We start from the raw sequence: 57,671 nt of genomic DNA, 5'->3' as shown, positions 1-57,671 counted from the left end.
GCACCGCCGCGGCCTCCGGGTGGGCGGCGCCACTGCGGGAGGCCAGCGCCAGGTGGCGCGCCCCGCACCGGGCGAGCCAGCGGGCGGTGGCCGCGCCGAACCCGCCCAGCCCACCGGTGACGAGGTACGTGGCCTCCGGGTCCAGGGCCAGGGGAGGCCGCGGCACACGTACGGGGACCGGTTCGGCGGGGTCGAACGTGATGACGATCTTGCCGATGTGCCGGGAGTCCCGCAGGAGCGCCATGGCGTCGGCGATCTGGTGTGCCGGGTAGGTGAGATGCGGCAGCGGCCGGTACACCCCGGACTCCACGCGCTCGGCCAGTTCGGCGATCATCTGCCCGGCCACCGGGCCGTCGTCCTGGAGCAGACTGGTGAGGTCGACCCCGAAGAAGGAGAGGTCACGGGAGAACGGCCGCAGGGCGAGCGCGTTGTCGGCGAGTATGTCGCGCTTCCCCAGCTCAACGAACCGGCCGTGCGGGCGCAGCAGCTCCATTCCACGGCCCAGCGCCTCGCCCGCCACCGAGTTGAGGACCACGTCCACTCCGCGGCCCTCGGTGATGTCGAGGACTTCGTCGGCGAAGCCGAGTCCGCGTGAGTCCAGTACGTGTGCGTAGCCGAGCAGCCGCAGCAGCTGGCGTTTGGCGGGGGTTCCGGCGGTGGCGATGACGGTGGCGCCGACGTGTTCGGCGTACCGCAGCGCGGCGAGCCCCACGCCACCGGCGGCGCCGTGGACGAGGATCGTCTCGCCCCGGCGGAGCCGGGCCAGGTAGTCGAGGCCGTAGTGCACGGTGGCGAAGACCGTCGGGATGGTCGCCGCCTCGGTGAACGGCATGTCCCCGGGGAGGGGAACGGTGAGCCCGGCCCGGCAGCGTACGTGTGTGGTGAGGCTCCCGGCCTGGGCGACCATCACCCGGTCGCCCACGGCCCGGTCGGTCACCCCGGCACCGACGCGGGTCACCACTCCGGCGCATTCGAGGCCCAGCAGCGGGGTTCCGGTGTCCGGTGCCTGGGCCATGGGCGGCACCAGTCCCCGGGAGACCATGATGTCGGCGTAGTTGAGTGCCGCCGCCCGCACCTCGATGACTACCTCCCCCGGTCCGGGTTCGGGCGCGGCCACCGCCGTCCAGGCCGGTCCGTCGTCCGCCACGGCCAGGGCGAAGGGGCGGACGGTGCGGGTGGCGGGCGGGGGCTGGATGATCCGCGGTACGAAGCGTCCGCCCGCGGTGAGCACGACCTCGTCCTCCTCGGTCCCGGTGAGCAGTTCCGTGCAGACGCGGGCCGCGGTCGTGCCGGGGGCCACCCCGATCCTGCGGACCCTCAGCAGTGGGTTCTCGCTGGTCAGGGTGCGCGCCTGGGCCCAGGTGGCGGCCGGGGCGGGGCGTTCGGGGACGGCGGTGTGCTCGCCGGGCGTCAGCACCCAGGCGCACACCTCACGGCCCTCCGGCAGCGCCTGGCAGGCGGTGACCATCGCCCGCAGGACCGCCGCCTGCCGGACCACCAGGCCGACGGCATCGGGGACATCGGGGGCATCCTCACCGAGCATGACCAGAATTCCGGTGCTCTCCTCGGTGCCGTTGAGCGCGGCGCCCCAGCGCGCGGCGTCGGCCGAGGCGTCGACGTGGCTCACCGAACGGCCCAGACCGCGCAGCCGCGCCGCCACGGCTTCGGGCAGCTCGCCGAGGCCGTCCGTCGCCACCAGACCGTCCGTCGCCACCAGGAAGTGGCCGGGCGCGGTGGACGCGGGTGTGGGCGCGTGGTGTTCACGCGTCCCCCGGTCGGCGAAGAGCACCGAGCAGGTGGGCTCCTCGCCGAGCTGGACCACGTCGGTGAACCCGGCGGAGCGCAGCACGTCGGGCCACTGCTCACGGGCGAGCAGCGTGTCCTCGCGCAGATCCGTGTCGGTGAACCCGGTGGCCGAGGCGAGCAGCCCGTAGCAGGGGGCGAAGAGGTCGTTGTCGTGGAACTCCGCGGCGAGCAACCGGCCACCGCTGTCGAGGAGTTCGGTGAGGTGGCCGAGAGCCCGGCGTACATCGGTGGTGGCGTGCAGGACGTTGGCGGCGATCACCAGGTCGAAGGAAGCGGCGGCGAAGCCCTGTTCGGCGGGGTCCCGGTCCAGATCCAGTGTCCGGTAGTCGAGGAACCGGTGGTCGGCGAACCGGTGGCGGGCCCGGGGGAAGAACGCGCCGGAGATGTCCGTGTAGACGTACTCGGTGCGGTCGGCGGGCAGCCGGGGCAGCAGCCAGGCGGTGGTGGACCCGGTACCGGCGCCGACCTCCAGGATGCGCAGCGGCCGGTCCGCGGGCCAGGCCTCGACCAGCCCGGTGAGCAGTCCCCTGGCCATCCGGTTCAGGTACTGGTGGGCCAGGGAGGTCATGTAGTGCAGTTCGGCGAGGCGCTCGGTGTCCGAGAACAGCAACCGCATCGGATCGACGTCCCCGGTGAGCACCCCGGCCAGTTGCGGGCCGCACCGCGCGTACAGGAGCAGCTCCGGCGCCATGGCGGGGAAGTCCCGCAGCAGGTCGGTGAGGAGCCGGTCGGGTTCCGGGGCCTGGTCGAGCACACCTTCCCGTGCGGCGAGCGCCCGCAGCTTCTCGTACAGCGGCCGGTTGGCCACAGCCGCGCCCCTCGCCTCCAGTTCGGCGAGCGCGGCCACCACGAAGTGGCCGGTCAGGTGTGTGACGCGGCGTACGAAGGCGGGGATGTCGTAGGGCCGGAACGCCGCGGTCAGCGCCGCCACCTCACCGGCCCGCGCGGCGGCGAGCGCGGTGGCCGTCGGCAGCCCGTCGCCCTGGAAAGGAGCCGGGCCGGTGGCGCCGGGCAGCGGGGCGGCCTGGAGCGTGCTGACGACGCGGCCGATGCCGCTCACCGCGCCCTTGTTCCGGCGTACGCGGACACCGCGCAGCTCCATGGCCACGGTGCCGTCCGGATCGGCGACGGTGATGTCCACCACCGCCTCGCGCAGTGAAAGCTCGCGCGCCCGGATCAGTGCCACGCCCCGGTCGGCGGGGGTCCGCCAGAACAGGACCCGCTCCAGCGCGGCGGGCAGGAACTGGTGGACCTGCCCGTTCTCGGCGTCCGGGAGCAGCGCCCCGATGGATTGCAGCGCGAAGTCGATGAGGGCCGGGTGGGCGGAGAACTCCTGCGCACCGGAGGGGTTGGCGTAGTCGGCGAGGACCGTGTCCCCGGCCACGGAAAGCCTTTGGACACCGCGGAACGCCTCCCCATAGGCCAGCTCGACCTGCCGCATCCGTGCGTAGTGGCGTTCGCCGGAGATCTCGGTGCGGGCGGTCTCGCGGATGGCCGCCACGTCCAGCGGCGGCGGGGGCACGGCGTGCAGCCGGCGCACCCGTCCCCGAGCGTGTTCCTGCCAGTCCTCCTCACCCCGGCGGGAGGCCACCCGGGCCACCTCACCGGAGAGGGAGGTCTGCACGGTGACGTCCATGTCCGGGTCGTCCCACGGCAGTACCAGCGCCTTGCCGATGTCCAGGCCGGTGACCTCCACCGCCCCCTCATGGCCGGTTCGACGACCGGCCGCGAGCGCCATCTCCAGATACGCGGCGCCCGGCATCACGACCGCACCGCTGACCCGGTGGTCGCCGATCCAGCCGTGCCGCGACGGCTCCACGGGGGTCTGCCAGGTGGGTTCCACGCTCGGCAGCCGGTCGCCGAGCAGCGAGTGTCCCGACTCCTCCCCGGCGCCCGGTCCGGCCGACCACCAGTCCGGGGCGCCGTTGATGTGGCGCTCCCGCTGCCATGGGTAGGCGGGCAGCGGTACGACCCGGCCGCGTACCGGGAACCAGGTGTCCCAGTCGACGTCGGCCCCGGCCGCGAGCACGGTGGCGCAGGTGGTCCGCACGGCGTCAGCACCGGCCGCCTCGCGGGACAGCGAGCCGACCGTGGTCACCGGGCGGTCCGCGGTGGCGCACTGCCTGCGCAGATAGCCGAGCAGCACCGGATGGGGGCCGACCTCCACGATCGTGCCGCAGCCATGCTCGCCGACCAGCGTGGTGGCGGCGGGGCCGAACAGCACCGGCTCGCGGATGTTGCGCCACCAGTATCCGGCGCCCAGCTCGGTGCCCGGCAGCGTCCCGCCGGTGACCGTGGAGACGAACGCCGCGCTGCCGGATCGCGGCGACAGCCCGGCCAGCGCGGTGTGCAACCGGTCCCGGATCGGGTCCATCGACCGGCTGTGGAAGGCGTAGTCCAGGTCCAGTTCCCGGAAGAACACACCGCGGCGGAGCAACTCGTCGCCGAGCGCGGACAGTTCACCGGCCGACCCGGACAGGGTCACGTCGGACGGACTGTTCACCGCAGCCAGTTCCAGGTCCAGGTCCGGTCCCGGGTCCCGGTCGGCGATCAGCGCGGTGGCCTCGTCGGCGGAGAGCCCGACCGCCGCCATCCGCCCGCCACCGGCCGTGTCCGCCTGCGCGAGCCCGCGTTCGGCGATCACCCGGCAGGCCGCCGCCAGGTCGAGTGCCCCGCAGGCGTGCGCCGCGGCCACTTCGCCCACCGAATGCCCCGCCACCGCGGCGGGCCGGATGCCACGCTCCCGCAGCAGTGCCGTCAGCCCGATCTGCACCGCGAACAGCAGCGGCTGGGCGATCTCCGTGCGGTGCAGCTCCGGGGCTGCGGACCGCAGCTCCGCCAGCACCGACCAGCCCAGAAGCCCGGCCAGTTCGGCGTCCACCTCGGTAACCGCCTCGCGGAACACCGGTTCGGCGGTCAGCAGTTCCGCGCCCATGCCCGCCCACTGGGCGCCGTTGCCGGAGTACACGAACGCCACCGGCCCCGGGGTCGCGGCCACCGCCGCGCCACCGCCCACGGGGGTGCCGTCGGCGATCGTGTCCAGCAGTGCGGCGGCCCGGTCGGCGCTGTCCGCCAGCACGACGGCCCGTTCACGGTGGTGTCCACGCCGAACGCAACTGGTGAAGGCGGTGTCGTAGAACGAGTCGGTGGTGTCCCGGAGCCGGGCGGCGGTACGGGAGACCGCCTCGGTGAGCGCCCGCGGGGTGGCCGCCGAGACCAGCACCGGCAGGGACGTCACCTCCGGCGGCGGGGTGACGGAGGGTACGGGCGGCGGGCCGAGGACGGCGTGTGCGTTGGCCCCGCCGAAGCCGAACGAGTTGACCGCGAGCGCCCCCGGGGCCAACGGCCGGGGCGCGGTCACCGGCGCCAGGCCCAGCGTGGTGAAGTCGATGGCGGGGTTGAGCGGTTCGGCGTGCAGCGACGCCGGAATTACACCGTGGCGCAGCATCAGCACACACTTGAGCAGACCGGCGATGCCCGCCCCGGACTCCAGGTGGCCGAGGTTCGACTTCACCGAGCCGATGGGCAGCGGAGTGCCCCGGCCCGCGCCGAACGCCTGGCCCAGCGCCCGGCACTCGATCGGGTCGCCCGCCTGCGTACCGGTGCCGTGGGCCTCCACGTAGGACACGTCCTCGGGGCGCACTCCGGCGCGGTGGTGCACCTGGCGCATCAGGTGTTCCTGGGCCTGTGCGCTGGGCAGCGAGAGCCCGGGGGTGCGGCCGTCCGCACCCATGCCGGTGCCGAGGATCACGGCGTGCACGGTGTCCCCGTCCGCCCTCGCGTCGGCGAGGCGCTTGAGCACCACCACCCCGCCGCCCTCGGCGCGCACGTATCCGTCGGCGTCCGCGGAGAAGGAACGGCAACGGCCGCTGCGGGACAGCATGGACGCCTTGGAGAACCCGATGAAGTCCCCCGGGCTCAGCAGCAGGTTGATCCCGCAGGCCAGCGCCACGCCGCCGTCTCCGGCGCCCCCGGCGCGCAGTTGTGCGCAGGCCTGGTGCAGGGCGACCAGGGAGGAGGAACAGGCGGTGTCCACCGCCACCGACGGCCCCCGCAGGTCGAACAGGTGCGAGATCCGGTTGGCGGTGTTGCCGAGCGCCGCCCCCGCCATCGTGTACGCCGTGATCGCCTCCGGGCGGGCGTACTGGAGCTGGCCGTAGTTGGCGTTGCTCACCCCCACATGGACCCCGGAGTCCGATCCGGCCAGGGTCCCCGGATCGATCCCCGCGTCGTCGAGGGCTTCCCTGGCCATCTCCAGCAGCAGCCGCTGCTGCGGGTCCATCCGGCTCGCCTCGCGGGGCGACAGCCCGAAGTACGCGGCGTCGAACCCGGTGATGTCCTCCAGGAATCCGCCCGCGGCCGAGTACGCCTTGCCGGGCCGCCGTGGATCGGTGTCCACGAACCGTCGCGCGTCGAACCGGTCCGCCGGGACCTCACCGACCAGATCGCGCCCGGCCGCGAGCGCGGCCCACAGCTCCTCGGGCGCCGTGATACCCCCCGGCAACCGGCAACTGAGCCCGACGATGGCGATGTCGCCGGGCTGCTCTTCACGGGAGAACGGGGTGGGCGGTGCGGAGACCATCGTGGGTGACATCAGAGCCGACCCTACCCGTGAATCCCCTGGTCAATCGGTTGTCGAATCCGGCGCGTTGGCGCCGGTCGCCTCGGCGGCGGCATTGCCCGCCGCCGAGCAGGGCGTCTCCGATGGCCTCGGGCAGCCCATCAGCGCGTTCGCGGAGCCTCAACGGGCCCGCCTCATCGTCAACGGGGTTGTCGACCGCACCGCCACGACGCAGGGGCACAGCGCCCCCTCCCGACCGTTTCCTCCGCGCGCGGTCAGCGCTGAAGGGCCGCCAGGAAGCCCCCGAGTGCCGTCGCGACGGCGCCGGGGGCTTCCAGCGGCAGCAGGTGGCCCGCCTCGGGGAGGGCCGTCAGGGTCGCGTGCGGGATGGCGGGCAGCAGATGGTCGCGCAGGACGTGTGGCGGCTCCACGACGTCGCCTTCCGCGGCCAGCACCGCCACCGGGACCTCGATGTCCCGTGCGGCGCGGGTGATGTCCCGCGCGATGCCGCGAAGCGGCCACTCCTGCCGGGCCTCGGCACCGGCGGCGAGGCTGTCGCGCATGGCGGTGGCCCGCACCTCTGCGGGCAGCGGGGTGGCGGTCAGGACGTGGTCGAGGGCGTGGCGCACCGACTCTGGCGAGTCGTAGGCGTGTGACAGGCCCTGCCGGTACTCCTCGGTCACCGTGGCGGGCGGCCTCGGCGGCGCGGGGGCGGCGAGCACCAGGCCGACCAGCCCGGACGGCCGCCGGGCCGCGACGAGCTGGCTCACCTTCCCGCCCATCGAGTGGCCGACGAGGACGAACGGCCCCGGCACACACGTCTCGACCACCCGGGCGAGATCGTCGGCGAGCCGGTCCAGGTCATAGGGCCCGGGCAACAACTGCGCGGCGCCCCAGCCACGCTGGTCGAAACGGACCGTCGCCTGTTCGGACGGCAGCTGGCCGACCACACCGCTCCAGGTGTCCGCGGAGCCGCCCCAGTAATGGACGAACACCAGCGTCGGCCCCGTGTGGCCCCCTGTCCGCACATCGAGGGACCCGCCCGCCACGGGAACCGCCCTTGTCGTTTCCGCCATCATCACGCCTTTCCGTCGGCGGCGGAACACCACTCCCGCCATCCGTAAGATGCAGCCCCGACGGTAGGCGAGGGGGCGTGCGCCTCTTGGCGGAAAGGAACACGGTCCTTGTGGAAAACGGACACGGCGCTGTGCGGCAACTGCGCTATCTGCCCGCCATCGGATCGGCGTACGGAGTGGAGGTCCTCACGTTCGCCGCGCTGCGTTCGATGGACACCCAGCGCCGTCGCGTACAGCCACAACGCCCCGACTTCCACGTATTCGCCCTGGTCGGCTCCGGAAGCGGCACCCATGAAGCGGACTTCCGCGACCACCAGTTGACGGAAGGCGGCGCCGTGTGGATTCGGCCGGGCATGGTGCACCGCTGGAGCGACATCGACGCCTGCGACGGCCCGCTGATCCTCTTCCGGCCCGGCTTCCTTCCCGGCTTCACCGCCTCGGAGGCCACCACACCCGCGTGCTGGCAACTGGACCGGCAGCGCCTGTCCCTCGCCCTGCTCGCGGCCGAACACCTCGGCCGCGAGCACAGCGCGGCGGCGCACACCCCACGTCTGGCTTCCCCCGCGCTGCTCTCCCACCTGCTGGCGGCGCTGATCCTGCGCGCACTCCCCGACACATCCCACTCGACCGGCGCGGCGCAACCCGGCAGTCGGCATACCGAGGTGTTCCGCACCTACCGGGCCACGGTCGAAGAGCACTTCACCGACTGGCACCGGGTGGCCGACTACGCGCAGGCACTCGGCTATGACGTGCGCACCCTCACCCGGGCGACGCGTGCCGCCGCCGGAACGGGCGCCAAGGCATTCCTCGACCAGCGCGTCCTGCTGGAAGCCAAGCGGCTGCTCGCCCACACCGACCTGCCGGTGGGCGGCTGCGCCCGCCGCCTCGGCTTCCGGGACGTCGGCAACTTCACCACGTTCTTCCGACGCCAGGTCACCATGGGCCCGGCCGCGTGGCGCGCCGCGTACAGCACCGCGGGCACCCGCGGCGTCTGAGCCTCTCAGTGCCCGGCGTGGCCCTCCGGCGCCCCGACCTCCCCGTCCGCCTCCTCGTCAGCCTTCTCATCCGCCTTTCCGTCCGTGCCTCGCGTCGCGTGCACCGTGAAGGCCGCCGTGCGGACCGTGCCCTGGTGCTTGAAGTCCAGGAACAACCGGTACGCACCGGCGCTCGGCGCCATCGCCGTGAAGGAGATGCCGGGGCCGGGCCTGGTCTTGCCGTCTCCGGGCTCGCCGTTGGGGTGGACGTGCAGGTAGGCGAGGTCGCCGGAGCGCAGGGCGACCAGGTGGCCATAGGCGCCGAGGTAGGGCTGAAGGTCCCGGACCGGCTTGCCGTTCTTGCTGACGGTCAGCGTCAGTTCACCGTCCTTGCCGAGGGCCAGATCACCCGCCAACGCGACCTCGTAACCGTCGACCTCGGCCGTGGTGTTGTGCGCGGGCAGCCGCGTCGGCTCATACGCTCCGGACACGGCGAGGTCGGCGCCGAGCGTCAGCGCCTCTCCCCCGGTGGGCTTGAAGTCGGCGAAGACGCGGTAGCCACCGGCCTTGGGCAGGTCCACGGGGGTGGACCAGGTGCCGTCGGCCGCCAGGGTCGGGTGGAGATGGTGGTACTCCGTCAGGTCGCGCGAGGCGACGATCAGGTGCAGTTCCTTGTCGTGTTCCCGGGAGAAGCCGGTGATCTGACGGCCCGACGCGTCGCGCACGACGGCGAAGCGCAGCTCGGCGCTCTTGCCTGCCTGGAGCCGTGGTGTCTTCAGATCGAGGGTGTAGCCCCCGTCGGAGATCTGCAGGCCCCCGGGCGGGGCGGCCTCCTGCCCTCCGCCATGACCCTGCTCATGACCACCGCCCTCCTCGGCGCCGCCGTGCTCGCCGTGGGCCGCGTTCACGGGCTCGGGCGAGATCTCGCCGACCCCGCTGCCCACGCCGTACGCGGCGCCGAAGGTCGCGGCGAGCACGGCGGCGAACGCGGTGATCCGCAGTCCGGTGTTCATGGCGCACTCCTCGTCTCCTGGCCGTCCGTGGCGCGGCCTTCCGCACTTCACGATACCCCTAGGGGGTACGACGTCAAGCCATGCCCGGACCTTGCGAAGGATACGGTAGGGGGGTATACAGGACGACGTCCCGACCATACCCCGTCGGGGTATTTCTCCTCGACTACGGAGGCACCCATGTCCGGCTGCTGCACCCCTGAAGGAAGCTGCCACACCTCGGAGAGCAGGACCGTCTACCAGGTCAACGGCGTCGGCAGCGCCCACTGCCAGGGCGTCGTCACCAAGGCCGTGGACGCTCTCGACGACGTCAAGGCGGTCGAGGTCGAGATCGGCACCGGGCTGGTGACCGTCACGACCGCCGCCGAGCCCGACGCGGCGCTCGACGAGCTGATCGCCAAGACCGTCGACGAGGCAGGCTACGAATTCGCCGGTCGCGTGGGCGGCTGACCCGCCGCACCCGGGCGGGGCCGCTCCGGCCACGGCCCCGCCCCCTTTCTTCCCGTGTCACGTCCGTGAGCTGCGAGGAGCAGACATGACCACCACCACACCCGGCGCCGAAGAGGTCGAACTCGCCATCGGCGGCATGACCTGCGCCTCGTGCGCCGCCCGGATCGAGAAGAAGCTCAACCGCATGGACGGGGTCGAGGCGACCGTCAACTACGCCACCGAGAAGGCCAAGGTCACCTTCCGGGACGACATCGCCGTCGCGGAGCTGATAGCCACGGTCGAGGCCACCGGATACACCGCGCGCGAGCCCGAGCCGGACCCCGTGCACACCGGTTCGGCACCCGGCTCCGCAACGGACGGCGACGGACATGACGAACTGCGGCCGCTGCGGCAGCGGTTGACCACCGCCGTCGTACTCGCCGTCCCCGTGATCGCGATGGCGATGGCCCCCGCGCTGCAGTTCGAGTACTGGCAGTGGCTGTCGCTGACCCTGGCGGCCCCCGTGGTGACGTACGCCGCCTGGCCCTTCCACAAGGCGGCCTGGACCAACGCCCGGCACGGCGCGGCCACGATGGACACGCTGATCTCGGTCGGCACGACCGCGGCGTTCCTGTGGTCGCTGTGGGCCCTGTTCTTCGGCACCGCCGGAACGCCCGGTATGACGCACGCCTTCGAGCTCACCATCGCCCGCACCGACGGCGCCGGGAACATCTACCTGGAGGCGGCGGCCGGTGTCACCGCCTTCATCCTCGCCGGGCGGTACTTCGAGGCACGGGCGAAGCGCAAGGCGGGCGCGGCACTGAAGGCGCTGATGGAGCTGGGCGCCAAGGAGGTCACGGTCCTGCGTGCGGGGCGTGAACAGCTCATCCCGGTCGGCGAGTTGGCGGTCGGCGACCGGTTCGTGGTCCGGCCCGGCGAGAAGATCGCCACCGATGGCGCGATCGTCGAAGGTACGTCCGCGATCGACGCCTCCATGCTCACCGGTGAGTCGGTTCCGGTCGAGGCCGGTGTCGGCGACAACGTCACCGGGGCCACGCTCAACGCCGGTGGCCGCCTGGTCGTGAAGGCCACCCGGGTCGGCGCCGACACCCAGCTCGCCCGCATGGCCAAGCTGGTGGAGGACGCGCAGAACGGCAAGGCGGCGGCCCAGCGGCTCGCCGACAGGATCTCCGCGGTGTTCGTCCCGGTGGTGATCGCCCTGGCGCTCGGCACGCTGGGCTTCTGGCTCGGCAACGGCGCGGGGCTGACCGCCGCCTTCACCGCCGCGGTCGCGGTCCTCATCATCGCCTGCCCGTGCGCCCTGGGCCTGGCCACCCCGACCGCGCTCATGGTCGGCACCGGCCGCGGCGCCCAGCTCGGCATCCTCATCAAGGGCCCCGAAGTCCTGGAGACCACACGCACGGTGGACACCATCGTCCTGGACAAGACCGGCACCGTCACCACCGGCCGGATGACACTGCTCGCGGTGCACACCGCCGACGGCACGGACGAGTCGGACGTCCTGCGGCTCGCGGGCGCCCTTGAACACTCCTCCGAACACCCCATCGCCCGGGCCGTCGCCGCGGGGGCGGCGGCCCGGGTGGGCACCCTGCCGACCCCGGAGGACTTCGCGGGCGTCGCCGGACTCGGTGTCCAGGGGGTCGTCGAGGGGCACGCGGTCCTGGTCGGCCGGACCAGGCTGCTGGACGAGTGGGCCATCGCCCTGCCCACGGAGCTGGAGCGCGCCACGGCGGAAGCCGAAGCCGCCGGGCGTACCGCCATCGCGGTCGCGTGGGACGGCGAGGCCCGCGCGGTCCTGGAGGTGGCCGACGCCATCAAGGACACCAGCCCGGAAGCGGTCGAGCGGCTGCGCGCCCTCGGCCTCACCCCCGTCCTCCTGACCGGCGACAACCAGACCGTCGCGGAGGCGGTGGCCGCCGAGGTGGGCATCGACGCGACGCGGGTGATCGCCGGGGTCATGCCGCAGGACAAGGTGGACGTGGTCAAGCGGCTGCAGGCCGAGGGCCGTTCGGTGGCGATGGTCGGCGACGGTGTCAACGACGCCGCCGCGCTCGCCCAGGCCGACCTCGGCCTCGCGATGGGCACCGGCACCGACGCCGCCATCGAAGCCGGGGACCTGACCCTGGTGCGCGGCGACCTCAGGGTCGCGGCCGACGCCATCCGGCTGTCCCGCAAGACCCTGGGCACCATCAAGTCCAACCTGTTCTGGGCCTTCGCCTACAACATCGCCGCCCTCCCCCTCGCCGCCTCCGGCCTCCTCAATCCGATGATCGCCGGAGCCGCGATGGCCTTCTCCTCCGTGTTCGTGGTCGGCAACAGCCTCCGCCTGCGCGGCTTCCAGCCCGCGAACCGGTGAGCGGGAATGGGCCGGGCGCTGGCCGCGCGTTCAGGAATCAGCCCGCCGCGCCCTGGGGACGTCCGGTCGGCGGCCGGGTGTAGCGGGTGGCGGGGGTAGGGCGGTTGCCGCCGGACAGGAGGGCGGTTTCGGCGGCCACGAGGGCGTCGAGCGCGGCGGTCCGGTCCTCCAGGCCGGGGACGCAGACCGTCTCGCCCAGGCGCAGTCCGGCCAGGCTCGCCCGCGCCACGCCTTCCGCGGCCATGGCGGTGGGGACGTCGTGTGCGGCCCCTCCGTTGAACTCCGTCGCCACCAGACCGGGGCAGACCACCTGGGTGCGGATGCCGGTGTCGGCGAGCTCGTGGGCGAGGGTCCGGGTGAAGGCCACCGTGGCGGCCTTCGCGGCCGCGTACAGAGTGCGGGACGGCATGCGCGGATTGGCCTGTCCGGCGCTGAAGGCGAGGAGTGAGGCGACGGTGACGATGGTGCCGTCGCCCGCGGCCAGCATGCCGGGGAGGGCGGCCCGTACGAGCTGGATGGGCGCGGTGGCGTTGAGGGCCAGCAGACGGGTGATCTCGTCCGGGCCGACGTCCGCGAGCGGAGCGTAGCCACCGGCGCCCGCGTTGCTGATGAGCAGCCGGACGTCGCCGACCGCCAGGCGGTCGGTCACCGCGCCGAGGCCCTCGGACGTCCCGAGATCCGCGGGCAGCACCTCCGCGGTGGCACCGGCCGCGCGGAGTTCGTCCGCGAGAGCGGAGAGACGGTCGGCCCGCCGGGCCACCAGCACGACGTCGTGGTCGTCCGCGAGCAGGCGGGCGTAGGCGGCACCGATGCCGGACGAGGCACCGGTGATGAGGGCGAGGGTGCGAGACATGAGCACATGGTTATTCAGATGCTTGTCCGGAGTCAAGCAGGTTGATACTGATCCAGGTGTCGTATTCTCGCGGGCGTGAGCGTGGAACAGGATGACGAGGGGCCCGTCGCGGACGATGCCCGGGCGCGGGTGACCTGGGCGCTGCGCCGGGCCGAGTGGGCCGTGCAGGCCCGCAAGGAGCAGCGGCTGCGGCCGCTGGGGGTGGCGGCCGCGCAGTACACCCTGCTGATCTCCGTCCATTCCGACCCCGGGCTGACCGGCGCGGAGCTGGCCCGCCGTCTGCACGTCACCCCGCAGGCGGTGGCCTCCCAGGTGGCCCGCCTGGAGGAGCGGGGTCAGCTGGAACGGCGCCCCCATCCGCGCCACCGCCATGTGCAGGAGCTGCATCTCACCGACGCCGGACGCGACGCCCTGGGCCTGGCCGATGACGTGATCGTGGAGATCGAACAGCGGATCGCCGAGAGGCTGGGGCCCGAGAAGGCCGCGCAGCTGACGTCGCTGCTCGACCAGGTGGCCGACGTGGTCCGTGATGCGTGACCGGCCCCACCCCGCGACCGCGGGCGGCTCCGGGCGCGGATGGACCGTCCCGGCCCTCGATCCCCTCGACCTGAAGGTGTTGCAGGCGCTCCAGCTCGACGGGCGCGCGCCGTTCAGCCGGATCGCCGCCGCCCTCGGGGTCTCCGACCAGACCGTGGCGCGGCGGTACCGGCGGCTGCACAACGACGTCAGTGTGCGGGTGCTCGGCATGACGGACGAGAACCGGCTCGGCAGGCAGACCTGGATCGTACGGCTGCACTGTGTCCCGGACGTGGCGGAGCAGCTCGCGGACGCGCTCGCCAAACGCCCCGACACCCTCCACGTGACCCTGATCTCCGGCGGCACCGAGGTCGTCTGCGGCATGAAACCCCGCAACCGGAAGGAGCGGGACGAGCTGCTCTTCGACCGGCTGCAGCGCACCCGGCAGATCGTCACGGTGACCGCCCACTGCCTCCTGCACCCCTTCTTCGGCGGCGCCCTGGGCTGGCTCAACAAGGCCAACGCGCTCACTCCCGAGCAGGAGGCCGTCCTGCGGCCGCCCGTCCCCGAGCCGCTCGGCGCCCCCGTCACCCTGGACGCGGCCGACGAGGCACTCCTCGCGCTGCTCCGCCGCGACGGCCGGGCCACCCTCACCGACCTGCAGAGGGTCACCGGGCAGTCGGAGTCGGCGGTCAAGCGGCGGCTGGAGACCCTGCGTTCCTCCGGCGTGCTGTACTTCGACCTGCAGTACGACCACGAGTCGCTCGGGCTGGACGTCGGCGCCATGTTCTGGCTGACCGTGGCGCCGCACGCGCTCGACGACGTCGGCCGCAGCCTCGCCGCGCACCCGGAGGTGCACTTCGCGTCCGCCACCACCGGCCAGGCCAACATCGTCGTCGCCGCCCGCTTCCGGAGCCCCGACGAGCTGTACACCTACCTGAGCAGGAGGATCGGCGCCCTGGACGGTGTCCAGGCGGTCGAGTCGTCCCTCGTGCTGCGCCAGGTCAAGCAGCTCACGTACGAACCGGACCGCTGACCGCCGACCGCACGGCCGACTCGCTCAGCCCTCCGGATGGGCCAGTTCCACGTCGTACTCACACCCCTGGCCGTCCACGGCCAGCGGAGCCGCGACCGGCGGATAGCCGCTGGCGATCAGCGAGTACTCCCCCGCGTCCAGGTCGGTGAAGGCGTAGACCCCGTCCGGCCCGGTGGTCGCCGTGCCGATCACATTGCCCGCCGTGTCCACGAGCGTGACCCGCGCGTCGTCCAGCGGCCGCCGTTCGGCGCCTGCCCGCACGGTGCCCCGCAGCACGGCGCCCGGCCGCAACGACACGTTCAGCCGGGCCAGCCGGGCGCCCGACACCCGTACCGGGAGTGCGGCGGGCCGGTGTCCGGTGGCGTTCACCACCACCGTGACGTCGCCCTCCGGCAGCTCACCGAAGGCGAACTCACCGGCCGCGTCGGTCGTTTCGGCAGCCAGGGCCTCTCCGCGCACGTCCATCACCGCCACCGTGGCGCCCTCCACGGGCCGCTCGTCTCCGGCCGTGACCACCGTGCCGACCAGCCCGCTGATCACGGACAGCAGGGCGTCGTAGGGCAGCGGCTCGTCCCCCACCACCACGGTGGACGCCTGCGGTTGGTGGCCCTCCGCCGCCGCGATGAGGACGTACGATCCCGCACCGGGCGCGTCGAGACGGTAGCGGCCCCCGGAACGCGCCACGGCCCGGCCCAACTGCCGCCCGCCCAGCGAGATCAGTGTCAGCGTGGCCCCCTCGACGGCCTCCCCGGCCGTCCCGAGTATGCGGCCGTACAGAACGGGACCCGTTCCGCCATCGGGGGCATGTGTGCCGCCGCCGGGTGCGGAGCGGACCGTCTCCGACCGCCCGCGCGCGTGGGCCCCGACCAGCACCGGTTCCGCCTCCGGCACCGGCGCGAACTCGGCGGCGGGCTCGGCGCGCTCGGCGTCCTCGGCGGGTGCGACCCGGTCCGCAGCGCCGGTGGCAGCCACCCTGCGCGGCGGAGTGCGCAGCAGTACGGCCCCGACGAACGCGGCGACGAGGACCAGACCCGCGGCCACGAGCAGGCACAGGTGGAGGCCGTCGAGGAACGCCTGACCCAGCGCGCCCATGGCCCGGCCGGTGTCCGCGCCCAGGTTCATCCGGGCGGCCGCGCCCAGGCCGTCGGTGTTCACCGCGCCGGTGATCTGTCGCACCACCGGTCCGCTGACACCGGCGTCGCGCAGATGGCCGGGCAGGGTGTCGGCGCTCCGGGTGGTGAGCAGGGTGCCCAGAACGGCCGGTCCGAGCGCGCCGCCGACCTGCCGGAAGGCGTTGTTGCCCGCCGCCGCCATACCGGCCAGGTGGTGCGGCACCGCCGCGACCGCGGTGGCGGTCATGGGGGTGATCACCATGCCCAGGCCGACGCCGAGCAGGGCCAGCCGCCACGCCACCGGTCCGAAGCCGGTCCCGGCGTCGATCGCGGTCAAGGAGAACAGCGCGCCCACGGTGGCCACCAGACCGGTGGTGATCATGACGCGGGGCGAGACCAAGTGCATCAGGCGGCCCGCCAGCGCGCCCACGACCAGGCAGACCACGCAGACGACCAGCAGCCGGTACCCCGCGTGCAGCGTGTCCAGGCGCTGCACCAGACCGAAGTAGAGGCTGAGGACAAAGAAGAAACCGATCAGCCCCAGGAACGTGATCATGGCGATCAGCGTCGTCGCGCTGAAGGCCGCGCTGCGGAAGAGCGACAGGTCCAGCATGGGGCTGGGGCTGCGCCGTTCGGCCACCACGAAGGCGATGGCACCGAGCGCCGCGAGCGACAGGGCCGCGATCACCCGCCCCTCGGTGAACGAGGTGGCGCCGCCCTCGATGACGCCGTAGACCAGCGCGGTGATCGTCACCGCCGCGGTGATCTGGCCGGGCCAGTCGAGCTTGCGCTCACCGGGAGCGCGGGAGTCGGTCACGAGCGGGGCCGCGACGATGAGCGTGAGGACCGCCACCGGTACGGCGGGCAGGTAGATCCAGCGCCAGGTGGTGTGGTCGAGGATCACCCCGGCGATCATGGGGCCGACGGCGAGTGCGGCCATCAGGGACGCCGCCCAGAGCCCGACGAACGTGGCGCGCTTGCGCGGGTCGGGCACGGCATGGCTGATCAGCGCCAGCGTCGAGGGCAGCAGCGCGGCCGCGCCCAGCCCGGCGCACGCCTGCCCGGCCCACAGCACCTCGATCGACTGCGCCGACAGCGCGATGGCGCCGCCCACACCCGCCAGCGCCAGCCCGGCCAGATACACCTTCTTGCGGCCGTGGACGTCGCCGAAGACCCCGGCGGTCAGGATGAACGCGGCCATGGGGAGCTGGAACGCGGACTGTACCCAGGTCAGCTGGGACGTCGACGCGTGCAGGGCGCTCTGGATGGCGGGCAGGCTCACCGAGACGGTGGTCACGGGCAGATAGGCGACGAACATGCCGAGGCAAGCCATGACAAGTGTGGCCACTTGCCGTTCTCGCGGCTCGTGCACCGTTGGTGTGGCGTTCACGGATCTCTCCCTAGGCGTACGGCGGCACCGCACTCGACGGCACCGCCGTCAGCTTCCGGCCACGCCCTCCCCCAGATCCAGCCACAGCCCCCCGGACCGGGAAAACCGACATCCGGAGCGGCGATCCGAAGGATTTCCGACGGCCCCGCCCCCAGGTCAGCCCTGCCAGTACTTCGCCACTACCTGCGCGTACGCCACCCGGTGGTCGAGCCCGTCGCCCCGGACCCGGAACCGGCCGCGCACGGACTCCGTCATCGCCGCCCGGCCGAAGAACACACCCCGCCGTTTCCAGGCCGTCCGCAGCGGAGCGCCGAGGGAGTCGGCGGGCATGTCGGACACCGCGAGACCGGCCAGGTACAGCAGGACCAGCGGCAGCAGCACCAGGCACAGGAGCAGCGACGGCACCGTCCCCTCCCGCCCGTGCAGCACCGTCCCGTCGGGCAGGTGAATCTCGTACCGCGGCCGCCACCGCTTCTTCCGCGTCGGCAGGCGCAGTTCGGCCAGGGGCTCATGGTCGGGGGTGAGCACGGCGAGGCGGCGATCGCCCTTCCGGACGACCACGGCGAGCGGCGAGACCCCCGCAGCGTCGGCGGCGACGGTGAAGCGTGGCTTGCACCCCTCGGGAAGGGGGCGGCCGTCGGGGGCGCCACGGCGCACATGGAGGGGTGCGGAGCCCCGGGGGCGCAGTGTGTAGCGCCGGGAGCCGGAGTCGCGGGTGAAGCTGAGTGTCATGGAGTGTCCCGGGTCGGTCGCCGATCTGCCGCAGGATACGTACCGCGGCAGACCGGCGGAGCACGGGGGTCACCAGGGCGGCAGGAGTCCGAACTGCCCGAGCACTCCGGCGAGATCCCAGTACAGGGCCTCGTACGCGATCCTGCCGTCCTCGGCGAACCGGTAGACGGTCACCCCGCGCATGGAGAAGCTCTTGCCCTTGGCCGCCGTGGCCAGTTGCGGAGGCAGCCCGTCGAGGGCACCTTCGAGGGTGCCCGACATGGTCCACTCGCAGGTGCCGGTCCGGTCGCCCCCGGAGAAGGTGCGCATCTCCACGCGGGTGTCCGGGATCGCCTCCAGCCAGGAGCGCACCCCCGCGTCGAGACCGTCGCGGCCGCGCCAGAAGGAGTTGAGCGGGACGTCCTCCGAGACCGCGTCGGGGGCGTAGCAGGCGAGCCAGGTGTCCGTGTCGCCCTCGCTGATCGCGGTCAGGCAGGTGCGGACGAGAGCCTCATGGGCGCACATGTGTTCTCCGGTGTGAGGGCGGGACGCCCTGGTGCGGGCGTCAGCTGGCGTCGACCGGCCGCAGGATGGAGGACAGCGTGCGGTCGAGGATGTCGGGGACGCTCTTGGTCTTGAGGTGCCGCGCATCGGCCTCGGCGGCCGCCGCGTGCAGCAGGCTGTAGAAGGTGGTCACCAGCCAGGCCAGCGGGAGGTCGGTGCGGAAGACCCCTTCCTCCTGGCCGCGCACCAGGATGCGTTCGACGCGTGCGAGCACCTTCTTGTGGTGGGTACGGCGGCGGGCCGGGGCGATGACACCTTCGGAGGCCAGGAGCAGGAAGGCGTGGCGCTCCAGGATGTGCCAGCCGGACCGGACGAGCCGCGAGAACGCCTCGTCCGCCGGGCCCTCGTCCAGCCGCTGGGCCTGGAGCGCGGCATCGGCCTGCCGTACGGAGTCCTCCAGCACGGCGTCCAGCAGCGCTTCGCGGGACGCGAAGTGCGCGTAGAGCGTCACCCGGCTGACCCCGGCCGCCTTGGCGACCGCGGTCAGGCTCACGTTCGTGTCCTGGCGGAAACAGTCCATGGCGGCGGCGACGATGGCCGCGATGCTGCGTTCCGCGTCGGCACGCCGGCGCGGTTCGTCCCGTTCCGAGCCGGCGGTTCGGCGTACCTTCTTCTGCGGGGTGGACATGGTGGGAGCGTATGTCACCTCTTTCGCGCCGTGCCATGAGTTCGCGGGTCACACGCGGGGGCTCGATCCCCGCTCCACCGGGGCGGACTCGGGCGCGCCCGGCCCGTCCGCGGAGCCGGTCCCGGTCCCGGTCCCGCCCTTCGGGAAGAACACCAGGGATACGAGGATGCCCGCGGCGGCGACGGCCGCTCCGGTGAACATGGCGGGCGCCATACCGGAGACGAAGGCGGAGCGGGCGGCTTCGGCGAGCGCCGCCCCTGCCTTGCCGGGGAGTTCGTCGGCGACGGCGAACGCGGCTCCGACGGACTCGCCCGCGGTGTGCAGCGCCGGGTCCGGCAGCCCGGCCCCGGCCCCGCTGTCCGTCAACCGGTCGCGGTACGTGCCCGCGAGCAGGCTGCCGAGCACGGCCACGCCGAGCGCGGAGCCGAGTTGCACGGCCGCGCTGTTGGTGGCGGAGCCGACGCCGAGGTCGTCCTCGGGGAGCGAGCCGACGATGGCGTCGCTGGTCGGGCCGATGATGAACCCGGCGCCGAAGCCCAGGAAGAGCATCGCGGCCAGCACCCGGCCGTAGCCGTCGCCGTCGCCGGTGGTGGCGAGGAGCAGCAGCGAGACGGTGGCGAAGGAGAGACCGGCGGCGGCCAGCCACCGGGTGCCCACGTGCTGCCCGAGGAAGGACGCGAGCGGGGCCGCGACCAGGATGACCAGGGCGGTGGGCGCGATCCGCATGCCGGTCTCCCCGGCGTCGTAGCCGAGGACGAACTGCAGGTACTGGACGAGGACGAACAGCGCGCCGAGCAGCGACAGCAGGCCCAGGAAGACCAGGACGTTGCCCACGGCCAGGCGCCGGTTGGCGAAGATCCCCAAGGGGAGCATCGGCTGCTCGGCGGTGCGCTCGCGGCCGAGGAAGGCGGCCAGCAGCACGGCCGAGACGGCGAAGGCGATGAGCACCGGCGCACTGGTCCAGCCCTTGACCGGACCCTCGATGATCGCCCACAGCAGGAGGCCGACGCCCAGGACGGAGAGCGCGGCGCCCGGCAGGTCCAGCCGCCGGGCGATCGCGGCGCGCGAGTTCGGCACGATCTTGAGGGCCACCGCCAGGGCGACGATCCCGATGGGAACGTTGATCAGGAAGACCGAGCCCCACCAGAACCGGCCGAGCAGCCAGCCGCCGACCAGCGGCCCCATCGCCAGACCGACACCGATCATCGCGGACCACAGGCCGATCGCCTTCATCCGCTCCGCCGGGTCGGTGAAGACCGATCCGATGATGGAGAGCGTCGCGGGCATGATGAGCGCCTCGCCCACCCCCATCACCCCGCGGGCGGCCATGAGGGAGGAGGTGCTGTCCGAGAACGCGGCGACGGCCGAGGCGCCCGAGAAGAGGACGAGACCGGCCAGGAAGACGGGCTTGCGGCCGAACCGGTCCGCGACGCTGCCCGCGACGAGCATCAGCCCGGCGGCCATCAGGCTGTAGATGTCCACCAGCCACTGCAACTCGCTGGTGGTGGCGCCGAGTTCGCTGACCAGCGTCGGAAGCGCCACGTTGAGCACGGTGACGTCGAGGCCGACGATCAGCAGGCTCAGGCACAGCACCGCCAGGATCGGCCAGCGCAGCGGATGGCCTGCCCCGCCGGGTGGGGCGGCGACTGGGGACTTGGACGGTACGGAACCCACGGCACACTCCATAAGTTGAACACCACTGTTCGGGTTCACTGTAATGCCGAACAGCACCCAAGTCGAACGGTGCCGTAAAGTTTAGGTGGCCGGGGCCGGGGTCGGGGCCAGGGCCGGGACGAGCGAGCGCGAGACGCTGCGCAGCTTCTCGCAGGTCTCCTCCAGCTCCCGGTCCGGCGACGAGTGTTCGACGACCCCGGCCCCCGCCCGCAGCCAGGTCCGCCCCTGCTGCCGGAAGACCGTACGCAGGACCAGCGCCGCGTCCAGCGAGCCGTCGCTGCCGGCCGTCAGCACCGCGCCGCTGTAGAGGCCGCGCGGGCCGGGCTCCAGCCGCCGGATCGCCCGGAACGCGGCCGCCTTCGGAATCCCGGAGGCGGTGACCGCGGGGAAGAGGGCGGCGAGCGCGGGCCACGGCCCCCGGCCCAGGTCCGGCAGTTCGCCGCTGACCCGGGAGGCGATGTGCTGGACGCTGCCGCGCTCCTTGACGGTCATGAACTCCTCGGCGCGCACCGACCCCGCGCGGCAGACCCCCGTCATCTCCTCCCATGCCACCTGGACGGAGATGGCGTGCTCGTAGATCTCCTTCGCGTCCGTGAGCAGCTCCGCCCGGCGGGCCGCGTCCTCGGCGCGGTCCCCGACGAGTGCGCGGGTACCCGCCAGCGGCTGGGTGGACACCCGGCCGTCCGCCGAGACCTCCACGACGGTCTCCGGGCTGAAGCCGACGGCCTCGATACCGCCGAGGTCGAGCAGGAAGGAGCGGGCCGGTGAGTTGACGGCACGACCGGCCAGATACGTCGCGGGCAGGTCCAGCTCCCGCTCGACCGGGACCGCGCGCGAGACGATGACCTTCTGGAGCTCGCCGCCGCGGATCGCCTCGACGGCACGTGCGACGGAGGCCCGGTAGGAGCCCTGGGGCGCCTCGCCCAGGTCGACCGGCACGGGGGTGAACTCCACGGTTCCGGCGTTCGGTTCGGCGGTGGCGAGCAGCGCGCGCACCGCGTCCTCCCCGGCCGGGGTACTACATCGGATCTCGGCTCCGCCGGGCGACAGACGGACCTCCGTCTCCGGGATCACCAGATGCAGCAGCGGCTCGGCGCCGAGCTCGGCCGTGTCCCCGGCGAGGGCGTACGACAGCTCGAAGGCGGCCCAGCCGTAAGCCTGCCAGTCCGGATACGGCAGCAGGGACAGCAGGTGGTGAACGGTCCCCAGGGGGTCGTCGTGCCAGCGGGTACTGGTGATCTCGCCCTGCTGGTCGAGCGTCACCCGGGAGCGGTCGAGCACCAGGGACGCCCGGACGCCGCCCGCGTACGACCAGACGCCGTCGCGCTCGTACACCACGTACTGCCCGTGCGGACCGGCTTCGGCCAGCCGGACCGCGGCCCGCTCCGGGCTGCCGGAGAACGCGACGCGGCTGGTCCGGGGCGGCACGGTGGTCGTGGACATGTGAAGTCTCCTTCGTAAGGTACGGGAATCAGCTCTGCTGGGCGACGGAGTCGGCGACGGCGTCGGCCGCGCGCCGGGCGAGGACGCGCTTGTCGACCTTTCCGACGCCGGTGAGCGGCAGCGCGTCGACGACGTGGACGACGTCGGGCTTCTTGTACGGGGCGAGGCCGCGCTCTTCGAGGAACGCGTCGAGCTCTCCGTCGGCGAGGGCGGCGCGGCCGTCGCGCAGGACGATCCAGGCACAGGTGCGTTCGCCGAGGTACTCGTCGGGAACGGGCACCACGGCCGCGTCCAGCACGGCGGGGTGGGCGCGCAGATGGCCTTCCAGCTCGTCCGAGGAGACCTTGTCGCCACCGCGGTTGACGAGGTCCTTCTTCCGCCCCTCGATGACGATGTCCCCGTCCGGGAGCTGCCGGACGAGGTCGCCCGTGCGGTAGAAGCCGTCCTCGGTGAAGGCGGTCCTGTTGTAGTCGGCGGCGCGGTAGTAGCCGCGCAGGGTGTACGGGCCGCGGGTGAGCAACTCGCCCGTGGTGTGCGGGGTGACGTCCACGCCGTCGGCGTCCACCACGCGGATCTCGTCGTCGGGACTGATCGGCCGGCCCTGGGTGGTCGCGACGCGCTCCGCGTCGTCGCCACGGCGGGTCATGCACAGCAGCCCCTCCGCCATGCCGAAGACCTGCTGGAGCTCGCAGCCGAGGGTGGCTCGCACCCGCCGGGCCACGTCCGGGCTCAGCCGGGCCCCGCCCACCTGGAGCAGGGCCAGGCTGCCGAGGTCGTCGGGGCTCCAGTCGACGGCCTGCGACCACAGCGCGGCGAGCGGGGGCACCACGGCCGTCGCGGTCACCCGGTGCCGCTCGATCAGCCCGAACGCCGTCTCCGGGTCGGGTGATCCGGCCAGCACCACGGTTCCGCCCGCCGCCAGGGCTCCCAGCGCGCCCGGGCAGGCCAGGGCGAAGTTGTGGGCGGCGGGGAGGGCCGCGAGATAGACGGTGCCGCGGTCGAATCCGCAGAGCTCGGCGCTGGTCCGGACGTTGTACGCGTAGTCGTCATGGGTGCGCGGGATGAGCTTGGGCAGGCCCGTGGTGCCGCCCGAGACCAGGAGTACCGCCGCGTCCTGCGGGTCGGGGGCGGCGAACGCGCGGGGCCCGGGGGCGTCCCGGCCCGCCCGCTCGACCTCGGCGAGCGCGGTGTGCGGGCCCGGGTCACCGGCCACCAGAACGTGGCGGACGGCGGGCACGTGGGCGCGCACCTCGTCGGCGAGTCGGCGGTAGTCGAAGCCCGAACCGGCATCGGTGTCGGGGATGACGTAGGCGACGGCTCCGGCGTGTCCGCACAGATGGAGTGCCTCGCTCCGCCGGTACGCGGGCAGGCCCAGCACCGGTACGGCGCCGATCCGGAGCAGGGCGAAGAGCAGGACGAAGAACTCGGGGATGTTGGGGAGCTGGACGACGATCCGGTCCCCGGGCCCGACGCCCATGTCCACCAGCCCGGCGGCGAGGTCGTCGGCGCGGCGGTCCAGTTCGGCGTAGGTGAGGCACTGCCCGTCGGCGACGACGGCGGCCGCCTCCCCGATCGTCCGCGCGTGCCCGGCGAGGAAGGAACCGAGCGGACGGCCCTGCCAGTATCCGGCCTTCCGGTACCGCTCCGCCATCGCGTCCGGCCATCGAACCATGTCCACGAAGAATCTCACTCCTCACCCCGAGGGAAATCATCGGGAGTATTGACAAGGAATTTCAAGCACTAACAACGCCGTAAAGAATCTCCCGTTCGAAAAGTCGGAGGCAATCGTAGATTGGTCACCGTTTGGCAAAATTCAGCGCACTCAAGGCGCTATACCGACCCTCTAAAAAGGGATGTATCCGCTTACATCTGGCATTGCGAGGGCGGGTATTCCCCCTTCGGCCACCCCCCTTCTCCTCGCCGCTTTCATGGCGTAGGTTGACGAACGTCCGCCTCGGCGACGACGGAGGCCGAGCGCCTCGATTACCGCCGGCGACATTCATCCAATCGCTCGGCGATTTCATTCCGCCCGAATTACGGCACGCAATGAAAGGTCGATTCTCTTGGTCAGGTACGAGCAGTCCTGGCTGTGGACGCCCCGACCCCGGCACCGGCCCGCGCTGCGGCTGATCTGCTTCCCGCACGCGGGCGGCTCGGCCCGGTTCTTCCGGCCGTGGGCGGACGGCCTGCCGGACTCCGTCGAACTGGCCGCCGTCCGGTATCCGGGGCGCGACGAGCGCGACGGCGAGCCGGTGCCCGGCCACCTCGACGCGCTGGCGCGGCCGACCGCCAAGGCGCTGGCCGAGCCCGGCGACGTACCGCTGGCGCTCTTCGGGCACGGCATGGGCGCGGCGCTCGCCTTCGAGACGGCCCGGCTGCTGACGGCTGGTCATGTGCCGTCGCCCCGGGCGCTGTTCGTGTCCGGGCACCCGGCGCCGACGGAGAGCCGGAGCCGGGAGCCGTGGCGGGGAGACGACGAACCCGTCACCGCGCTGCGCCGCCTCACCGGAGCCGACGGCGTTCCGCCGGACACCGTGTACGCCGACCTCCGGCTCGCCCGGAGCTACCGCTACCGGCCGGGGCCGCCGCTGGCCTGCCCCGTCACCGCGCTGCTCGGCAGGCACGACACCCGCGTCGGCGCGCGGCAGGCCGATGCCTGGCGTGCGTGCACGACCGGCCCGTTCACGCTGCGGGCCATGCCGGGCGACCACTTCTACCTCGTACCGCGCCGCGCGGAACTGATCGCCTTCCTGCTCACCAGCCTCGGCGGCGCGAAGTCCGTACCGCCGGGCGCCACACCCCGACCTCCCGCCCCGCCCCGCTCCAGGAGACCTCACCGATGACAGCTGCCGCCCCCGATGCCCGCCCGGACCTCCGGGCGCTGCGGGACATCCACACGGAGGTGCTCACGCGGATTCCGTACAACAGCGCCGCGCAGTACCACCTCCACTACGGGACGGGAACGTCCCCCGAGCGGTTCGGCACCGCCTGCGCCTGGCAGACGTTCGCGGCGGGCGAGCGGGTGGCTCTGCGGACCGGTGCGACGGCCGAGTACCGCGTCGGCGGCCGGCACGTGTGCGCGCTGTACGAGGACGACGAGGGCCTGACCCTCCTCGACCCGTATCTGCTGCACCGCGCACCGCTGCGGCTCCCACGCGCGGACGCCGCGGACGGCACCGTACGGGTCGACGCCGACGCCTACCCGCTGCGCCGCCGCCCCGACGGCTCGCCCGCGCCGTCGGCCCTCCGCGCCGTCTGGCGGCCCGCCGACGGCCTGCTGCGGCTCCGGTACCTGCGCTACAGCCCGCGCCTGGGTGAGACCGTCACCCACCGGGCGTACACCATGCGTCCCGAGGACACCGTCGGCGAACTGCCCGTTCCCGCCCCGCTGGTGCGCGAGCTGCTGCTGCACCCCGAGCAGAACAACCTGTCGATACGGGCCGTGCATCCCGGCGACGACCACCTCACCGAGGTCGCGCTGCCCTTCTCGGGGCGTCCGCGCGGCGCGCTCGCCGACCGGCGGGCGCTCATCGCCCGCGACAACCAGGGCGCGGTGAGCGCGTGGGGCCACCTCGCCTTCGACCGCGAACTCCAGCGGGTGGCCGACGCCTTGCGCGCCACACCCGGGGAGGTCGTGGACCACCTCCTCGACGCCGCCGCGCTCTACGACGCGGCCGCCCCGGCCTCGGTCGTGGTTCCCGAATACTCCCTGGAGGACGCGTGACCGGCCGCCCCCGCTCCTTCTTCCTGGCCGGACTCATGCAGGGTGCGCGGACCGGGGCCCACCTCTCCGACCAGAGCTACCGCGACCGGCTGAGCCGTCTCATCCTCGAACGCGAGCCCGGCGCCGTGGTGCACGACCCCGGAGTGCTGATGCGGGAGTGGATCGGCGAGCACGAACAGGCCATCCGGGCGGCGCACACCGCGCTCGCGGACACCCCCGAGGTGCGCCGGACCACCCTGGACCCCGCGGTCGCGCTGCTGACCGCCACCTTCCACCGGCTCACCGTCCTGGCGGGCGAGAGCGACGTGTGCGTGGCGTGGCTGCCGGACCACGAGCCCAGCATGGGCACCGCGGCCGAGATGCTCAGCGCCCACCGTGCCGGTGCCACGGTCGTCGCCGTCACGGGGATGCGCCAGAACCTCGCGGTGCTCTCCTGCTCCGACGTCATCGTGCCCGACCTCCCCGCCTTCGCGCGCTGGCTCGGGGAGCCCGCGGAAACCGGTGGGGCGTGATGAGCGATCCCACCGGCAAGCCCCGCGAGGCGTGCGGCGTCGCCGGAGTGTGGGGAGCCACGGGGGACGCCGCGCCCCTCGTACGGACCATGCTGACTGCGCTCCAGCACCGTGGCCGGCAGAGCGCGGGCATCGTCGCCTGCCGCGACGGGCGCATGGAGCGCCGGGCGGGCGCGGGCCGGGTGGACGAGGTGTTCGCCACGCCCGGGAGCCTGCCGAGCGGCCCCGGCGCCGTGGGCCACGTCCGCTACGCCACCTCCGGCGACCGCGCCCCGGGCGGTACGCCGTCCGACGCCGAGCTGGCCCAGCCCGTGGTGGCCGGTCCGGCGGACCGGCCCGTGCTCGCGGTGGCGCACAACGGCACCCTGGTGGACGCCGAGCGGGCCGCGGCCGCCCATGGGGTGAGCCACGCGGCGGACCACTCGGACACCGCGCTCCTGACCCGGCTGCTGCACACCGCGACGCGCGGTGGCGCGGTGTCACCGCTGGCCGCGCTGCACGACGTACTGCCCACGCTCACCGGCGCGTACGCCCTGGTCCTCACCGACGGGCTGCGCATGTACGGGGTGCGGGACCCGCACGCCTTCCGGCCACTGTGCCTGGGGCGGCTGGGCGACGCCTGGCTGCTCGCCTCCGAGTCGGCCGCGCTGGCCGCCGTGGGTGCCGTGTTCGTCCGGGAGCTGGAGCCGGGCGAGGTGGTGGAGGTCAACGGCGAGGGCGTCCACAGCAGTTGGCTCGACGTCCCCGGGGCGCGGCGCGCCACCTGCCTCTTCGAATACGTGTACTTCGCGCGCCCCGACTCCGTCCTGGGCTCCCGGAGCGTGTACCGCACCCGCTACGCGGCCGGGATCGCGCTCGCCGAGCACGCCCCGCCGCCGCCCGGTGCGGTCGACCCGGTGGTCGTCGCGGTTCCCGAGACCGCGCGCGTCGCCGCGGACGGCTACGCCTGGCGGTCCCGGCTGCCGTCGGTCCAGGGGCTGTTGCGGCACTCCGGGGCGGGCCGCTCGTTTATCGGCGGCAGCGCGGAGGACCGCGAGGCCACGGTGCGGGCCAAGCTGTCGGCCGTGCCCGCCGCGGTGGCGGGCCGGTCCGTGCTGCTGGTCGACGACTCGCTGGTCCGCGGCACCACCATGGCCACCGTCGTCGCGCTCGTACGCGCCGCCGGGGCCCGGGACATCCACCTGCGGATCGCCTCACCGCCGCACCGGCGGCCCTGTTTCTACGGCATCGACACCGGGCGGGGCGACACGCTGTTCGCCGCCGGACGGACCGATGACCGGCTCGCCGCCGAACTGGGCTGTGAGAGCGCGGAGTTCCTCCCGCTGGCCGATCTGGTCCGGGCCACCGGAACCGGCGCCGACCAGCTCTGCACCGCCTGCCTGGACGGGCGCTACCCCACCGCCGAACCGGTCGGCCACCCCATCGAACTCACCCGGAAGAGAGCCCTGAAGTGACCACCACCACGGAACGAAACCCCCTGGACAGCCGGAGCGGGAGGCTCTTCGCGCGCTACTACGACGCGATCACCGCGCGTGCGGAGGAGAAGTGGGGACGGCCGCTGCGGACGCTGATGTTCGGCGAGCTGACCGGCGACATCCTGGAGGTCGGCGCCGGTTCCGGGGCCAACCTCCCCTATTTCACCAAGGCCGACTCGCTGGTCGCCGTGGAGCCCGCGAGTGAGATGCGGGTGAAGCTGGCGCGGAAGGCCGGGGAGGTGCCGCTCGACGTCGAGGTCGTGGACGCCTGGGCCGAGCGGCTGCCGCTGCCCGACGACGCCTTCGACACGGTGGTCTGCACACTCGTGCTCTGCACCGTCACCGACCTGCCCGCGGCGCTGGAGGAGATCCGGCGCGTGCTCAAGCCGGGCGGGCGGCTGGTGTTCTTCGAACACGTCCGGTCCCCCGGCGCGGTCGGTCTGCTGCAGGACGTGCTGGCCCCGCTGTGGCGCCGGGTGGCCGGTGGCTGCCACGCCAACCGGCGCCTGCTCACGGCGCTGCGCGACGCGGGCTACCGGGTGCGCGTCCACGAGGTCGTCCGCCCCTGGCCGCGCTACCCCACGAACACACCGTATGTGCGGGCCACCGCGGAGCCGCTGCCCCGCCCCGCCGTGCGCGCCTGATCGGAGACCTGACTGTGAACACCTCGACCGGACAGCCGAGCAGGCAGCCGAGCGGACAGTCGACCGGGCAGCCGACCGGGCTGGTGGCGGCGGTCCGCGATGCCGCCCGGCTGCGTCCCGACGTCACGGCCATGACCTTCCTCGACTACGGGGCCGACCGCTCCGGTACCGCCGTCGACGTCACCTACCGTCAGCTCCACGCGAAGGCGGCGGCGGTGGCGGGCGCGCTGAGCCGGGCGTGTTCCCCCGGCGACCGGGTGGCCATCCTGTGCCCGCACACCGCCGACTACGTGGCCGCCTTCCTGGGGTGCCTGTACACCGGGGTCCTCGCGGTGCCGCTGTACGCGCCGGAGACGTCACGGTCCGACGAGCGGCTGCGGCTCGCGATGGCCGACTGCGCCCCGAGCGCCGTCCTGACGACCACACCGCACGAACGCGAGGTGCGCCAACTGCTCGCGGACGCCCCGGACATCGGGGAACCCGCGGTCGTCCTGGTGGACACCGCGGACCCGGCGCGGGCGCGTGGCGTCCTGCTGCCGGTGGCGGAGCGTCCCGGCGACATCGCGTACCTGCAGTACACCTCGGGCTCCACGCGGAACCCGGCGGGCGTCGAGGTCACCCACCTCAACCTCGCCACGGGGGCCGAGCAGCTGCGCGCCGGGCTCGGCATCGGCGAGGACGCGCGGATCGCGGGCTGGCTGCCGTTCTTCCACGACATGGGGCTGCTGCTGATGATCGCCGTGCCGCTGATCACCGGCACCCAGGCCACCCTGATGGCGCCCTTCGCCTTCATCCAGCAGCCGGTCCGCTGGCTGCGCGCGATCGGCGACCACCGGGCCACCCACACCGTGTCGCCCAACTTCGGCCTGGACCTTTGTGTCGACCGGGTCTCCGAACGGGCCCGCGAGGGCCTCGACCTGTCGTCGCTGCGCGTCCTCGTCAACGGTTCCGAGCCGGTGCGCGCGGCGACCCTCGACCGCTTCACGGCGCGGTTCGGCCCGTACGGGTTCCGGAACGCGGCCCACTGCCCGAGCTACGGCCTCGCGGAAGCCACGCTCGCCGTCACCCTCGGCGGCCCGGCAGCCCCCCGGACACTGCGGCTGGACCGGGCGGAGCTGGCCCGGGACCGGGTGCGGGTGCTGCCGGACGGCGACACCGACGGCTACCGCGTGGTCGCCTGCGGGACTCCAGCGGGCCAGGAGGTGCGCATTGTCGACCCGGCCACCGGGACGCCCCTTCCGCCGGGCGCGGCGCGCGCCGGTGAGGTGTGGGTGCGCGGGACGAACGTGTGCGCCGGGTACTGGCGCCGCCCCGAGCGCACCGCCGAGGTCTTCGGCGCCACGCTCGCCGGACCGGCGGCCCCGGAGGGTGGGACGGACAGCGGCGGGGGCTGGCTGCGCACCGGTGACCTGGGGTTCCTGCACGACGGCGAGCTGTATCTGACGGGGCGGCTCAAGGACCTGATCGTCGTGGACGGCCGCAACCACCATTCGGCGGATGTGGAACTGACGGTGCAGAGCGCGGCCCCGGCGATCCGGCCCGGCCATGTCGCGGCCTTCCCGGCCGGTCTGCTCGGCGAACACGGCGAGCGGGCCGTCGTCGTGGCCGAACTCGACCGGGGCCGGGCGGGCGCGGATCTCGCGGAGGTCCGCTCCACGATCCGCAGGTCCGTGCTGTCGAGACACTCGCTGGACGTCGCGGAGGTGGTGCTGATCCGGCGCGGGACCCTGCCGAAGACGACAAGTGGCAAGATCCGCCGGGCCGCCTGCCGCGACCTCTACCTCGCCGGTGCGCTGGCCACGGCGACGACGGCCGGGGAGGGAAACCGATGAGCGGTTCCTCCCGGGCCTCGGCCTCCGCCGACGACGTGCGCCGTCTGCTCGTCGCGCGCGCCGCCCGGCGCGGCGGTGTCCCCGAGGAGCGGGTCGACCCCGACCTGCCCTTCGACGCGTACGGATTCACCTCGGTCGACGCGGTGACCCTGTCGGGCGAGCTGGAGGAGCTGCTCGACCGGACACTGGACCCGACGGTGCTGTGGCAGCACCCCACCATCCGCCGGTTGCTCGCCTTCCTGACCGGGACCCCGGCGGCCCCGGCACCGGCCCCCGCCCGGGCCGCTCCCCCGGCCGGTGAAGGCGACATCGCGATCGTCGGTCTTGGCTGCCGCCTGCCCGGCGACATCGGTTCACCGGCCGGACTGTGGGAGCTGCTCCGCTCCGGCGGCGACGCCGTCGGCACCGTGCCCGCCGGGCGCTGGGACTCCTACCGTCAGCTCTCGCCCGGCTACGCGGCGGCGGTCGAGCGGGCGAACCGGCACGGCGCCTTCCTGGCCGATGTGGACGGCTTCGACGCCGAGTTCTTCGGCATCGCCCCCGCGGAGGCCGCCGAGATGGACCCCCAGCAGCGCATCCTCCTGGAGGTGGCCTGGGAGGCGCTGGAGCACGCGGGGGTACCGGCCGACCGGGCGGCCACCGGCCACACCGGCGTGTACGTGGGCGCGTGCAGTGACGACCACGGGCGCGGCGCCCTGGACGATCTGCCCTCGATCACGGCGCGCACCGGTACCGGCTCCGCCATGAGCATCATCGCCAACCGGCTCTCGTACGCGCTCGATCTGCGCGGCCCCAGCCTGACCGTCGACACGGCCTGCTCCTCCTCCCTGGTGGCGCTGCACCTGGCCCGGCAGGCCCTGCTCGCCGGGGAGTGCGACACCGCGCTGGTCGGCGGGGTGAATCTGATGCTGTCGCCGGGTGTGACGCTCAACTTCGGGGAGAGCGGCGCCCTTTCGCCCGGCGGTCGGTGCCGTCCCTTCTCGGCCGAGGCCGACGGCTACGTACGGGGCGAAGGATGCCTGGTGGCCGTCGTACGGCGGCTCGACGACGCGCTCCGCGACGGCGACCGCGTCCTCGCCGTCGTCCGCGCGACCGGCACCAACCAGGACGGCCGTTCCAACGGGCTGATGGCGCCCAGCCCCGCCGCCCAGGAGGCGCTGATCCGCGAGGTCTGGGAGCGCTCCGGCCTCGACCCGGCGGAGGCCGGATACCTGGAGGCGCACGGCACCGGCACCCCGCTGGGCGACCCCATCGAGGCGGGCGCGCTCGGCGCCGCCCTCGGCGGCCACCGGTCGGCGGCGGACCCGCTGCGCATCGGCTCGGTCAAGTCCAACCTCGGCCATCTGGAAGGCGCGGCCGGGCTCGCCGGGCTGGCCAAATGCGCGCTCGCCCTGCACCACGAGCTGATCCCGGCGACCCTGCACCACACGGCCCCGAACCCCCGTATCGCGCTGGACGATCTGGGCCTGACGGTGGTCGACCGTCCCGTCCCGTGGCCGCGCGGCGGGCGGCCGCGCACCGCCGGGGTGAGTTCGTTCGGGTTCGGCGGGACCAACGCCCACGCGGTGCTCGTCGAGGCCCCGGACCCCGCACCGGCCGCGCCCGCAGCCCCCGCCGAGCCCGCAGCCGCCGCAGCCGCCAGACCGTGACCGTCACCGAGTGGGAGTGGACCGACCGCATGCCCCAGGCAGAAATGCTCTTCGCGCTCTCCGCGCACACGCCCGCCGCGCTGCGCGGCAACGCCGGACGGCTCGCCCAGTGGCTGACCGACGAGGGTGCGGACACCCCGCTCGCCGATGTGGCGCACACCCTCGCGCTGCGCCGGTCCCAGCTGCCGGAGCGCCTGGTGATCCGGGCGGCGGACCGCGCGACCCTCGCGCTGCGCCTGCGTACCGCCGCCGACGGCGGGGAGCCGGGACCGCACGCCGCGCGGGGGCGGGCTCCCCACGCGAAGGGCACGGCCCCGGTGTTCGTCTTCTCCGGACACGGCTCGCAGTGGGACGGCATGGGCACCGGGCTCCTGGCCCGGGAGCCGCTGTTCGCCTCGGTCGTCGACCGGCTCGAACCGGTCGTCCGGGCGGAGAACGGCCTCTCCCTGCGCGCGCTCCTCACCGAGGACGGTCTGACGGGCTCCGGCATGGACCGGGTCCAGCCCGCCGTGTACGCCATGCAGGTCGGCCTGGCGGAGGTGTGGCGCGGGCTCGGCATCCGTCCGGGCGCCGTGATCGGCCACTCGATGGGCGAGGTCGCCGCGGCCGTGGTCGCGGGGGCGCTCACGGCCGAGGACGGGGCGCGGATCGTCTGCCGCCGGTCCCGGCTGATGGCGGAGCGTCTCGCCGGTACCGGCGCGACGGCGCTGGTGGAGCTGGACGCCGCCGAGGCGTGCCGCCATCTGGACGGCCGTCCGGGCATCTCGGTCGCCGTACACTCCTCGCCGCGCGCCTGCGTGGTGGCCGGACTGCCTACGGTCGTGGAGGAGTTCGTGGCCGAATGCCGGGACCGGGGGCTGCTGGCCCGGCTGGTGCCGGGGGTACGTATCGGGGCGCACAGCCCGCTGGTCGACCCGCTGCTCGGCGACCTGCGCGCGGCCCTGTCCGGCATTCCGTACGGCGATGTGGAACTCCCCTACTACAGCGCCACGTCGGACGATCCCCGGGAGCGGCCCGTGCCGGACGCCGCGTACTGGACCGCGAACCTGCGGCGGCCCGTGCGGCTGCTGGAGGCGGTGCGAGCGGCCGTACAGGACGACCGGCGGATCTTCCTGGAGGTCTCGCCCCACCCGGTCGTCGCGCACTCGGTCCTGGAGACCGTGATGGAGGGCGGCGGCCCACGCCGGGACCGCTGCACCGTGCTGGGCACGCTCAGCCGTGGCGCCTCCGGCGACACCGCCCTGGCGGACACGCTCGCCGCCCTGCACTGCGCGGGCGTCCCGCTGCCGCGCGAGGCGGTCCCGGCGGGGCGGCACGCCGAACTCCCCACCTACGACTGGCAGCGCCTGCGTTTCCCCTCCCCGCGCCGCTCCCCCGTGGACACCCCGGCCCACCCGCTGCTCGGGGGGCGGATCACGCTGCCCGGCCTGCCGGTACGGCACGTGTGGCAGAGCCGCGTCGGCCTCGACCGGCTGCCCTGGCTCGACGACCACCGGGTGCACGGCGGCCCGGTGCTGCCGGGCACCGCCCACGTCGAACTGGCCGTGGCCGCCGCGTGCGAGGCGTTCGGCGCCGAACCGGAGGAGGTGGAGATCTCCGGGCTCTCCTTCGAACGGGTCCTGCCCCTCGTGGAAGCCGCCACCGTCACCACCACGCTGGAGGAGGACGCCGAGGGAACCGGTGGCTCCGTCGTGGTCGTCGCCGGTTCGGGCGGCGCCGCCACGGTGCTGGCCCGCGCCCGGGCGAGCGTCGGCCGTCCCGCCACGGCGGTACGTGGCGACGCACCACAGCCGCCCCCGGACGGCGGCGTACGGCACGACGTGGGAGACGTCTACGCGGCGCTGCGCGCCCTCGGCCAGGAGCACGGGCCCGCCTTCGCGGGGCTGACGGCCGTGCGGGTGGCCGGGGACACTGCCGTCAGCCGGGTGTCCCGCCCGTCGGCGCTGCCGCCGGACGGCCGGTTCCGGTTCCATCCGGCCCTGCTCGACGCCTGTCTGCACGGGCTGGGCGCGCTGCTGCCGCCCGGCACGGCGGGAACGTATCTGCCGACCGGAGTGGAGCGGCTGCGCGTCACCGGCCGTCCGCAGGGCTCGCTCGTCTGCCGGGCCCGGCTGCGCCCCGGCCCGGCCGGGGGCGACCTGTCGGCGGATGTGGAGATCACCGACGACCACGGCACACCGGTCGCGGAACTGACGGGGCTGCGGCTCGGCCCGGTCGGCGAGGAGGCGCGCCCGGTCGCCGTCGCGCCGCTGCTGCACCGGGTGGGCTGGGACGCCGTATCCCCGCCGGAACCGGCGCGGGGCGACGGACGGTCGCTGCTCCTCGTGGGCGACGGACCCGGGTCCGCGCGGCATACCGCCGTCGCCGCCGCACTGTCGGCCGCCGGTGCCGCCACCGTGGCCGTCGGCCCCGACGGCCCCTGGGACACCGGGCGGGCCGTGGACGGTGTCGTCCTCGTGGGATGGGGATCAGAGAGAGGGCTCGCCGACCCGGCGGAGTCCGCGCGGCTGCGGGTGGGCTCGGCGCTGCGGCTGGTCTCCGGGCTGCTGCGCGGCCACGAGGAAGCGGGCACCCCGCCGCCTCCCCTGACGGTCCTCACCCTGCGCGCTCAGCGGGTGCGCGCGGATGAGCGGCCCGATCCGGTCCAGGCCGCGCTGCGCGGACTCGTCCGTACGCTGCGCCAGGAACGGCCCGAACTCCGGGCCCGCTTCGTCGATGTGGACGACCTCGGGACGCCCCTGCTGGCCGCGGAGCTGCTCGCGGCGGACGGCCCCGACGAGGTGGCGTGGCGGAACGGCGAACGCCTGGTGGCGCGGCTCGTCGCCGGGCCCCCGGCGGCCCCCGGGCGCGACCGGGTGGTGGTCCGTCCGGGCGGCGGCTATCTCGTCACCGGAGGCACCCGCGGACTGGGGCTCGCCACCGCCCGCTGGCTCGCCGAACGCGGTGCCGGGGCCGTGGTGCTGGGCGGCCGGGGGCCGGTCGGCGGCGACGTGGCCGAGGAGCTGGAGCGGGTCCGGGCGCTGGGCACCCGGGTCGAGCTGGTCGCCGGGGACGTGGCACGGCCCGGCACCGCCGAGCGGATGACGGCCACGCTCGCCGAGGCCGGTTTCCGGCTGCGGGGCGTGGTGCACGCGGCGGCGGTGCTGGACGACGCCATGGTGACCGAACCCGACGACGACCGGCTGCGGCGGGTGTGGGCGCCGAAGGCGGACGGCGCGTGGCGGCTGCACGAGGCCACCGCGGACGCCGGGCTCGACTGGTGGATCGGCTACTCCTCGCTGGCGTCGCTGGTGGGCTCGCCCGGCCAGGCCGAATACGCGGCGGCGAACGCCTTCCTGGACGCCGTGGTGGCGCTGCGCCGGTCGGCGGGACTGCCCGCGCTGACGGTCAACTGGGGCCCGTGGGGCGAGATCGGCGCGGTGCGCGGCCGGACCATCCCGGGGGTCGGCAACCTCACCGTCCGCGAGGGCTTCGCGGCGCTGGAGACCCTGATCGCCCGGGACGCCGGACAGGGCGGTGTGGCCCGGCTGTCGCCCCGCGACTTCGCCCACGCCCACCCGCACAGCCGCGACTCGTCCTTCTTCGCCACGCTGTTCCGGGCAGACCAGCCAGAACGGGCGGACGAGGCGGATGGCAACGGCTTCGACCGGGCGGCGCTGGCCGCCCTGACCTCCGGGGCGCGCCGGGATGTCGTACGGGCCAGAACCCTGCGCCACGTCGGCCGGGTACTCGGCTTCACGGAACCGGACCGGGTCGCGGACGAGCCACTGGTCCACCTGGGCCTGGACTCGCTGTCCGCGGTCCGCATCAGGAACGCGCTGCGCGAGGACTTCGCGGTGGAGGTCCCGGTGGCCCGGCTGTTGCAGGGCACGAGCGCGCTGGAGCTGGCGGAACACGTGACGGACACGGTCTCCGGCGGTGACGGGCCGCGCCCGGTCGCGGCCGACTCGGTACGGGCGGCGACCCGCAGGGCCGCGGCCAGGAGCACGGCCGCCCGGCCGTGGCGGGGCGAAGCGCGGAGGAGACATACATGAGCGGCGAACAGCGGACACCTCGCGGCGGCGACCCGGAGGGCCCCGAGGCGGTGGCGGTCGTGGGGCTCGCCGGACGGTTTCCGGGCGGGCGTACTCCGGAGGAGTTCTGGGACGGTATCCGCGCGGGGCGCGACGCCCTGGATGACCTCACCGACGAGGAGCTGCTGAGCGCGGGGGTGCCGAAGTCGGCGCTGGAGCGGCCGGGTTATGTGCGCCGGGCCGCCGTCCTCGACGGATACCAGGAGTTCGACGCCGAGTTCTTCGGGCTCCCGCCCACCACGGCGGCCGCGATGGACCCGCAGCAGCGGCTGTTCCTGGAGTGCTGCTGGCACGCCCTGGAGGACGCGGGGCACGACCCCGCCCGCCGGGAGGGCGCGGTGGGCGTGTTCGCCGCGCCCTCGTTCAGCGGCTACTTCGGCTACAACCTGCTCTCGCACCACGACCCCCGGGAGCTGCTCGGCGCGGGCATGTCGACCGCGCTGATCCACGCCCTGACGCTGACCGACCCCAACTTCTTCGCCACCCGGGTCGCCCACGCGCTGGACCTGCGCGGACCCGCGCTGACCGTGCAGACGGCCTGCTCCGGCTCGCTGGTGGCGGTGCATCTCGCCTGCCAGAGCCTGCTGTGCGGGGAGAGCGATGTGGCGCTGGCCGGGGGCATGACGGTGAAGGTCCCGCACCGGGTGGGCTACCTCCACGAGCCCGACTCGATGATGTCCGCCGACGGCCACTGCCGCCCGTTCGACGCGGCGGCGAGCGGCACGGTGTTCGGCAGCGGCGGCGGGGTGGTCGTCCTCAAGCGGCTGTCCGACGCGCTCGCCGACGGCGACCGGATACGCGCCGTGATCCGGGGCACCGCCGTCAACAACGACGGCTCGCTGAAGATGGGCTTCACCGCGCCCAGCGTCGAGATGCAGGCCGCGGTCGTGGCCGAGGCGCTCGCGGTGGCGGGGGCCGATCCGCACGAGGTGGGCTACGTCGAGGCCCACGGCACCGGCACCGCCCTGGGCGACCCGGTCGAGGTGGCCGCCCTCCGGCAGGCCCTGGACCCCGACGGCGACCGGACGGCCCCCTGCCTCATCGGGTCGGTCAAGGGGAACATCGGTCACCTGGAGGCCGCCTCCGGCGTCACCGGGCTGATCAAGACGGTCCTCGCGCTGGAGCACCGGACCCTGCCCGCGACCGCCCACTACCGCACTCCGAATCCCGAACTCCGCCTGGAGTCCTCGCCGTTCGCCATCGTCGGCGAGACGCGGGCGTGGACCGGGCCGGGGCCGTTGCTGGCGGGGGTCAGCTCGCTGGGCGTCGGCGGCACCAACGCCCATGTGGTGGTGGCCGAGTCGCCGGTCCCCGCCGGCCGGGAGGCGTGGCACGGGGACGCCTCCCGCGCCGCCGCGCCCGTCCTGCTGGTCAGCGCCCGTACGCCCGAGGCGCTGCGGGACTCCCGCCGACGGCTGGCCGACGCCCTGGGCCCGGACAGCGACCTCGGGGACGTCGCCCACACCCTCGCCGAGGGGCGCAGGCCCTTCTCCTGCCGCACCGCGGTCGCCGCGAACACCCCGGAGCGGGCCGCGGAGCTGCTGCGCGCGGACCGCACGACCGCCCGCCTCCCGCGCGTCCCGCCCGCCCCCGTGCTGCTGCTGCCGGGCCAGGGTGCCCAGTACCCGGGCATGGGCGCGGATCTGTACCGACGCGGCGGGGTCTTCCGTACGCGACTCGACCACTGCGCCGAACTGTTCACGGCGGAGACCGGCCGGGATGTCCGGGCGGACCTGTTCGGCGACGGCGCGGCGGCGCTGCGCCGGACCGATGTCGCGCAGCCCGCGCTCTTCGCCGTCGAATACGCGCTGGCGCGGAGCCTGGAGGCGTTCGGGGTACGCCCCGCGGCCCTCGGCGGTCACAGCGTCGGGGAGCTGACCGCGGCCTGCCTGGCCGACGTGGTGGAACTCGGGGACGCGGTACGGCTGGTGGCGGCACGGGGACGGCTCATGGGCTCCGCGCCCCCGGGCGCGATGCTCTCGGTCCGGCTCGCGGAGGACCGGATACGTGAACTCCTGACCGGCACCTCGCTGGAGGTGGCCGCGGTCAACGAGCCCGGGGCGTGCGTGGTCGCCGGACCCACCGGGGAGGTCCGGTCCCTCGCCACGCGGCTGACATCGTCCGGCACCGAGGTGTCCGAGCTGCGCACGGCGCACGCGTTCCACACGGCGGCCATGGACGAGGCGGCGGAGCGTTTCGCGGAACTGGTCGGCACGGTCCCGCTGTCCGCCCCGGCGGTCCCGCTCGTCTCGAACGTCACGGGCGGCTGGATGACGGCCGCCGAGGCCACCGACCCGGAGCGCTGGGCCCGGCAGTTGCGCGGCACCGTGCGGTGGGCGGAGTGCGTACGGAGCCTGCTGGCCGAGCCCGGCCGGGTGCTCGTCGAGACGGGGCCCGGACGCTCCCTGGTATCGGCTGCGCGGCGCAGTACGGAGTGGTCGGACGGCCATCGCGCGGTCAGCGCCATGCGGCACGCCGAGCAGACCTCCCTGGACGACGGCGAGGCGCTGGCGCGGGCGCTCGGGGTGCTGTGGGAGTCCGGCGTCGACGTCGACTGGACGGCGGCGCGGCACGGACCGGCCCGCCGGGTGCCGCTGCCGGGGTATCCCTTCCGGCGCGTACGGCACTGGACCGAGCCGGGGTACGCGACACCGTGGACGGAGACGGAGGCGCGGACGGAACCGGAAACCGAGGAGGCGGAGACGGCGCCGGAGGGCGCGCCGCGGGCGAGCGGCGCGGTGGCCACCCTGACCGCGATCCTGTCGGAGGTCCTGGGCGTGACACCGGTCCGGCCCGACGACGACTTCTTCGAGCTGGGCGGCGATTCCGTGCTGGCCGGGCGGGTCGCCGAGCTGGCCGGGGCGGCGGGTCTGGAGTTCCGGCCAAAGGACCTCTTCGAGCACCCGACCGTGGCCCGGCTGGTGGCGGCCGTCGTCCGCACCGGCAAATAAGTTGAACAACGCTGTTCAGATTATCCGGGGCTTGCCCTAAGCTAACTCTGACAGTGTTGTTCAAGTTAAGGAGCCTGCGGTGAACCCGGAGAGTCATACCCACGGCGAGGTGGCCGGGGCGGGACACCACCACGTGACGACGGAGCAGCACGGCCATGGCCACGCCCACGACCACGGCCAGCACGGTGAGGCGGCCGACGGTCCGCCGGACCCGCGCCGCTGGCTCATCCTGACGCTGCTGTGCATGGCGCAGTTCATGCTCATCGTCGACGTGACCGTCGTGAACGTGGCGCTCCCCACGATCGGCGCCGAACTCTCCCTCGGCGCATCCTCGTTGACCTGGGTGGTCACCGCCTACACGCTGTTCTTCGGCAGTCTGCTGCTGCTCGGCGGGCGGATCGGCGACCTCGTCGGCCGCCGCCGGATGTTCCTGGTCGGTCTGGCGCTCTTCACGGCCTCCTCGCTCGTCTCCGGACTGGCCGAGAGCGGCGGTGTGCTGATCGGCGCCCGGGCCCTCCAGGGCGTGGCCGCGGCCGTCATGTCACCGGCGGCCATGGCCCTGGTCATGACCGTGTTCCAGGGCCCGGAGCGCAACCGCGCGCTGGGCGTGTGGGCGGCGATCGGCGGCACCGGCGCGGCCTTCGGCGTGCTGATCGGCGGCGTACTGGCGTCCGGGCCGGGCTGGGAATGGATCTTCTTCGTCAACGTGCCGATCGGCCTCGTGGTGCTGCTGGCGGTCCCCGCACTGCTCAAGGAGCAGGCGGTCGCCACACACGGGCACGGCCACGAGCACGGACATGGCCACGGCCACGGAGAGGCGCCGTCCGGGATCGACCTGCCGGGCGCGCTGACCATGACGGCGACCCCCGCCCTGCTCATCTACGGGCTGGTACGGGCCCGCGACCACGGCTTCGGCGACCAGTCCGCCTGGCTCCCGCTGCTGGGCGCGGTGGTCGGCGCCGTGCTCTTCGTCCTGGCGGAGCGCTCGGCGGCGGCGCCCCTGGTGCGCCTCCCCTTCCTCGCACGGCCCTCGATGGTGGGTGGCAGTCTGCTGATGCTCGCCGCGTCGGGCGTCCTGATCTCGGCGTTCTTCCTCTGCTCGTTCTACCTGCAGCACGTACTGGAGTTCAGCGCACTGCGCACCGGCCTGATGTTCCTGCCGGTCGCCCTCGCCACCACCATGGGCGCCCACCTCGCCTCACAGGCCGTGGCGCGCCTGGGCTGGCGGGTGACGGCCGCCTCCGGCATGGTGCTCGCCACGGCCGGGGCGCTGCTGCTGACCGGTCTGGAGCGGGAGGGCAACGCGTGGACCCAGCTGCTGCCCGGCTTCCTGCTGCTGGCCTTCGGACTGGGCACCGGTTTCGTCTGCGCCATCACCAGCGCCATGCACGGCGTCGAGCACGCCGACGCCGGACTGGGCTCCGGGCTGGTGAACACCTGTCATGAGCTGGGTGCCTCGCTGGGGATCGCGGTGGTCGCCGCCGTGGCGGGCTCCAGTCTGGAGGGTGGCGCGGCGCCTTCGGTCGACGGTTTCGATGGCGCGTTCCTCGCCTGCGCGGCCATCTCGGCGGTGGCCGCCGTGGTCGGCCTGACGCTGCTGCCCAAGGGCAAGCCCGACCCCTCCGCGGGACCGATCATGGCCCACTGAGTCACGGACGCGCCCCGGCGAAAGGGGACTTGGCCCCGGCGGGCGAACCACCCGCCGGGGCGGCTCGCCACGCCGACCCAGATTGCAAAAGTCAATGAGTAAATAAGACTTGACGCCTACAACTTCTACCGTCAATAGTAGGCCCCGTTGTTCTGGCCTAACACGCCGATCACGGGGGAGTATCATGTCAGTCGACCGTCAAGACACGGACGAATACTGTAGACGCATTGTCGTGGTCGATCCCGACCCGGCCTCGCGACCCTTATTGAGGCGGTTCGCGGAAACCGACACCCGGGCCGAATCCATCATATCGGCCGCCTCCGCAGCGGACATTCCGCTCGACCAGCTCACCCGGCCCCTCACCCTGGTGCTGTCCTCGGCCCTGGGAGTACAGGACCTTTCCCTGCTCAGCCCGCTGCTCGCCGAGCCGTCCACCCACGTGGTACTGGTTCTGCGCTCGCTGATGCAGAACCAGCTCGACACCGCCCAATGGGTGCTGGCCGACGTGGTGTTGCGCCTCGAAGACCTCCAGGGTGCGGCGCTCGACGAGGTCCTGACGCCGCTGCGACGCGGCACGGTCTCGGTGTCCCCCGAGGCCCTGCACCAGGTCATCCGGCTCGCGTGTGCCGCGCCGGAGAGCGAGACTCGGCGCCCGCGCCTCACCGAGCGCGAGACGGAGACCCTCTGGGGCGTCGCCCAGGGGATGAGCAACCGCCAGATCGCGCGCACGATGGGCATCACGGAGCACGGCGTGAAGCGCCATCTCGCGAACCTCATGGGCAAGCTGAACTGCCAGAACCGGACGTCGGCCGTGGCCGTCGCGCTCCGCAGCGGACTGCTGGAGCTCAGCGACGTCGGCACAGACGTCTCCTGAGCGACTCCTGAGCGACGAGCGACACAGCACCCTCCGCACCGCACTCCGTACCGCACCTCCGCGTCGCGCCCTCGCCGGACCCCGGCTCCGCCGCGGCCTCCCGTACGGCCCACGGCCCAGGGGCGCTTCGCCACGCACCCATCACGATCTTCAACAGGGGGACATCAAGAAATGGCGCAGAACAGACTTGCCGAAATACCTGGCACCGGAATCAGGATTCAGCTTCCGGAATCCTCCCCGGCGCCGGAAATCCCCACCCTTCCGCTCGCCGGAAGGACCCCGGAAATCAGCGCCGTCCCGCGCCGGACGCACCTATCGAAGAATGACTATTCTTCCCTTCTGCAAACAGCGAAGGGGCGATGTCTGAGCGCATCCGCGGTTCTCGTCACAGCCGCCGCCGAGGTGCTGCGGCTGTGGTCCAAACAGCCCGGCTTCTCGCTCGATATCGACCTCGGCACGCGGGTCCCGGTCGACTTCGACGTACAGCCGGACGACTCCTTCGCGGCCCGTGCGGAGCGCGTGCGGCGGCAGCTCGTCCCGGCCTCCGCCGAAGCCACCGAACCCGCCGCATCCGGCTCGTCCGCCCCGTCCGCCCCGTCCGCCCCGCCCGCGATCGCGTGCCACATCACCGAGCAGGACGGCGCGGCCACCCTCACCTGGGAGATCCAGGATCAGCTCTTCCCCGCCGGACTCCCCGAAGACCTCGTCGACGTCTGCGCCGAGCTCCTGGGCCGGCTGGTTCGGGACCCCGGCGCCTGGGACGCTCCGGACCGGCTCACCGCCCTGCCGCGGTGGCAGACCGCCGAGCGCGACAGCGCCAACAGCACCGCCGCCGACATCCCCGCCACCACCCTCTGCGCGCTCGTGGAGGACCAGGCCGCCCGGACCCCGGACGCCGTCGCGGCCCTCACCCAGGACGGCCGACTCACCTATCGCGAGGTCGTGACCGGAGCCCGGCAGCTCGCCCGGCGCCTGATCGAACTCGGCGCGCGTCCCGGACAGCTCGTCGGCGTCGTCGTCGACAAGGGCCTCGCCCAGGTCCCGTCCGTGCTCGGGGTCACGCTCTCCCGGGCCGCGTACCTCCCCATCGATCCGCAGTGGCCCACCGCCCGCCGCGCGCAGCTCATCGAACAGGGCGGCGTGCGGATCGTGGTGACCACCCCGCGGCTGCGCGACGAGCTGGAGTGGCCCACCGGCGTCCACCTGGTGACCGTCGAGGACGGCGAGGTACGCGCGGCCGACTCCGGTCCGCTGGACCTCGCGCCCACTCCGGACGACCTGGCCTACGTGATCTTCACGTCGGGCTCCACCGGCCGTCCCAAGGGCGTGGTCATCGACCACCGCGGCGCCGCGAACACCCTCCAGGACATCAACCGCCGGTTCCAGGTGGGCCCCGCCGACCGCGTGCTCGCGCTCTCCTCCCTCAGCTTCGACCTCTCCGTCTACGACGTCTTCGGCGCGCTCGCCGCGGGCGCCGCGGTGGTCATCCCCTCCCCCGGCCGGGCGCACGACCCCGAGCACTGGTCCGAGCTGGTGGAGCGGCACGACGTCACCGTCTGGAACTCCGTCCCGGCCCTGCTGCGCGTCTGGCTCGACGCCCCCGCCCCGGTGCCGGCCGCGGCGCCCCTGCGCCTGGTCATGCTCAGCGGGGACTGGATTCCGGTATCGCTGCCGGACCTGCTGCGCGACTCGTACCCGGACGCGCACATCATCAGCCTCGGCGGCGCCACCGAGGCGTCCATCTGGTCGGTGCACTTCCCCATCGGGGAGGTCCCGGCCGAATGGAAGCGCATCCCGTACGGCAAACCGCTCGCGAACCAGACCCTCCACGTGCTCGGCCACCGGCTCGACCCGTGCCCCGTGTGGACGACCGGTGAGATCTACATCGGCGGCACCGGCGTGGCCAAGGGCTACTGGGCCGACCCGACGAGGACGGGCGAGCGGTTCATCGTCCACCCGGCGTCCGGCGAGACGCTCTACCGGACCGGTGACCTCGGACGTTATCTCCCGGGCGGGGACATCGAGTTCCTGGGCCGCGAGGACACCCAGGTCAAGCTGAACGGCTTCCGGATCGAGCTCGACGAGATCGCGGCCGTGCTGCGCCGTCAGGCGGGCGTACGCGAGGCGATCCTCACCATCGACACCAACCCGGCCACCGACCGGGACCAGCTCGTCGCCTATCTGCTGCCCGAGGACGGCCCCGCCGGACCGGAGACGGCCCAGGAGCCCGTTGCCGACACCGCCCCCTCCTGGTCCGCGGTGCTCGACGCGGCCCACGAGGAGCGGCGGCGGGCCGCCGGTGAACTCGCCCCGGCGATCGCGACGTTCCGCGCTCTGTGGCACCGGCTGGAGTCGCTCGCCCCGTCCGTCATGGCGCGCAACCTCGCCCGGCTCGGCGTGTTCACCACCCCGGGCGAGACGGTCACCATCGACGAGATCGTCGAACGCGGCGGGGTGAAGCCCCTCTACCGGGGGCTGGTCGGCCAGTGGGCGGCCGTCCTCGCGGACCGCGGCACGCTGACCGCCACCGGGCGGCCCGGCGAGTACCGCGCGGAGCGGGCCCTGAACGCCGACGCCCTCGACCAGGAGATCACCGCCACGCTCGGCACGGCCACCGCGACCGGCTCCGACCGGGTGCTCCTCGACTACTTCACCGACTGCGTCGACCAGCAACTCCCGCTGCTGCGCGGCACGGTACGCCCGCTGCGGCTGCTGCTCCCCGACGGCGACTGGCGGGTCACCGAAGCCCTGTACGCCGCCAACCCGTCGGCCGAACTGCAGAACCGGATCGCCGCCCGGGCCGTCCGCTCCTTCGTCGAGCGGTTCCCCACCGGACGCACGGTCCGCGTCCTGGAGGTGGGCGCGGGCACCGGGGCCACCGCGGACCGGGTGCTGCCCGCGCTGCCCGCCGACCGCGTCACCTACCACTTCACCGATCTTTCGACCGCCTTCACCGAACAGGCCAGGAAGCGCTACGAGGGCGTCTACCCCTTCGTCGGCTACGGCCTGTTCGACATCGACGCCGAACCGGCCGGGCAGGGCCTCGCACCCGGCTGCGCCGACGTCATCGTCGCGGCCAACGTCATGCACGACGCGAAGAACCTGACCGAGAGCCTGCGCAACGTCCGCGAACTGCTCGCCCCGGGCGGTCTGCTGGTGCTCATCGAGGGTACGGTCAACTCCCCGCTGAACCTGATCAGCTTCGCCTTCCTCGAAGGCTTCGGCAACTACCAGGACCAGCGCGAGGCCACCCTGCTGTCGTCACCCGAGTGGCACCGGCAGCTGACGACCGCGGGCTTCACCCGGTTCGCCGCCGTGCCCGAGGGCGCGGCGGAGGTCGACGCGCTGATCCAGCATGTGCTGGTCGCGGGCGCACCCACCGGCCGGGCCGCGCTCGACCTCACCACCCTGGGCAAGGAACTGGGCGAGCTGCTGCCCGACTACATGGTTCCGCACCACTTCCTCCTGCTGGACGAGATCCCGCTCAGCGGGAACGGCAAGGTCGACCGCTCCGCCCTCCCCTCCCCCTGGCGTGCGGCGACGCCGGAGAGCCGGACCCTGCCGCGGACCGGGCTGGAGCGGAAGCTGTACGAGATCTGGTGCGACGCGCTCGGGCACGACGGCTTCGGCGTCGAGGACAACTTCTTCGACCTGGGCGGCGACTCCCTCCACGCGGTCCGCATGGTCGCCAGGTTCCGCGCCGAACTCGGCATCGAGAAGGCCGGTGACGAGGTCATCGACATGTTGTTCCAGGCGTCGACCATCCGGGAGCTGGCCGTTGTACTGGCCGACGAGACCGGGGCGCGCGCATGACCGGCCACGCCGCCTCCTTCCCGCTGACGCCCCTCCAGGAGGCCTACCTCGTCGGCATGTCCCCCATGGTCGAACTGGGCGGATTCCGGCCGGGCTACTACGTCGAGCTGGACATGGTGAACCTCGACGTCACCCGCGCGGAGGACGCCGTCAAACGGCTGCTGCGCCGCCACGACCACCTCCGGGTGGTGATCGAGGCGTCGGGCACTCAACGGGTACTCGACGAAACGGAGACCACCCCGTACCGGCTGCCGGTGCGGGATCTGACCGGTCTCACGGAGGACGCGCGGCAGGCCGAACTCCTCGCCACGCGGCGGCGCATGGCCGAGGACGGCATCGACCCGGCCCACTGGCCGCTCTTCGACATCTCCATCAGTCTCGTCCGGGGGCGGCGGGCCCGCGTGCACATCGCGATGAGCCTGCTCCTCCTGGACGGCCGGGGCATCCGCCAGGTCATGGACGAGTGGCGGACGTATTACCACGACCCCGACGCGGACCTGCCCCGCCCGGAGCTGACCTACCGTGCGTGCCGGATGAAACTGCTGGCCCACGAGGACACCCCGGAGTATCAGGAGCAGTGGCGGTACTGGGAGAACCGGCTCGCCACCCTCCCCGACGCACCCCGGCTTCCGCTGGCCGTGCAGCCCTCGGCCATCACCCCGGTGCGGTTCCGGCGGCGCACCCACCGCCTCACGGCCGAGCAGTGGAAGCGGCTGTGCACGGGCTTCCGCCGCCACCGCGTCCTGCCGACGACGGCACTGCTGCACGTGTTCGCCGAGGTGCTCGGCACCTGGTCGGACGCCCCTCACTTCAGCCTCAACATGCTGCACCAGAACTGGGCGACGTCCCGGCCCGAGATGGCCGGGACCATGGGGCAGTTCGGCGCCACCCTGCCCCTGGAGGTGGACCTGCGCCGCCCCGGCGACTTCTGGGACCGGGCCAGGAATCTGCAGAAGCAGGTCTGGCGGGATCTGCAGAACGGCGATGTGGCCGGTGTCCGGATCACCCGCGAGCTGTCCGCGCGGCGCGGCTGGACCTCCCGGGCCGCGCTCCCGTACGTCTTCACCAGCATGCTGAAACCGGCCGCCGGGGCCGCGCGGGACCATGGACACCAGGGCCGGGACCGGCTGGCCTGCCGCGAAGTCACCAGCGAGCTGCGCACCCCCCAGGTGCTGGTCGACAACCAGTTGCACGACGCGGCGGACGGCGGTGTCGACTGCGTGTGGGACGTCGTCGACGAGGCGTTCCCACCCGGCCTGCCGGACCTGATGTTCGAGGCGTACGGACGGATGCTGGACGCGCTCGCCGGGCCGGACGGAACGGAGCGGGAACCCGATCCGGTGCCGCCCGGCCACCGGTCCCTGGTGACGGCCCTGAACGCGGCCGTCCCACCGCCACGCCCGGAGCGGCTGGAGGACGGCTTCCTGCGCCGGTCCGCACAGCGTCCGCAGGCCCCCGCCGTGATCTCCGCGCGGCGGACACTGACCTACGCGGAGCTGGAGAGCCGGTCCCGGGCCGTGGCGTCCTGGCTGGCCGGACAGGGCACGGGCCGTGGCGATGTCGTGCCCGTGGTCATGACCAAGGGCTGGGAACAGATCGTCGCGGTGCTCGGCGTGCTGCGGGCGGGTGCCGCGTACTGCCCCGTCGACGCGGCCCTGCCCGCCGAACGCGTGCGTCATCTGCTCGACTCGTGCGCGGCGCGGGCGGTGCTGGTCCAGTCCCACAGCGCACCGGGCACCGACGCGCTCGGCTCCCGGCCGGTCCTGTCCGTGGACGAATCCGTGGACGAATCCGCCCGCGCGGAGGGGCCGAGCTGCCCCGCTCTCCCGCAGCCGGGCGACCCCGATGACCTCGCGTACATCATCCACACCTCCGGCTCCACCGGAACGCCCAAGGGCGTGATGATCGAGCACCGGGCCGCCGTCAACACCATCGCCGACATCAACGAACGCCTCCAACTCACCGACGGGGACCGGGTCTTCGGCATCTCGTCGCTGAGCTTCGACCTGTCGGTGTGGGATGTCTTCGGCACCCTGGCCGTGGGCGCCGCCCTCGTGCTCCCGGCCGCGACCTCCCGTCCCGACCCGGTGGGCTGGGCCGAGGCCGCCGTCGCCCACGGCGCGACCGTGTGGAACTCGGTGCCCGCGCTGGCGCAGATGCTGGCCGAGGTGGTGGCGAACCGGCCGGAGACGGGCACCCCGCCCCTGCGGGCCTTTCTGATGAGCGGCGACTGGATTCCCACCACGCTCCCGGACCGGCTGCGTTCCCCCTGGCCCGGCGTGCGGCTGATCGCGATGGGCGGCGCCACCGAGGCGTCGATCTGGTCGAACATCCACGAGATCGGCACCGTCGATCCGGCGTGGCCGAGCATTCCGTACGGGGTCCCGCTGCGGAATCAGACCATGCGGGTGCTCGACGACCGCCTGGTGCTGCGTCCGCCGTGGGCGGTCGGCCGCATCCACATCGGCGGGGCGGGGCTCAGCAAGGGCTACTGGCGGAACGAAGAACGCACCGCCGAGCGGTTCTTCCACCATCCGGTGACCGGTGAGCGGCTGTACTGGACCGGGGATCTCGGCTGTTACCGGCCGGACGGCACCATCGAGTTCCTGGGCCGTGAGGACCGTCAGCTCAAGATCCAGGGTTTCCGGGTCGAGCCCGGAGAGGTCGAGTCCGCCATCCGGGAACACCCCGCCGTAGGCGACTGCGCGGTCAGCGGCGCCGAGACGCCCGGGGGCCAGCGCCGCCTGGTCTCGCTCGTCGTCCCGGCGGAGGGCGAGCGGCTCGACAGCGCGGCGGTCCTCGCCCACCTGCGGACCCGGCTGCCGCACTATCTGATCCCCGGGCAGATCCATGTACTGGACCGGCTGCCGCTGACGGCCAATGGCAAGGTGGACATCGCCACCGCCCTGGCCACCCTCACCGAACAGGCCCGGCCGGAGGCGGACGCGGAGACGGGTGCGGGCGCGGACACGGACCCTGGCGCTCGCGGGCTCGTGCAGAAGCTCAGCACGCTGTGGGCCGAGCTCCTCGGGGTGTCCGCGATCGGCCCGGACTCCCACTTCTTCGCGCTCGGCGGCAACTCGCTGCTGGCGCTGCGACTGATCAACCGCATCCAGGCGGACTTCGGTGTCGAGCTGCAGTTCGGCCAGGTCTTCGAGACGCCGACCGTACGGGCACTCGCCGGGCGCATCCAGGACTGCGACCGGGTCGCGACCTGCGTCGTCCCCCTGTCCGACGGCACCGCTCCGGACGGCCCAGAGGGCTCCGGCCGGGAGCTCTTCCTCTTCCACCCGGTCGGCGGCTCGGTGAGCGGCTACACCGCGCTGGCGCGCTCCTGGCCCGGCGCCGTACATGCCTTCCAGTCCCGCGCCCTCGCGGAGGGCACGACGGCGGCGCTCGCCCCGGACCTGGTGTCGATGGCGACGGCCTACCGCGAGGAGCTCCAGCGGCTGCGGCCCAACGGCCCCTACCTACTGGGCGGCTGGTCGATGGGCGGCATCCTCGCGTACGAGGTCGCCGGACAACTGACCGACCAGGGACACGACGTCGGGCTCTTCATGATCGACAGCGATCTCACGGAGGACCGGAAGGCCACCGGCGAGGCGGACCGGCACCTCGCGTTCCTCGGCGACCTGGCGTCCGGACGGCTGCCCGCGGCGGCGCGCGCGGCCGTGCTCGCCGCACCCGCCCACCGGCTCATGGAGACCGGTGCGGAGGTCGCCGCCGCCCAGGGCTGGATTCCCGCCGAGGCGGGCGTACGGCAGTACGAGCTGCTCCTGCGGGTCCACGCCCACAACCTGGCGATTCTGGGCGGGTACCGGGCGGCCGGGTCCAAGGTTCCGGCCCTCCTCCTCGTCGCCGGTGAGGTGCGGCGCCCCGACCCGGTCCCCGCCTGGCGCGAGCTCTGCCCCGACCTGGCCGTGGAGGTCTGGCCGTACGACCACTACTCGATCGTCGAACCCGGCCGGGTCCCGGCCATCGCCGCCCGAGTCGCCGACTGGCTCGGCACGGCGCTCACTTCCGCACCCAATGGCAGGGGCTGACCGACCATGACCGAACTGTCCAAGGACGACATCCGGAACGCGGCCGCCGAGGTGCTCGCGGTGGCCCCCGAGACGATCACCGATTCGGCGAATCTGATCACCGTCGGGATGGATTCCATCCGGATGATGCGGCTGGCGGGCGGCTGGCGGCGCACCGGTTCGGCCGTGACCTTCCGCCAGCTCGCGGAAGATCCGACCGTGGAGCGCTGGCACGCGCTGCTGACCGCCCACCGGGCCACGCCGCAGGACATCACCTCGCAAGACACCACCTCGCGGAACACCACCCCGCAGGACACCGCGCCGCCCGCGGTGGATACGGAGCGGCCGCCGGTCGACGCCGCCGCGCCCTTCGGCCTCACGCCCGTACAGCGGGCCTACTGGATCGGCCGCAGCGAGGGGATGGCCCTCGGCGGCGTCGGCTGCCACGCCTACCTCGAACTCGACGGCACCGCCATCCGGCCGGACCGGCTGGAGACGGCCGTACGGCGAGTCCTCGCCCGGCACGGCATGCTGCGCGCCAGGTTCCTGGACGACGGACGGCAGCAGATCCTCCCCCTCAGTCCATGGCCGGGACTGCGCGTCCACGATGTCACGGCGTCCGGCACCGACAAGGCCGAGCAGCACCTTGAGGAGCTGCGCGCGAGCCTGTCCCACCGGGTGCTCGACGTCGCCGCGGGCGAGGTGTTCGACGTACAGCTCTCCCTGCTGCCGGACGAGGCCACCCGTATCCACGTCAACATCGATCTGCTGGTGGCGGACGTCGCCAGCATCGAACTGGTCCTCGCCGACCTCGCGACGGCATACGCGGACCCGGAGCGCTTGGGCGCGGAGCCCGGGTACGGCTTCCCGCAGTACCTGGACGACTACCGCGCCTGGTGCGGCGCCCCCGGCGCGGCGGACAGCCCGCTCGCCGTGGCACGGGAGTTCTGGCGCGGCAAGCTGTCCGAACTCCCCCTCTCCGGCCCCGCGCTCCCCCTCGCGGTACGCCCCGAGGACGTCACCAGGCCGGTGTTCTCGCGCCGCGGCTTCCTGCTCGACGCCGCCGACTGGGAGCGCGTCACCCGCCGTGCCCGCGAGCACCGACTGACGTCCGCGATGGTCCTGGCGACCGCGTACGCCGAGGTGCTGGGCGCCTGGAGCACGGAGCGGGACTTCCTGCTCAACGTGCCGCTGTTCGACCGGCAGCCGCTGGACCCGGCGGTGAACGGCATGGTCGCCGACTTCACCAACCTCGTGCTGCTCCGCGTGGACGTCCGGCGGCCCCTCCCCTTCGCGGAGCGCGTACGGGACCTCCAGCGGCAGCTCCAGGAGAACGCCTCGCACGCCCAGTACTCCACCCTGAGCGTGCTGCAGGACCTGCGCCGGGCCAACGGCGGGAAGCGGGCCGCCGCACCCGTGGTGTTCGCGTGCAACCTCGGCTCGGCGTTCGTCCGCCCCGAGGTGCGGGCGGAGCTCGGCGAGTGGAACTGGATGCTGTCCCAGACACCGCAGGTCTGGCTCGACCACCAGGTCTACAAAATCGGCGGCTCGGTGCTGCTGGCCTGGGACGCCGTGGACGAACTGTTCCCGGCCGGGCTGCTGGACGACATGCTCCGCTCCTACCAGCGGCTGCTCACCGCGCTGGCCGACGAGGACAACGACTGGTCGGAACCGGCCGCGGTGTCCACGGCGGGCGTGCCCGCACAACACTGAAACAGAAAGCCGTGAACGGACCCGACATGAACCACTTCCTGCTCGCTCCCCGATGGTGGGCCATCAATCTCTTCGTGGCCCTGGCCGTGCCCTTCTGCCTCTTCATGGGCAGTTGGCAGCTCGACCGCTTCTCGGCGCGCGTCGAATCCCATCAGGAGCAGCGGAAGGGCCGGGACGCACCGGCCGCACCGCTGACCGGCATGCTGCCCGTCACGACGGACACCGTGGGGCGGCTCGCCACGGTCACCGGCCGGTACGACCCCGGCGCGGAGTTCCTCGTACCGGACCGGCGACTGGAGGGCGAGCGCGGCTTCTTCGCCCTGTCCGTACTGCGTACGGAGGGCGGGGCCGCGCTGCCGGTGGTCCGCGGCTGGCTTCCCGGCACGGCCCGGGCGGCCGGGGTGCCCGCCCCGCCCACGGGCACGGTCACCGTCACCGGTGTGCTGCAGGCGCCGGAGAATCAGCGCACCAAGGGCGTACGGGTGGGCGGCCTCACGCCGGGCCGGATCGGCATCATCAGCGCGGCCTCGCTGGTCAACGTCGTGCCGTACGAGGTGTACGACGCGTGGATCACCCTTGCCGAGACGGGCGGCGGGCTCCGTGCGGTGCCACCGGCCGCCGTGCAGCGCACCGGGCTGGACCTCAAGGCGTTCCAGAACCTCGGCTACACCGGGGAGTGGTTCGTCTTCGCGGGCTTCGTCGTCTTCATGTGGTTCCGCCTCTACCGCCGGGAGCGGGAGGACGGGAGCGGCGCGGCGGACAACTGCCCCGCCACCGTCGGCACTCCAGACGCTCCCGCAGCTCCCGCTCTCCCCGTCAAGGCCGGGCCCGTCCTCGCCCCGGCCCGCGCCGACAGCCGTTCCGCCGATGCCCGCAAGGACCGCACGCTGAAGATCGCCGGGGGTGTTCTCGGCGCCGTGTTCCTCGCGTTCGTCGCCTGGAGCGGCACCGCGTACCTGTCGGGCCGGGACTACAGCGGTGAGCTGGTCACCTTCGAGGTCGTGTCGGACACCTCGGCCCGGGCACATCTGTCGGTCCGCAAGGACACCGGCACGGTCGTGGTGTGCACGCTGCGTTCGCTGTCGGAGGCGGGTGGCGAAGTCGGCCGCAAGGACGTCAACTTCGCGGAGCGGCGGGACAGCGTGGACAAGCTCGTGGAACTCCGTACGACGGGCCGTGCCACGGCGGTCGAGCTGGTCGGCTGCCAGGACGCGGCGGCGGGCTGACCGGCCGACCCATCAGTGTCCGTCGGCCTCGTGGCGTCCCACGGCGCGCAGAGCGGCGTCCAGCGCCTCGGCGTCCTCGGCGGACATGTGCTCGACGAAGCGCAGCAGCGCCGTCTTCCGGTCGGCGCTGCTGCCCAGCGCGTCCTGCATCAGCCCCACGGTGTAGTCCTCGCGGCTGCGTACGGGCTCGTACGTCCAGGCCCGCCCGCTCTTCCAGCGCATGAGCCAGCCCTTGCGGTACAGCGTGTCCGCCACGGTCGTCACGGTCGTGTAGGCCAAGGGACGGCTCGTGTTGATGTCGTCGACGATCTCGCGCACGGTTGCGGGCTGCCCCCAATCCCACAACCGGTTCATGATCTCGGCTTCCAGATCTCCCAAGCGTCGCATGAACGTGAGCGTAATCGCTCAGGGTTACCCGATCGGGGCCTATTCGGCCTCGATGCCGGTGATGGCGGCCTTGCCCATCGGCGCCGTGTCGCTGGTGTATCCGGCGTCGAGGAGGGCGCGTGCCGCGAGGTTGCGGGCGTTCCTTTCGGCTTCCCCGCTGTCTCCCGCCTCGACTTCGAGCCGGACGGTATACGTCGAGTTCTCTGTGTCGACGCTCAGCACATCGAGTTCGGCGGCCGGTTCGAAGTCGGTGCGGCCGGGGTCGGCGGACCTGAGGCCCTTGATGAGCCGGCTGCGGGCGTCCTCGGTCAGCGGGCTCATGAAGGTGCCGGGGAGGGTGACGACAAAGGTGGTCATCTGGACAAAGGTAGCGGATCAGTGGCCTCGGCTGGGCCTGATCCGCCAAGGATGAGCGTGCGCAGCAGGTCCGCGACGAGTGCGGCGGCGTCCGAGAGCGGCTGTACCTCGGGGGTGCACAGGGACATGGCGGTGCGCAGCCGGGCGTCGGCGAACCGGTAGGCGCGTATCTCGTCGGGGGCGAAGTGGGTCCTGGCGGCGGTGAGCGGCAGCACCGTGGCGCCGAGGCCGCTCACCACGGCGTCCCGCAGCACCATGCCCGTCTCGACCTCCGCGACGACCGAGCAGTGCAGCCCCGCTGCGTGGAAGGCGGCGTCGGTGATCCGCCGGACGGTGTGCAGCTCGTTCGGCAGGACGAAGCCCAGTCGGCTCGCCTCCTTGAGCGTGACGGTGTCACCACGGCGCGCGACGGGCGGGATCTTCGCGCTGGTGATCAGGTGGAAGTCGTCCTCCAGGACCTGCTGGACGACGAGCCCCTTCACATAGCCGGGGTCGTAGATGAGCGCCATGTCCACTTGGCCGAGCAGCACCGCCTGGCTCATGACCACCGTCAGGTTCTGGATCAGCTGGAGGTGGATGTTCGGATACCGTTCGCGCACCATCCGCAGCAGCGGCACGGCCAGGCCCGGCGCCATGCTGTACGAGGCCAGGCCGACGGTCACCAGTCCGGCCGGGGTGTCGCTGCCCGCGTGCAGGTCGATCCGGGCGGCCTTCTCCAGCCGGAGAATGCCCTGCGCGTAGCGGTAGAGGGAGCGTCCGGACGGTGTCACCTCCACCCCGCGCCCGGTGCGTTCGAGCAGGCGGGTCTTGACGTCGTTCTCCAGCGCCGAGATGTGCTGGCTGAGCGCCGATTGCGTGATGTGCAGCGAGTCCGCGGCCCTGGTGATGTTGCCGATGTCCACCACGCGGACGAAGTAGGCGAGCCTGCGGGTGTCCATCGCACTCCTCCTCGCCGGTCGCCGGCACCGACCACGGCGGCCCCGGCCACGCGGCACGAGGCACGCAGGTGAACCTACCTTTCGTGACCGGCCGACGGAACAGGTGAGCGGGCGCGATGTCCGGCGACCGGCGAGGGCCGTTCACTCCTCGACGACCAGCCCCTTGGCCTTCAGCTTCTCCACGAGGCCGTGCACCTCGATCAGCGACGCGTCCCCGCGCCGGTGCCGCGCCCGGATGCCGGCCTCGTGGTCCTCCCGCTGCTGGCAGAGCCGTACGACCTCCTCGGCCTCCGGCGGGTCGACCACGACGATGCCGTCGGCGTCGCCGCGCAGGATGTCGCCGGGCCGGACGATCTGCCCGCCGATGGAGATCGGGCGGTTCACCGGGCCCAGGGTCTCCTTGACCGTTCCCTCGATGCAGACCGTGCCGGAGAAGACGGGAAAGCCGAGTTTGCGCAGGTCAGCACTGTCGCGCACGCCGGAGTCGGTGACGAACGCGGCCAGCCCCTTGCTCTGGCACGCGGTGGCGAGCACATCCCCGAAGGAACCCGCCTGCTCGAACTCCGAACCGGCGACGATCACGACGTCACCGGGCTGTGCGTAGGAGATCGCGACCTGGACCATGATGTTGTCGCCCGCCTGCGCGTCGACGGTGAAGGCGGGGCCGCAGAACGACATGGCGGGGTCGACGGGCTTCAGCCGGTGCGCCAGCGCGCCCTTGCGCCCCTGCGCCTCGTGGATGGTGGCGGCGGAGAACCGGCCGAGCGCGGCCACCACGTCCGCGGACGGGCGGTCGATCTTGGTACGGACATGAATCATGTCGGTTTCCTTTCGTTCGGGGCTTCTCGTCGTTCGGGGCTTCTCGCGGTGGGCTTAACGCTGGGGGTCGTCGGACATCCGCAGCACCGTCTTGGACGACCGGGAGGCGTCCGCCGCACAGCCGAAGGCCTCCGCGGCGTCGTCGATGCCGTACTCATGGCTGAGCACCGCGTCGAGCGAGGGGTCCGCGGCGAGGACGGCGATCGCGGTGTCGAGTTCGGTGTCGAAGCGCTGCGAGCCGTACAGGGCGATCTCCTTGGCGATGACCGTCGACATGGCCACCGGCACCGGTTCGCGCGGCAGCATGCCGAGCTGGAGCACGGCCCCGCCGGGGCGCACCGCGCGCAGCGCGGTGGCGAGCGAGGGCACGGCGCCCGCCGCCTCGACCACGACGTCGAAGGAGGACTCCGGGACGGCGCCTCCGGCGGCCAGGTTCAGGGTCTCCCCCGCTCCGACCGCCGCCGCGACCGTGAGCGGGAAGTCCTGGAGGTCGGCGGCGACGATCTCGGCGGCGCCCGCGTGCCGGAGTCCGGCGATCGCGAGGGCGCCGATCGGCCCCGCGCCGCTGACCAGCGCCCGCGCACCCCGTACCCGCTCGCCGAGCTGCGCCACCCCGTGCAGGGCGACGGCCAGGGGTTCGGCGAGTACGGCCCGGCGCAGCGGGAGTCCGTCGGGCAGCGGCCGCAGCTGTCCGGGCAGCACCTCCAGCAGCTCGACGAAACCACCCTGGGTGTGCGGCTGGGTCGAGGCGCTGCCGAGGTACGTGCCGCCGGGGCGCAGATGCAGCCCCGTGGCGCCGGTGGCGCCGGGCGGCGCGCAGGGCGTTGCCGGGTGGAGCGCGACGCGGGTGCCGACGGCCGGGGCGTCGTCCCGTACGTCCTGGCCGGTCCGCGCGACGACGCCGACGACCTCGTGGCCGAGCACCAGTGGCTCGGTGACGGTGTACGGACCGTTGCGGCCGTCCGCCGCGTAGTGCAGGTCCGACCCGCAGATGCCTCCGTAGACGATGCGGACCGCGACCCGGTCCGGCGCCACCCGGAGGTCGGGCAGCGCGTCCACGCGCAGGTCCCCCGGTCCGTGGACGACGACGGCTTTCATGTCGGTGAAGCTCCTTTCAGCGGTGCGGGTTCAGCGGCCGAGGTAGCCGCCGTCGACGGGGATCACCGTCCCGTGGATGAACCGGGCGGCGTCGGACGCGAGGAAGAGCGCGGCCCCGGCGATGTCCCGCGCCGTGCCCCACCTCCCCGCCGGGATGCGTTCGAGGATCTGGCGGTTGCGGGTCTCGTCGGCGACGAGCGCGGTGTTCATCTCGGTGGCGATGAACCCCGGCGCGATGGCGTTGACCCGGACGCCCTTCGGCGCCCATTCGTTGGCCACCGACTTCGTGAACTGCCCGACGGCGCCCTTGGACGCGGCGTACGCGGAGGCGGTGAACCCGCCGGTGAAGGAGAGCATCGACGCCAGGTTGACGATCACCCCTGCCCCGCGTTCGAGCATCGGGCGGCCGAACGCCTGCGTCAGCTCCACCACCGTGCGGACGTTGAGCTGCTGCACCCGGTCCCAGTCGTCGAGCGGGAAGTCCTCGACGGGGTGGCGGATGTTGAGCCCCGCGTTGTTGACCAGGATGTCGACCCGGTGGTCCCGCAGCACCTCGGCCGCGGCGGCGCGCACCCGCGCCGGGTCGCCGAGGTCCGCGACCACCGGTACGTACTTTCCCGTGTGCGCGGCGGCCTCGCGGCGGTGGATGCCCACCACGGTGGCGCCGTTGCGCAGATAGAGGTCGGCGATGGCGTGCCCGATGCCACTGCTGGCTCCGGTGACCACGGCGGTCTTGCCGGTCAGGTCGGCGGTGAACGGAACGTCGTTGTCCACTGTGGCTTCCTCCGTGGTGGCCTCGTCGTGTGTCATGCGATGTGCGACCCGCCGTTGACGTCGTAGGTGACGCCCGTGAGGTATCCGGCGTGCTCGCTCAGCAGGAAGGCGATGACCGCCGCCACATCGCGTACGGTGCCGATCCGCCCGACGGGCAGCTCCTGGAGCAGCACGGCCTTGCGTTCGTCGGACAGCGGGCCGCCCATGATGTCGGTGTCGATGGAGCCGGGCGCCACGGAGTTGGCGGTGATGCCGTACGGTCCCAGCTCCCGGGCGAGCGTGCGGGCGAAGCCGAGCAGCGCGGCCTTCGAGGCCGAGTACGCGGCGCGCCCGTACACACCGCCGCCGCGTTCGGCGGAGGCGGACGAGACGTTGACGACGCGGCCGAGCCGGTGCCCGGCCATGATCTTCGCCGCGGCCTGGGTGACGTGGAAGGTGCCGTTGAGGTTGACATCGATCACCCGTTGCCATTCGGCCTCCGAGACCTCCAGGAACGGTACGGGCGAGCTCACCCCGGCGTTGTTGACGAGGCCGACGAGCTGCGGCAGCGCCTCGTCGACCCGGTCCACGGCCGTCTGGACCGCGCCCCGGTCGCGGATGTCCACGCCGATGCCCAGGCAGGGCACACCGTGTTCGTCCCTGAGACGGGTGGCGAGGTCCTGGCAGGCCTCCTCGTCCAGATCGAATACGGCGACCGACCAGCCCTCGGCCGCGAGCCAGGCGGCGGTCGCCCGGCCGATCCCTCGCTCGGAGGCGGCTCCGGTGACGATCGCGGTGCGTTCACGGGGGAAAGCCACGGTTCTCCTGTCGTTACGGTCGGGTGGGGACGGTCGGTGGGTGCGGGCGGTCAGCGGGAGCGCGGGAGGACGCGCCGGAGGTAGGCGGCGTTGGTGGCGCCCACGCTCAGGCCGTCACCGCCGTAGTGCTCGACGACGAACGCGCCGCCGAACCCGTGGGCGATCGCGTAGCGGACGGCGGCGCG

39 protein-coding genes and 1 pseudogene (2 of these 40 running past the window's edge) are annotated in these 57,671 nt (G+C 73.3%); 21 read left to right on the top strand and 19 right to left on the bottom strand.

Going from position 1 to position 57,671, the window contains the following annotated elements; all coding sequences use genetic code 11:
• Both ABZ370_RS18960 and ABZ370_RS18955 read right to left on the bottom strand, forming a co-directional pair.
• Positions 1-6,400: the 5' portion of an SDR family NAD(P)-dependent oxidoreductase gene (locus ABZ370_RS18960; protein ID WP_358621927.1), read on the bottom strand. 947 nt of this gene lie to the left of the window's left edge; only the first 6,400 of its 7,347 coding nucleotides appear in the window; the start codon lies at positions 6,398-6,400; the stop codon falls past the left edge of the window.
• 242 nt (positions 6,401-6,642) lie between these two features.
• Entirely contained in the window at positions 6,643-7,446 is an 804-nt protein-coding gene (locus ABZ370_RS18955; RefSeq protein ID WP_358621926.1) for an alpha/beta hydrolase, read from the bottom strand.
• 107 nt (positions 7,447-7,553) lie between these two features.
• Here ABZ370_RS18955 and ABZ370_RS18950 point away from each other — a divergent pair, with 107 nt between their 5' ends.
• On the top strand, positions 7,554-8,438 hold the full coding sequence (locus ABZ370_RS18950) for an AraC family transcriptional regulator (protein ID WP_358621924.1): 885 nt from the start codon (positions 7,554-7,556) through the stop codon (positions 8,436-8,438).
• A 5-nt stretch (positions 8,439-8,443) separates the two neighbouring features.
• On the opposite strand, the gene ABZ370_RS18945 is transcribed toward ABZ370_RS18950, so the two are convergent.
• Positions 8,444-9,430 carry a hypothetical protein gene (locus ABZ370_RS18945; protein ID WP_358621923.1) on the bottom strand — a complete coding sequence of 329 codons (987 nt, stop codon included), beginning with the start codon at positions 9,428-9,430 and terminating at the stop codon, positions 8,444-8,446.
• A gap of 177 nt (positions 9,431-9,607) precedes the next feature.
• On the opposite strand from ABZ370_RS18945, the gene ABZ370_RS18940 reads away from it, so the two are divergent.
• A complete protein-coding gene (locus ABZ370_RS18940; protein ID WP_358621921.1) occupies positions 9,608-9,877 on the top strand; it encodes a heavy-metal-associated domain-containing protein in 270 nt (89 codons plus the stop codon).
• Between the two features lie 85 nt (positions 9,878-9,962).
• Entirely contained in the window at positions 9,963-12,233 is a 2,271-nt protein-coding gene (locus ABZ370_RS18935) for a heavy metal translocating P-type ATPase (protein ID WP_358621918.1), read from the top strand.
• Between the two features lie 37 nt (positions 12,234-12,270).
• Here ABZ370_RS18935 and ABZ370_RS18930 read toward each other — a convergent pair whose 3' ends face one another.
• Positions 12,271-13,086 (bottom strand): SDR family NAD(P)-dependent oxidoreductase, encoded by an 816-nt coding sequence (locus ABZ370_RS18930; RefSeq protein WP_358621916.1) that lies wholly within the window; start codon positions 13,084-13,086, stop codon positions 12,271-12,273.
• A 75-nt stretch (positions 13,087-13,161) separates the two neighbouring features.
• Between ABZ370_RS18930 and ABZ370_RS18925 the strand changes: the two genes are divergently transcribed.
• Both ABZ370_RS18925 and ABZ370_RS18920 read left to right on the top strand, forming a co-directional pair.
• Positions 13,162-13,623, top strand: a complete 462-nt coding sequence (locus ABZ370_RS18925) for a MarR family transcriptional regulator (RefSeq protein ID WP_358621913.1) — start codon at positions 13,162-13,164, stop codon at positions 13,621-13,623.
• Complete coding sequence (locus ABZ370_RS18920; RefSeq protein ID WP_358621911.1) at positions 13,616-14,638, top strand: Lrp/AsnC family transcriptional regulator; 1,023 nt, start codon at positions 13,616-13,618, stop codon at positions 14,636-14,638. The genes ABZ370_RS18925 and ABZ370_RS18920 overlap by 8 nt, the downstream gene beginning before the upstream one ends.
• Before the next feature lie 24 nt (positions 14,639-14,662).
• Here ABZ370_RS18920 and ABZ370_RS18915 read toward each other — a convergent pair whose 3' ends face one another.
• From ABZ370_RS18915 to ABZ370_RS18885, 7 genes are all read right to left on the bottom strand, one after another.
• Complete coding sequence (locus tag ABZ370_RS18915; RefSeq protein WP_358622280.1) at positions 14,663-17,083, bottom strand: MFS transporter; 2,421 nt, start codon at positions 17,081-17,083, stop codon at positions 14,663-14,665.
• Positions 17,084-17,296: 213 nt separating this feature from the next.
• On the bottom strand, positions 17,297-17,872 hold the full coding sequence (locus ABZ370_RS18910; protein WP_358621909.1) for a hypothetical protein: 576 nt from the start codon (positions 17,870-17,872) through the stop codon (positions 17,297-17,299).
• 69 nt (positions 17,873-17,941) lie between these two features.
• A complete protein-coding gene (locus ABZ370_RS18905) occupies positions 17,942-18,376 on the bottom strand; it encodes a nuclear transport factor 2 family protein (RefSeq protein WP_358621906.1) in 435 nt (144 codons plus the stop codon).
• Between the two features lie 40 nt (positions 18,377-18,416).
• Positions 18,417-19,043: a TetR/AcrR family transcriptional regulator gene (locus ABZ370_RS18900; RefSeq protein WP_358621903.1), complete on the bottom strand. Its 627-nt coding sequence runs from the start codon at positions 19,041-19,043 to the stop codon at positions 18,417-18,419.
• 48 nt (positions 19,044-19,091) lie between these two features.
• A complete protein-coding gene (locus tag ABZ370_RS18895) occupies positions 19,092-20,717 on the bottom strand; it encodes a DHA2 family efflux MFS transporter permease subunit (protein ID WP_358621901.1) in 1,626 nt (541 codons plus the stop codon).
• 81 nt (positions 20,718-20,798) lie between these two features.
• On the bottom strand, positions 20,799-22,160 hold the full coding sequence (locus tag ABZ370_RS18890; RefSeq protein WP_358621899.1) for a salicylate synthase: 1,362 nt from the start codon (positions 22,158-22,160) through the stop codon (positions 20,799-20,801).
• 28 nt (positions 22,161-22,188) lie between these two features.
• Positions 22,189-23,832, bottom strand: coding sequence for an AMP-binding protein (locus ABZ370_RS18885; RefSeq protein WP_358622278.1), 1,644 nt, complete (start codon positions 23,830-23,832; stop codon positions 22,189-22,191).
• A gap of 391 nt (positions 23,833-24,223) precedes the next feature.
• Between ABZ370_RS18885 and ABZ370_RS18880 the strand changes: the two genes are divergently transcribed.
• The 16 genes and pseudogenes from ABZ370_RS18880 to ABZ370_RS18805 all read left to right on the top strand — a co-directional run bounded on the left by ABZ370_RS18880 (position 24,224) and on the right by ABZ370_RS18805 (position 52,316).
• Positions 24,224-25,003 (top strand): thioesterase domain-containing protein, encoded by a 780-nt coding sequence (locus ABZ370_RS18880; protein ID WP_358621896.1) that lies wholly within the window; start codon positions 24,224-24,226, stop codon positions 25,001-25,003.
• Entirely contained in the window at positions 25,000-25,884 is an 885-nt protein-coding gene (locus ABZ370_RS18875; protein ID WP_358621894.1) for a hypothetical protein, read from the top strand. The genes ABZ370_RS18880 and ABZ370_RS18875 overlap by 4 nt, the downstream gene beginning before the upstream one ends.
• Positions 25,881-26,396 carry a hypothetical protein gene (locus ABZ370_RS18870; protein WP_358621892.1) on the top strand — a complete coding sequence of 172 codons (516 nt, stop codon included), beginning with the start codon at positions 25,881-25,883 and terminating at the stop codon, positions 26,394-26,396. The genes ABZ370_RS18875 and ABZ370_RS18870 overlap by 4 nt, the downstream gene beginning before the upstream one ends.
• On the top strand, positions 26,396-27,850 hold the full coding sequence (purF, locus tag ABZ370_RS18865; RefSeq protein ID WP_358621890.1) for an amidophosphoribosyltransferase: 1,455 nt from the start codon (positions 26,396-26,398) through the stop codon (positions 27,848-27,850). The genes ABZ370_RS18870 and purF overlap by 1 nt, the downstream gene beginning before the upstream one ends.
• Positions 27,847-28,515, top strand: coding sequence for a class I SAM-dependent methyltransferase (locus ABZ370_RS18860; protein WP_358621888.1), 669 nt, complete (start codon positions 27,847-27,849; stop codon positions 28,513-28,515). The genes purF and ABZ370_RS18860 overlap by 4 nt, the downstream gene beginning before the upstream one ends.
• A 14-nt stretch (positions 28,516-28,529) precedes the next feature.
• Positions 28,530-30,347, top strand: coding sequence for a fatty acyl-AMP ligase (locus ABZ370_RS18855; protein WP_358621886.1), 1,818 nt, complete (start codon positions 28,530-28,532; stop codon positions 30,345-30,347).
• A complete protein-coding gene (locus ABZ370_RS18850) occupies positions 30,344-31,996 on the top strand; it encodes a type I polyketide synthase (protein ID WP_358621884.1) in 1,653 nt (550 codons plus the stop codon). The genes ABZ370_RS18855 and ABZ370_RS18850 overlap by 4 nt, the downstream gene beginning before the upstream one ends.
• Positions 31,993-36,030 carry an SDR family NAD(P)-dependent oxidoreductase gene (locus ABZ370_RS18845; RefSeq protein WP_358621882.1) on the top strand — a complete coding sequence of 1,346 codons (4,038 nt, stop codon included), beginning with the start codon at positions 31,993-31,995 and terminating at the stop codon, positions 36,028-36,030. The genes ABZ370_RS18850 and ABZ370_RS18845 overlap by 4 nt, the downstream gene beginning before the upstream one ends.
• Positions 36,027-39,020 (top strand): beta-ketoacyl synthase N-terminal-like domain-containing protein, encoded by a 2,994-nt coding sequence (locus ABZ370_RS18840; protein ID WP_358621879.1) that lies wholly within the window; start codon positions 36,027-36,029, stop codon positions 39,018-39,020. Before ABZ370_RS18845 ends, ABZ370_RS18840 begins: the two co-directional genes overlap by 4 nt.
• 79 nt (positions 39,021-39,099) lie before the next feature.
• Positions 39,100-40,668 carry an MFS transporter gene (locus ABZ370_RS18835; RefSeq protein ID WP_358621876.1) on the top strand — a complete coding sequence of 523 codons (1,569 nt, stop codon included), beginning with the start codon at positions 39,100-39,102 and terminating at the stop codon, positions 40,666-40,668.
• A 232-nt stretch (positions 40,669-40,900) separates the two neighbouring features.
• Entirely contained in the window at positions 40,901-41,542 is a 642-nt protein-coding gene (locus ABZ370_RS18830; protein ID WP_358621873.1) for a LuxR C-terminal-related transcriptional regulator, read from the top strand.
• 402 nt (positions 41,543-41,944) lie between these two features.
• Positions 41,945-45,355 (top strand): amino acid adenylation domain-containing protein, encoded by a 3,411-nt coding sequence (locus tag ABZ370_RS18825; protein ID WP_358621871.1) that lies wholly within the window; start codon positions 41,945-41,947, stop codon positions 45,353-45,355.
• Complete coding sequence (locus tag ABZ370_RS18820) at positions 45,352-49,398, top strand: amino acid adenylation domain-containing protein (RefSeq protein WP_358621868.1); 4,047 nt, start codon at positions 45,352-45,354, stop codon at positions 49,396-49,398. Before ABZ370_RS18825 ends, ABZ370_RS18820 begins: the two co-directional genes overlap by 4 nt.
• Before the next feature lie 6 nt (positions 49,399-49,404).
• Positions 49,405-51,090, top strand: coding sequence for a condensation domain-containing protein (locus ABZ370_RS18815; RefSeq protein ID WP_358621866.1), 1,686 nt, complete (start codon positions 49,405-49,407; stop codon positions 51,088-51,090).
• Between the two features lie 26 nt (positions 51,091-51,116).
• Positions 51,117-51,830 (top strand): annotated as a pseudogene (locus ABZ370_RS18810) (SURF1 family protein); the annotation flags it as partial.
• Between the two features lie 147 nt (positions 51,831-51,977).
• Complete coding sequence (locus tag ABZ370_RS18805; RefSeq protein ID WP_358622275.1) at positions 51,978-52,316, top strand: DUF4307 domain-containing protein; 339 nt, start codon at positions 51,978-51,980, stop codon at positions 52,314-52,316.
• Positions 52,317-52,328: 12 nt separating this feature from the next.
• On the opposite strand, the gene ABZ370_RS18800 is transcribed toward ABZ370_RS18805, so the two are convergent.
• The 8 genes from ABZ370_RS18800 to ABZ370_RS18765 all read right to left on the bottom strand — a co-directional run.
• Positions 52,329-52,703: a BlaI/MecI/CopY family transcriptional regulator gene (locus tag ABZ370_RS18800; RefSeq protein ID WP_358621864.1), complete on the bottom strand. Its 375-nt coding sequence runs from the start codon at positions 52,701-52,703 to the stop codon at positions 52,329-52,331.
• A gap of 39 nt (positions 52,704-52,742) precedes the next feature.
• The gene (locus ABZ370_RS18795; protein WP_358621861.1) at positions 52,743-53,060 is read right to left on the bottom strand and encodes a hypothetical protein; all 318 of its coding nucleotides are present in this window, start codon (positions 53,058-53,060) and stop codon (positions 52,743-52,745) included.
• Positions 53,057-53,998: a LysR substrate-binding domain-containing protein gene (locus tag ABZ370_RS18790; protein ID WP_358621859.1), complete on the bottom strand. Its 942-nt coding sequence runs from the start codon at positions 53,996-53,998 to the stop codon at positions 53,057-53,059. The genes ABZ370_RS18795 and ABZ370_RS18790 overlap by 4 nt, the downstream gene beginning before the upstream one ends.
• A gap of 141 nt (positions 53,999-54,139) precedes the next feature.
• Complete coding sequence (locus ABZ370_RS18785; protein ID WP_358621856.1) at positions 54,140-54,817, bottom strand: 4-carboxy-4-hydroxy-2-oxoadipate aldolase/oxaloacetate decarboxylase; 678 nt, start codon at positions 54,815-54,817, stop codon at positions 54,140-54,142.
• A gap of 54 nt (positions 54,818-54,871) precedes the next feature.
• Positions 54,872-55,915: an L-idonate 5-dehydrogenase gene (locus tag ABZ370_RS18780; RefSeq protein ID WP_358621854.1), complete on the bottom strand. Its 1,044-nt coding sequence runs from the start codon at positions 55,913-55,915 to the stop codon at positions 54,872-54,874.
• 30 nt (positions 55,916-55,945) lie between these two features.
• A complete protein-coding gene (locus ABZ370_RS18775) occupies positions 55,946-56,725 on the bottom strand; it encodes an SDR family oxidoreductase (RefSeq protein WP_358621852.1) in 780 nt (259 codons plus the stop codon).
• Positions 56,722-57,486, bottom strand: coding sequence for an SDR family NAD(P)-dependent oxidoreductase (locus ABZ370_RS18770; RefSeq protein WP_358621849.1), 765 nt, complete (start codon positions 57,484-57,486; stop codon positions 56,722-56,724). The genes ABZ370_RS18775 and ABZ370_RS18770 overlap by 4 nt, the downstream gene beginning before the upstream one ends.
• 50 nt (positions 57,487-57,536) lie before the next feature.
• Positions 57,537-57,671: the end of a sugar phosphate isomerase/epimerase gene (locus ABZ370_RS18765; RefSeq protein WP_358621846.1), read on the bottom strand. 852 nt of this gene lie beyond the right edge of the window; only the last 135 of its 987 coding nucleotides appear in the window; its start codon lies beyond the right edge, outside the window; its stop codon occupies positions 57,537-57,539.

Source organism: Streptomyces sp. NPDC005962, assembly GCF_040629205.1.
In the GTDB taxonomy this organism is placed as follows: Bacteria; Actinomycetota; Actinomycetes; order Streptomycetales; family Streptomycetaceae; genus Streptomyces.
This window is presented reverse-complemented; position numbering and strand designations above follow the sequence as displayed.

Excerpts from the sequence above, each read along its gene's own strand:
- ABZ370_RS18955 (WP_358621926.1), bottom strand. The coding sequence starts at position 7,446 with ATGATGGCGGAAACGACAAGGGCGGTTCCCGTGGCGGGCGGGTCCCTC.
- ABZ370_RS18945 (WP_358621923.1), bottom strand. The coding sequence starts at position 9,430 with ATGAACACCGGACTGCGGATCACCGCGTTCGCCGCCGTGCTCGCCGCG.
- ABZ370_RS18940 (WP_358621921.1), top strand. The coding sequence starts at position 9,608 with ATGTCCGGCTGCTGCACCCCTGAAGGAAGCTGCCACACCTCGGAGAGC.
- ABZ370_RS18935 (WP_358621918.1), top strand. The coding sequence starts at position 9,963 with ATGACCACCACCACACCCGGCGCCGAAGAGGTCGAACTCGCCATCGGC.
- ABZ370_RS18930 (WP_358621916.1), bottom strand. The coding sequence starts at position 13,086 with ATGTCTCGCACCCTCGCCCTCATCACCGGTGCCTCGTCCGGCATCGGT.
- ABZ370_RS18920 (WP_358621911.1), top strand. The coding sequence starts at position 13,616 with ATGCGTGACCGGCCCCACCCCGCGACCGCGGGCGGCTCCGGGCGCGGA.
- ABZ370_RS18915 (WP_358622280.1), bottom strand. The coding sequence starts at position 17,083 with ATGGCTTGCCTCGGCATGTTCGTCGCCTATCTGCCCGTGACCACCGTC.
- ABZ370_RS18910 (WP_358621909.1), bottom strand. The coding sequence starts at position 17,872 with ATGACACTCAGCTTCACCCGCGACTCCGGCTCCCGGCGCTACACACTG.
- ABZ370_RS18905 (WP_358621906.1), bottom strand. The coding sequence starts at position 18,376 with ATGTGCGCCCATGAGGCTCTCGTCCGCACCTGCCTGACCGCGATCAGC.
- ABZ370_RS18900 (WP_358621903.1), bottom strand. The coding sequence starts at position 19,043 with ATGTCCACCCCGCAGAAGAAGGTACGCCGAACCGCCGGCTCGGAACGG.
- ABZ370_RS18890 (WP_358621899.1), bottom strand. The coding sequence starts at position 22,160 with ATGTCCACGACCACCGTGCCGCCCCGGACCAGCCGCGTCGCGTTCTCC.
- ABZ370_RS18885 (WP_358622278.1), bottom strand. The coding sequence starts at position 23,832 with ATGGTTCGATGGCCGGACGCGATGGCGGAGCGGTACCGGAAGGCCGGA.
- ABZ370_RS18875 (WP_358621894.1), top strand. The coding sequence starts at position 25,000 with ATGACAGCTGCCGCCCCCGATGCCCGCCCGGACCTCCGGGCGCTGCGG.
- purF (WP_358621890.1), top strand. The coding sequence starts at position 26,396 with ATGAGCGATCCCACCGGCAAGCCCCGCGAGGCGTGCGGCGTCGCCGGA.
- ABZ370_RS18850 (WP_358621884.1), top strand. The coding sequence starts at position 30,344 with ATGAGCGGTTCCTCCCGGGCCTCGGCCTCCGCCGACGACGTGCGCCGT.
- ABZ370_RS18840 (WP_358621879.1), top strand. The coding sequence starts at position 36,027 with ATGAGCGGCGAACAGCGGACACCTCGCGGCGGCGACCCGGAGGGCCCC.
- ABZ370_RS18820 (WP_358621868.1), top strand. The coding sequence starts at position 45,352 with ATGACCGGCCACGCCGCCTCCTTCCCGCTGACGCCCCTCCAGGAGGCC.
- ABZ370_RS18815 (WP_358621866.1), top strand. The coding sequence starts at position 49,405 with ATGACCGAACTGTCCAAGGACGACATCCGGAACGCGGCCGCCGAGGTG.
- ABZ370_RS18800 (WP_358621864.1), bottom strand. The coding sequence starts at position 52,703 with ATGCGACGCTTGGGAGATCTGGAAGCCGAGATCATGAACCGGTTGTGG.
- ABZ370_RS18795 (WP_358621861.1), bottom strand. The coding sequence starts at position 53,060 with ATGACCACCTTTGTCGTCACCCTCCCCGGCACCTTCATGAGCCCGCTG.
- ABZ370_RS18790 (WP_358621859.1), bottom strand. The coding sequence starts at position 53,998 with ATGGACACCCGCAGGCTCGCCTACTTCGTCCGCGTGGTGGACATCGGC.
- ABZ370_RS18785 (WP_358621856.1), bottom strand. The coding sequence starts at position 54,817 with ATGATTCATGTCCGTACCAAGATCGACCGCCCGTCCGCGGACGTGGTG.
- ABZ370_RS18780 (WP_358621854.1), bottom strand. The coding sequence starts at position 55,915 with ATGAAAGCCGTCGTCGTCCACGGACCGGGGGACCTGCGCGTGGACGCG.
- ABZ370_RS18775 (WP_358621852.1), bottom strand. The coding sequence starts at position 56,725 with ATGACACACGACGAGGCCACCACGGAGGAAGCCACAGTGGACAACGAC.